At 42.8% G+C, this 57,671-nt stretch carries 39 protein-coding genes, 1 tRNA gene and 7 pseudogenes (1 of these 47 running past the window's edge); 2 read left to right on the top strand and 45 right to left on the bottom strand.

From position 1 onward, the window contains the following. The 41 genes and pseudogenes from SD70_RS14890 to SD70_RS14705 form a co-directional block, all read right to left on the bottom strand. Positions 1–1,166 carry the 5' portion of a hypothetical protein gene (locus SD70_RS14890; RefSeq protein ID WP_041048318.1) on the bottom strand. It extends 106 nt beyond the left edge of the window, so 1,166 of the gene's 1,272 nt are visible here — the first part of the coding sequence; its start codon is at positions 1,164–1,166; its stop codon lies off the left edge, out of view. Between the two features lie 34 nt (positions 1,167–1,200). After that, a complete protein-coding gene (locus SD70_RS38100) occupies positions 1,201–1,812 on the bottom strand; it encodes a TatD family hydrolase (protein WP_231571226.1) in 612 nt (203 codons plus the stop codon). A 289-nt stretch (positions 1,813–2,101) separates the two neighbouring features. After that, positions 2,102–4,687: pseudogene (locus tag SD70_RS14875) on the bottom strand (metallophosphoesterase). Positions 4,688–4,720: 33 nt separating this feature from the next. After that, a pseudogene (locus SD70_RS14870) lies at positions 4,721–5,955 on the bottom strand (class I SAM-dependent methyltransferase). A 145-nt stretch (positions 5,956–6,100) separates the two neighbouring features. Next, positions 6,101–6,199 (bottom strand) — tRNA-Thr (locus SD70_RS36060). A 295-nt stretch (positions 6,200–6,494) separates the two neighbouring features. Continuing rightward, positions 6,495–10,670: an NACHT domain-containing protein gene (locus tag SD70_RS14865; RefSeq protein ID WP_052487463.1), complete on the bottom strand. Its 4,176-nt coding sequence runs from the start codon at positions 10,668–10,670 to the stop codon at positions 6,495–6,497. Positions 10,671–10,725: 55 nt separating this feature from the next. Further along, a complete protein-coding gene (locus SD70_RS14860; protein ID WP_156158031.1) occupies positions 10,726–12,357 on the bottom strand; it encodes a hypothetical protein in 1,632 nt (543 codons plus the stop codon). 466 nt (positions 12,358–12,823) lie between these two features. Then, entirely contained in the window at positions 12,824–13,591 is a 768-nt protein-coding gene (locus tag SD70_RS38095) for a recombinase zinc beta ribbon domain-containing protein (protein ID WP_231571234.1), read from the bottom strand. A 1-nt stretch (position 13,592) separates the two neighbouring features. Beyond that, positions 13,593–14,585 carry a recombinase family protein gene (locus SD70_RS38090; protein ID WP_231571225.1) on the bottom strand — a complete coding sequence of 331 codons (993 nt, stop codon included), beginning with the start codon at positions 14,583–14,585 and terminating at the stop codon, positions 13,593–13,595. A gap of 1,022 nt (positions 14,586–15,607) precedes the next feature. Further along, a complete protein-coding gene (locus SD70_RS14845) occupies positions 15,608–16,846 on the bottom strand; it encodes a hypothetical protein (RefSeq protein WP_197081050.1) in 1,239 nt (412 codons plus the stop codon). A gap of 17 nt (positions 16,847–16,863) precedes the next feature. After that, complete coding sequence (locus SD70_RS36970) at positions 16,864–17,277, bottom strand: hypothetical protein (RefSeq protein ID WP_052487461.1); 414 nt, start codon at positions 17,275–17,277, stop codon at positions 16,864–16,866. Positions 17,278–17,288: 11 nt separating this feature from the next. Next, complete coding sequence (locus SD70_RS14840; RefSeq protein ID WP_041048315.1) at positions 17,289–18,965, bottom strand: ATP-binding protein; 1,677 nt, start codon at positions 18,963–18,965, stop codon at positions 17,289–17,291. Between the two features lie 12 nt (positions 18,966–18,977). After that, complete coding sequence (locus SD70_RS14835) at positions 18,978–19,880, bottom strand: hypothetical protein (RefSeq protein WP_197081049.1); 903 nt, start codon at positions 19,878–19,880, stop codon at positions 18,978–18,980. Positions 19,881–19,885: 5 nt separating this feature from the next. Then, complete coding sequence (locus tag SD70_RS36965; protein WP_197081048.1) at positions 19,886–20,173, bottom strand: hypothetical protein; 288 nt, start codon at positions 20,171–20,173, stop codon at positions 19,886–19,888. Between the two features lie 795 nt (positions 20,174–20,968). Continuing rightward, the gene (locus SD70_RS14830) at positions 20,969–22,882 is read right to left on the bottom strand and encodes a radical SAM protein (protein ID WP_041048314.1); all 1,914 of its coding nucleotides are present in this window, start codon (positions 22,880–22,882) and stop codon (positions 20,969–20,971) included. After that, positions 22,879–24,201 (bottom strand): hypothetical protein, encoded by a 1,323-nt coding sequence (locus SD70_RS14825; protein WP_041048313.1) that lies wholly within the window; start codon positions 24,199–24,201, stop codon positions 22,879–22,881. Before SD70_RS14825 ends, SD70_RS14830 begins: the two co-directional genes overlap by 4 nt. A 13-nt stretch (positions 24,202–24,214) precedes the next feature. Next, positions 24,215–26,206 carry an ATP-binding protein gene (locus tag SD70_RS33355; protein ID WP_052487460.1) on the bottom strand — a complete coding sequence of 664 codons (1,992 nt, stop codon included), beginning with the start codon at positions 26,204–26,206 and terminating at the stop codon, positions 24,215–24,217. A 3-nt stretch (positions 26,207–26,209) separates the two neighbouring features. Next, positions 26,210–27,154, bottom strand: a complete 945-nt coding sequence (locus tag SD70_RS14815) for a hypothetical protein (protein WP_041048312.1) — start codon at positions 27,152–27,154, stop codon at positions 26,210–26,212. After that, positions 27,151–28,140, bottom strand: a complete 990-nt coding sequence (locus SD70_RS14810; protein ID WP_041048311.1) for a DGQHR domain-containing protein — start codon at positions 28,138–28,140, stop codon at positions 27,151–27,153. The genes SD70_RS14815 and SD70_RS14810 overlap by 4 nt, the downstream gene beginning before the upstream one ends. Before the next feature lie 371 nt (positions 28,141–28,511). Next, positions 28,512–28,955: a C40 family peptidase gene (locus SD70_RS14805; RefSeq protein WP_082053367.1), complete on the bottom strand. Its 444-nt coding sequence runs from the start codon at positions 28,953–28,955 to the stop codon at positions 28,512–28,514. After that, complete coding sequence (locus SD70_RS14800; protein WP_041048309.1) at positions 28,952–30,469, bottom strand: hypothetical protein; 1,518 nt, start codon at positions 30,467–30,469, stop codon at positions 28,952–28,954. The genes SD70_RS14805 and SD70_RS14800 overlap by 4 nt, the downstream gene beginning before the upstream one ends. Next, positions 30,456–30,908: a DUF6075 family protein gene (locus SD70_RS14795; protein ID WP_449267215.1), complete on the bottom strand. Its 453-nt coding sequence runs from the start codon at positions 30,906–30,908 to the stop codon at positions 30,456–30,458. Before SD70_RS14795 ends, SD70_RS14800 begins: the two co-directional genes overlap by 14 nt. Positions 30,909–31,025: 117 nt before the next feature. After that, positions 31,026–31,445, bottom strand: coding sequence for a sigma factor-like helix-turn-helix DNA-binding protein (locus SD70_RS14790; RefSeq protein ID WP_041048308.1), 420 nt, complete (start codon positions 31,443–31,445; stop codon positions 31,026–31,028). A 1,002-nt stretch (positions 31,446–32,447) separates the two neighbouring features. Then, positions 32,448–32,636, bottom strand: a complete 189-nt coding sequence (locus SD70_RS40370) for a group II intron maturase-specific domain-containing protein (protein ID WP_052487459.1) — start codon at positions 32,634–32,636, stop codon at positions 32,448–32,450. Between the two features lie 675 nt (positions 32,637–33,311). After that, positions 33,312–33,651: pseudogene (locus tag SD70_RS36045) on the bottom strand (transposase); the annotation flags it as partial. A gap of 159 nt (positions 33,652–33,810) precedes the next feature. Continuing rightward, positions 33,811–34,740 carry an HD-GYP domain-containing protein gene (locus SD70_RS14775; protein WP_231571224.1) on the bottom strand — a complete coding sequence of 310 codons (930 nt, stop codon included), beginning with the start codon at positions 34,738–34,740 and terminating at the stop codon, positions 33,811–33,813. A gap of 419 nt (positions 34,741–35,159) precedes the next feature. Then, a pseudogene (locus tag SD70_RS38085) lies at positions 35,160–35,318 on the bottom strand (transposase); the annotation flags it as partial. A 121-nt stretch (positions 35,319–35,439) separates the two neighbouring features. Next, a complete protein-coding gene (locus SD70_RS14765) occupies positions 35,440–36,084 on the bottom strand; it encodes a sigma-70 family RNA polymerase sigma factor (protein WP_041048305.1) in 645 nt (214 codons plus the stop codon). A gap of 214 nt (positions 36,085–36,298) precedes the next feature. Beyond that, positions 36,299–36,427, bottom strand: coding sequence for a hypothetical protein (locus tag SD70_RS39255; RefSeq protein WP_269432471.1), 129 nt, complete (start codon positions 36,425–36,427; stop codon positions 36,299–36,301). 34 nt (positions 36,428–36,461) lie between these two features. Next, entirely contained in the window at positions 36,462–38,114 is a 1,653-nt protein-coding gene (locus SD70_RS14760; protein WP_231571233.1) for a chemotaxis protein CheW, read from the bottom strand. A 31-nt stretch (positions 38,115–38,145) separates the two neighbouring features. Further along, positions 38,146–38,916: a ParA family protein gene (locus SD70_RS14755; RefSeq protein WP_197081046.1), complete on the bottom strand. Its 771-nt coding sequence runs from the start codon at positions 38,914–38,916 to the stop codon at positions 38,146–38,148. A gap of 21 nt (positions 38,917–38,937) precedes the next feature. Next, entirely contained in the window at positions 38,938–41,142 is a 2,205-nt protein-coding gene (locus SD70_RS33340; protein WP_052487457.1) for a chemotaxis protein CheA, read from the bottom strand. A gap of 37 nt (positions 41,143–41,179) precedes the next feature. Next, the gene (locus tag SD70_RS14745) at positions 41,180–42,010 is read right to left on the bottom strand and encodes a CheR family methyltransferase (protein ID WP_052487456.1); all 831 of its coding nucleotides are present in this window, start codon (positions 42,008–42,010) and stop codon (positions 41,180–41,182) included. A gap of 4 nt (positions 42,011–42,014) precedes the next feature. Continuing rightward, positions 42,015–42,473 (bottom strand): response regulator, encoded by a 459-nt coding sequence (locus SD70_RS14740; RefSeq protein ID WP_041048303.1) that lies wholly within the window; start codon positions 42,471–42,473, stop codon positions 42,015–42,017. Between the two features lie 36 nt (positions 42,474–42,509). After that, positions 42,510–42,863: a hypothetical protein gene (locus SD70_RS14735; RefSeq protein ID WP_156158029.1), complete on the bottom strand. Its 354-nt coding sequence runs from the start codon at positions 42,861–42,863 to the stop codon at positions 42,510–42,512. A 53-nt stretch (positions 42,864–42,916) separates the two neighbouring features. Beyond that, positions 42,917–43,894 carry an Hpt domain-containing protein gene (locus tag SD70_RS14730; protein ID WP_041048301.1) on the bottom strand — a complete coding sequence of 326 codons (978 nt, stop codon included), beginning with the start codon at positions 43,892–43,894 and terminating at the stop codon, positions 42,917–42,919. Positions 43,895–43,936: 42 nt separating this feature from the next. After that, entirely contained in the window at positions 43,937–45,034 is a 1,098-nt protein-coding gene (locus SD70_RS14725; protein ID WP_041048300.1) for a protein-glutamate methylesterase/protein-glutamine glutaminase, read from the bottom strand. A gap of 73 nt (positions 45,035–45,107) precedes the next feature. Next, positions 45,108–46,586, bottom strand: coding sequence for a chemotaxis protein CheW (locus SD70_RS14720; protein WP_052487455.1), 1,479 nt, complete (start codon positions 46,584–46,586; stop codon positions 45,108–45,110). 18 nt (positions 46,587–46,604) lie between these two features. Continuing rightward, entirely contained in the window at positions 46,605–48,548 is a 1,944-nt protein-coding gene (locus tag SD70_RS14715) for a methyl-accepting chemotaxis protein (protein ID WP_041048299.1), read from the bottom strand. A gap of 158 nt (positions 48,549–48,706) precedes the next feature. Beyond that, entirely contained in the window at positions 48,707–49,045 is a 339-nt protein-coding gene (locus SD70_RS14710; RefSeq protein WP_156158028.1) for a hypothetical protein, read from the bottom strand. 249 nt (positions 49,046–49,294) lie between these two features. Next, positions 49,295–49,918 carry an HD-GYP domain-containing protein gene (locus tag SD70_RS14705; RefSeq protein WP_052487472.1) on the bottom strand — a complete coding sequence of 208 codons (624 nt, stop codon included), beginning with the start codon at positions 49,916–49,918 and terminating at the stop codon, positions 49,295–49,297. Between the two features lie 534 nt (positions 49,919–50,452). On the opposite strand from SD70_RS14705, the pseudogene SD70_RS34890 reads away from it, so the two are divergent. Both SD70_RS34890 and SD70_RS14700 read left to right on the top strand, forming a co-directional pair. Continuing rightward, positions 50,453–51,014 (top strand): annotated as a pseudogene (locus tag SD70_RS34890) (site-specific integrase). Positions 51,015–51,390: 376 nt separating this feature from the next. Then, positions 51,391–51,702: pseudogene (locus SD70_RS14700) on the top strand (transposase zinc-binding domain-containing protein); the annotation flags it as partial. Positions 51,703–52,262: 560 nt separating this feature from the next. Here the strand turns inward: SD70_RS14700 and SD70_RS14695 are convergent. The 4 genes and pseudogenes from SD70_RS14695 to SD70_RS14680 form a co-directional block, all read right to left on the bottom strand. After that, complete coding sequence (locus tag SD70_RS14695; protein ID WP_082053364.1) at positions 52,263–53,942, bottom strand: S-layer homology domain-containing protein; 1,680 nt, start codon at positions 53,940–53,942, stop codon at positions 52,263–52,265. A gap of 70 nt (positions 53,943–54,012) precedes the next feature. Next, positions 54,013–54,491: pseudogene (locus SD70_RS36960) on the bottom strand (IS91 family transposase); the annotation flags it as partial. 9 nt (positions 54,492–54,500) lie between these two features. Then, complete coding sequence (locus SD70_RS14685) at positions 54,501–55,067, bottom strand: LytR/AlgR family response regulator transcription factor (protein WP_052487451.1); 567 nt, start codon at positions 55,065–55,067, stop codon at positions 54,501–54,503. A gap of 230 nt (positions 55,068–55,297) precedes the next feature. Next, entirely contained in the window at positions 55,298–57,622 is a 2,325-nt protein-coding gene (locus SD70_RS14680) for a VirB4-like conjugal transfer ATPase, CD1110 family (RefSeq protein ID WP_041048297.1), read from the bottom strand. Positions 57,623–57,671: the final 49 nt, after the last annotated feature.

Genomic DNA, 57,671 nt, shown 5'->3' with positions numbered 1-57,671 from the left:
ATCATTATTTCTATACAACGCATTCGGCAATGGGTGCAGAGCCCCTTTTTATAAAGTTCGGCCAGTATCTTACAACAAGATGGAGTTGGATTATTAGCGAAAATCTTCAAAATACTGAACCCGACATCATGAAACGAATCCTTATTGTGATTTCCGAAAACAATGCCTTCCAATAAGTGCAAGTCATCTTCGGAGTAATTATGAATGAATAGATCAAGCGCGTCGATTTCAGTAGACCGCTTAGTAATTAGCTGGATTCCAATTTGGTGTATACGCTCCTCCTTTATATTACTAAGGGCAGCAACAGCCGCTGAACGCAAACGTCTATTTTTCGAATGGGCTAAATCGATCATTTTTTGTGGATCAAGCGGGAAAGCCGTTTTTCCGAAGATATACAGATAGGCAATTAACTTTTTTGAATTTTTCTCTTCTAGCAGGTCGTTAGCTGCCCTTAACAAGTCTTCTTTTGAAGCACGCATCCCCCATCTGATATAACGATATAAGGCTCCGGGAGCAGACCCGATGGACGTTTTCAATTCATCATAAGTTACTGAATGAATTGGTTTCGATTGGGTTTCCCAGCGATGATGGCCGGCTGATTGCATGAATGCCCGAATATTCGTATCGCACTGATTTTCGAGTAGAGCAGCTACTTTTTCTTCCCCTAATTGCTCTTTAGCAAACTCCAATAGAAATTTATCCTCCTCATAGTCAGAGGACAATATTTGCTCTCCAATTCGGCTTGCTACAAACAAGAAGCCTTGCTCACCTTCTGCTTGTATGATTTCTTCTCCGCCAATGAAACTGTTCCATTCTTCGTGGTAACGGAACCCTCTCATCATGGCTGATAATGCTGTTGAATTACCGTTTAGGGCAAAAATCTTCGCTAACCGATATACCTGACATAGATCCCATCCGTCTATACTGCTCTCCAAAGCACTAAGAATTCGCTCTTGAAGGGATTCAGATTCTTGGGAAAGCTGAATGATCTCCCAAAGGTAATCTTCCCTACTTATATCACATTGGGGATCATATGCGGTGTTCTTTATACAGGCATTATATATGGCATCAATGTACTTGTTAGTAAGTTTGGGGGACTGCTTCAAGTAAAGAATGATGCTCCCTAACCCACAAGCCAAATCATAACGAAATTGTTTTAAAAGCACTCATGTCCTCCTGCAAACTTTCTTTTCGACATCATCAAATTCCAAAAAACTCAGCCGCTGTCTCAGTTGTTGCCTTAGCTACCTCTTCAGCAGGTCTTCCGATACATCGTGCTACGGCTTGCAGGATATGCGGCAGGAATCCAGGCTCGTTCCGTCCATCCGTTGGCTTTTCTTTTACGTCCCGTGGAGTCAAGAACGGTGCGTCTGTCTCGATCATAAGCCGGTCTAGCGGAATCATTCGTACAAGGTCCTTCAGATGCTTACCTCTTCGTTCATCACATATCCAGCCGGTGATCCCGATATAGAAGCCCAACGTGTCTACCTTGAGTATCACCAGCTCTCCTCTACGACTTCCCGCGAGCGTTGCAAAATGGGTGCCTTCCGACAAATGAACATACTGCCGGCTCATCGGACTTAGGCCCTCTTTCAAGATCGATTGGAGAGCTATCTTGTTTGTCCCATGGTATAGAATGGCTGGAGGTTCTCCCGGTGTATATTGAACTTTATCATGACTGTGACCGTACCGTGCTCTTATGCGACCGACTTCGATTTTAAAACGCTGCTTATCCGAGTTGCGTACAACCTGCTCGATATCTTCCTGCCTCACCAACGCCCATTTCGGCTGGGCTTGAATGGCTTCCAGCAAAGTGCTTAACGTACACGAACCGTCACTGGATCTAAGACAACGCCAAAATCCTCGGGGGTGTGCCGAAGAATCTTCGTCATCATTTTACTTAAGCTTTTTTCCATTGCTTGATTTAACATCGCTTCCACTTCACTTCCTAATAGCTCCTGTGCCTACTCCCATTAATCGCATTATAACCTTTTCAAATCCTCAGGGAACGGGAATATTTGGTTAGACCTAAACGCTCCGAGATTTCCATGTATAAAAAAAGTGCCCGAATCCACTGAATGGTTCAGACACCATATCATGATTATAAACGCGGATCGATCTCCCGCTCCTGCGCAACTTCAAACAGCAAATTGGCCGCGATCTCTTTATATGCCTCATGCTCAGGCGCAATCTCTTCAAATGGTACCGCCAGCATTCGCATCCCAAGCTGGTACTCATTGAGTGAGGTGCGAAGCTTTTGATTCACATTCTTTTGCTTGAGCAGCTTTCGGTATTTATGCGGAAACTTGTAATCATACCCGTAAATGATGGACAAATAATCGGGATTTCGCACCTTCATATAAGGCACCGTTTTTCCGTTCCACAGCTCGGGCTTAATCACAATGCCCTCCATATGGTTCTCCGTCGTAAGTTTGGAGAAGTAACGCCCCGCATTCTCTAGGCAGTCTGGTTCGGACAAGTCCATCATAAGTGCCTCATCCTCCGACAGAAAACCATACATCTCGGAAGTCTTCCATTCCGGGATTTCTTCCTTACCGTCTTCATACACAATTTTTAGAACGGCAAACGGCTTATACTCCATGGCTTCGTCTTCCGCATACAGCTCCAGCTGCCTTCTGTACGTCTGATAAGACTCCACGTGCTCAGTTAGCGGGACATAAGTATCTCTGATTTCATGGACATACTTGTAGTTTTGGTACACACTGGGACCATACTTTTCACTTAAAGCGGACTTCGCGGTATGATGCTGGTCTTTTTCAAAACCGCTCGCCCATATTCGGCAATGAGCTTACTAAAGACTTCCTCAAAACCGTTTTGCTTCAGGAACGTAAGCTCTGTCTCCAACGCTTTTTCAATGGGCTTGAACTGTCTTTCGATCAGCCCCTCTCCCAGCGCCTTCCACGGGAGAAGCTCTCCATCCAGAATCAGCATGGCAATTTTCCGCTCTTCCATAAAGTTGCCGAATTTCTGCAGCAGCTTGCCGTAAATCTCCGTTAAATCCACGTGATTGATCTTGTAACCGTTGCGGCTGACCGCAAAGCACTGCTCCAGATCCTTATTCAAATAAACGTTGCATCTCGAGCCCATATATTTGGGCTGCAGGACGACTTGTTGAACACCGCGTTCCCTGAAATATTCGAGACCGCGTTTCAACGATTCCAGTTCATTCGTCTCTTCATTCTTGTCAGCTGGTGACATCGTACCTGAGATGAAGTTGATTTTATTTCGCGAGCAATAATGGAGTCTGCGAATGTCATCCTCGCCAAGGTCTTGAACGGAAACCTTACGTTCCACTTTGAATAAGGTTTGCAGTTCCTCGGTGATCACCGATTGGCGGGACTTCCGGGACTTCATAAACGGTTTATACGAGATACTGACGGAGGTCAACATGTTGCCATGTACGCTTCCCGTGTCGATATGAATCTTATTACCGATCCGGAAAGACTGCTTGGCCGTGACGTGCCCGAACACGTGGTATGGATGATTTTTGATCGCTTCCTCCTGCAAAAAAGCAAGCTGCCCCTCCAGCGGCGCTTCCCGATCGATTCGAAAATTCCTTTGATGCCGGACAGAATTCGTATCCAGCTTGCCGATGTATTTATTCCGGCACGGGGCGTGAGTGACAAAGAAGGACGGCCCCCTGGCACCTACATACCGATAAAATGGCTTCGAAATCGAGACCAGGTGCTGGAATTTCCCCAGCAGTTCCGAATCGTTCAATAATACCTATGTCGAGTCAAAATACGTATGGAGCAGCTCCTGATCAACGCCACCAATTTCACCTTTGATATACTTATCGACGAAATTCTCGTGATTTCCAAGTACGAAGTAAAAAATGCTCCCGGTTATCGTACAGAAACTCAACGATGTCCTTCGTTTGCTTACCTTTGTCAATCCAGTCTCCAACCAAAACCAGCTTGGTTTGCTTCAGCTTATCGCACACAACCAGCTTTCCCGCTTCGATCTTGTATCCGTGGTCAAGCAGCAGCCCCTTCAAATCGTCCACACATTCATGAACGTCGCCAATGATGATGTACTGCTGTTCTTGAGGGAGAATCGTCGCCAAGTATGCATCCAAATCTTCAAAGATGATTTGGTACTCCGGATTCGCCCTTCTCTCTTCGGCCACATAAAAGTCTTTAGCACGCACTTTATGAATCTTACCGTATCCCTCGCGGGGCAGCGAACCGAGAACCTCTTTTTTCAGCCGGTTAATGTGGTTCGTGATCAGCTTCTTCGAACGCTCCGACGCGTAGTAATCTTCCCGCTTCCGGTAATCGAAGACGATGACCTCGAGATTGTAATTGTTTTGAAACGCAATCTCCTTCACCTTTGCCCGAAAATCCTCGGACAACCCGGTTGTATCAACGACCACAAACTCCGCATTGACCGGAAAAGACGTCACCATCTTCAGTCTTTCAAACAGCAGGTGAAAAGCTTGCTCGCTAGACTCGAGCATCACCTGATCATACTTGTCGTATTCATATCCAAGTACCTCTTGGCGGATCTGGTCAGAGGACAAATATTGGATGTTGGCCCTGACATTACGGCTGGTATCCTCAAAACGCAGCCCCGGAATCAGCACTTCCTTGGCAAACGTCGTTTTACCGCATTCCGTAGACCCGACCAGCATGAAAATCGTGTGGACCCTCGTTTGAATCTCCATATGTCAGGCCCCCCTTTTCTTAAGAATGACGCCCTACGTAGTTTGGATATTGTTGACGCCGTCTCCGACAGCAACAAATTCAGCATGCAGATTCGTTTCCTTAATCACATCGCGCATCCATTGTTTAAAAGATTCTTCGCCCATCTCCCACTTGTGGTCGTCATGCCGGAAATCGCTCAGCTCGTAGTAGCGGTTAAAGTCGGCGTTGGGCGTTGTAATGATGAAGTTGTCAAAATCGACATGCGCACAGATTTGATGAATCAGCTGCTTGGCCTCGTCCTGACTCATATGTTCAATGACCTCTGTCAAAATCACATCAACCTGCTCCCCATTGTAGCTTTCAAGGAACTGATCGATCGATGTGAATGTAACGATGTTATCGATCTCTCTTGCCTCCGCTTTACGTTGCACTTTCTCCAACAGCTCTTCATTGATGTCGACCGCATAGTAGCTGCCCTCGATTTTTCCGGCAAAAGGAAGTGCATAAACCCTTCTCCGCACCCCACATCCAAGATCGACTTATCAAAAGCTAACGCGCTACCGATATAATTTCTCCGCTGGAGAGCCGTACCTCCGTAGGCGAATTGAATATCATAGCGGTCCGTCTTCTCGAGCTCCGCTTTGTATTTTTGGAACCGGTCCCTCGTAGACAGGAAATTCCGCACAAAGAGGCTGCGAATATAAAACGGTGCATCAATCACATTCATGCTCTTGATGTACTTATCCAGAATGCTGTCCGAGATATCGATATATTCGTTTCCGAACATCGAGAGGAACAAGCATAATACACTTACGGCATGAAGCAGCTGGTACAGACTCTTCTGTGTCGTAATGGTAAGAGAATAGCTCTTATGAGCTTGGTGGGTAATTTCGAAAGTGAAATCCTTTAAGTGCTTCTCGAAAAACTCGATGTACCGAACCAGCTCGATATGTATCATATTGATGAAAAACGTATGCTCGTAGCCTTCAACGTCCCGATCGTCTTGCGCCTTAAGCGGCGCAGAGAAAAATTCGTTAATCGCATTCAGCGAAAATAAGGGCGTGTTGTATCTCGATACGTTCAGATATTCGAAGTTCTCATTTTCGTGCTGCTTATAGGAAATCTCATTGTCCGCATCTTTAAAATACACATTAAAAGTCTGCTGATCCGTGTACCAGCCGTACGCCATACCCCTGCGGATTGAGCGAAGCATCATGCCGGAGTTCGGATTTTTCTTGATCAAAAACGAAAACTGCGGATTAGTGGATCTAACTTGGACGATTGCCATCTCAATCTACTCCTAAAATTACAATTTGGGAACCTTATGAGATACCTTTATCGGCACCACTACATGTCCATACTTTAGAAAGAGATCATCGAGGAAAGATGTCGAATAGGTACAGACTGCTCTACCACTGAGCTATTCCGCTCATCAGCGAAAGTTGGATTCGAACCAACGACACGTCGCTTACCAGGCGAAGTAACCCGTTCATGCGCCTCGATGATCTCGGCCTTACCATTAGGCGATTGCCTTCTGATCGTATTTTCGCTTACTTATAAGAAAACGAACAGGGTGAAAGTATTACGAGGTGGGAAAACTAACCTATCTAATAAATGAATTTAATCTTTTAACATTAAAGCCGTCTCGTAGAAAGTAATATTTTACTACTAAAGGCAGCAGAAGAGTCGATGTAGATTTCAAAAATCTCCCCAACGAACCCGTATGAATCTCACATCAAACTCTTATAAACTTAGGTCTATTTCTATGTTCAATTTTTATCCCAAATGAAAAGGATTGTCTCTTTAAAACATATCATTTCATGTAACTTACAGACTTAAATCCATTACAAATGATCTAACATTAACTCCTTGTTTAGACAAAATTGCAGCCTGATCTTTCAAAATAACCTTGGCATCTTCAAGTCCACATGATGGAATTGCAGAATTACGATTATCAGTTGCATCCCAACTCGAACTTGCAAACCAACCAGTCAAATATAAGCCGTTCTTACACTTGCCCTCTTTAAGATATCTATTTACTAATTGTGTCTCCATAGCTTGAAAAAGTTCTCGATGCCAATTTCCTTTAACCTCGATAATAACTGTAATTATCTCAAGAGATTCTCTTACACCGCCTGATAATACTGCATTAACATGAATATCTGTTCGCTCCCCAGGCAACGATCCAGCACTTCTTCGTATTTCGACTTCTCGGTTAACAATGATCCCCCTACCTTGAAGATCTTCTACTAGGTGTTGCTTTACATAGTCGGAAAATTCATTTTCAGTTCTAGGCCTATATTTTCGTCTATCGATTTCATTCCAAAGCCACATGACTTCCGGTGTAATTCCGTGCAGTTTTTGCTCAAGCCTGTTAAGAGATTCAACTAGCACCTCCAATAATTGTTCCTCACTTTGAACAAGCCTGCTATTTCTATTCCCTATTAACTGGATAATTTCTATAGGGAGAAGTGGAGACCAAGTATTTCGACGAGTGACTCCTTGTGCCTCTATCAGTGTCCACTTTAACCACGGAAGTTCTGGAAGTTCTGAGATTAACCGATCAATCTGGTTGCAAGATTCTAATGTCCCTTTGTTAGTCAAATAGCGTAAAATCCCATCCCTTAAATCAGCTACTTCTTCCCGAGGTCCAACAAAATGGGCCATCTCTTCATCATCATGATTCGGGTCTTCTTTATGAGGGAATCTCTGTACCAACCAGATATAAAAATCGGCAAGCGCTGTCTCAGGCAAGTCTTGGAATAATTTGCTTCCTTCGAATCCGCTTGAAAAAGAAAAAACAATGTCTTGGACAAAATCAGGATAAGCTTCTTTAAGTGGCCAAATAGTTTCCCAGCCAACTCTTCCGGAGTTATTCAGCAGCACAACAGCAGCAATCATAGCTTTCTTTCGAAAATCTTCATCACCTAAGAATTGATGCGCAATTAGAGATTTGGCATATTCCTCTGCTCCATCAACTTGATTTTTTAATAGTTCATCAAGTAAGCACTTCATAGATTCCGGCATTAGCCCTTGATTCTTTAACTTATTTAAGACCACTTCTCCTAGTCTAGCATCCCAGCATTCTTTCATAGACTTAATTATAAATACATTAGAATGCAGCTCGTTTTCTTTATCTATAAGTTGTAATAAATGTGAAATTACTCTATCAGGTGTGTTGTTATAGGCTAACTTAACTAATTGATTACGTATCAATTCTTCTTCACGTTCTGACGATACCCATTGTGTTAAGATAACCGGAGACCAGTTTTCCCAATGGGGTGAAGTCAGCGATAGTAAAAACCTAAAGTCTTGTTCGTAAACCATCCTTAGAGCCCTATATCCAGCCATAGCTGGTCTATGAAGAGTGTTTGTACCAAACCAGTCAGTAGCATCAATATTTTTCTCCACTAAATATTTTCGTGCAGCAGATAACATACGCTCTTCATCGCAAATACTTACCTTACTCCAATTGGGTAGTGATTTTATATTAGGCTCAAATTCTTCCACGCGCCTATTTTCTTCTTTAATTCCTAAATCCCAATTTAAACGCCACCAAGCATCTAAATCCCCAGCTTCGAATTCATTTAAACGCAAGCCTATTCTTTCATCAATAGATGGGTGAATAGGAGGATACTCTTTTCTCGGCTCCAGCCATTTTACCCTTCGCATGTAACTATCTTTGAGCTCGCGAGCCTGTTCAGAATCTATCGGAATACTAATAAAAAACTGTCCACATTGTTCAGCCAGCATTTCGTTGTTCTGAATGGCACTATAAACAAGTTCCACATCTTCAGGATTAGAGTCATTAAACGTATATTTTATCAAAACAGCCCACTTATGTTTAAATTTTGGTACAGACTCTCTCTGTAGATGTTCAATCATCCATGATAAATCCTCGGATTTAATAAAACAGTAAAATACAGATGCATTAAACACTTCTTCATATTCGCAAGTTGTATACATTAACGAAGATAGGATTGCTCGGCGCGTATTTTTATCCAGAATCAAATCAGTAATATAATTAAAGGTATCATGATGAACTAATCTTACTCGTATAACATCAGTGAAAGCTTTGAGAACTAAAGGTTCACCTAAATACCCGCCTGCCTTGTTCATGATTCCATAAATTAAATCATCAATTTGATGATCAAAATGGTAATTATCAGCATGCTTTAAAACCCATCGTAGTGCAGCTGGTAAGTCTCTAACTTGTAACTTATCGACAATTTCATAGTTCAAAAACATTCTGTACAGTCCGGTGAAATTTCTACGATTAGGAATAGTTAGCAGCGAAAATAGTTCTTCTCCAGATAAATACTGAGGCCACAATGTGCGGAGTGATGCACCTTTTAGTTCATCATCAGCATCTTCTCCTGACTCGGACTTTGCTAACGGAAGCATCTTCCTTTTAGTTTGTTCATCTGCCAATTCACAAAGTGCGTAAGCTGCTTGAACTCGAACTTGATACTCCTCATCCTTATTTAATGCTACCTCAAGTAAATCATCCTGCAGTACACCTAGTTTACATGCTCTTGCTATTCGAATGGCGGCACGCCGCGCCACATAACTATGTTGCTTATCAGATACATATGGTTTAATTTGTTTATCAAGAAATGGGTTATACAATTTATAGAAATATTCATCGAAATCCCAGTCCTTAATTCTTTCCGCGCTATATAACTCCATCAGACCATTAACCAAAGACTTTCTATCTTCAACATCTACACTTGCCACGTCACTTCGAAGAAGTACCTGCGGATCACACTTGATGATGTGACGGAACACTTCTATATTCATTGTTGCCATCCAAGCTGAAACTTCTTGAAGTTGCGGAATTATCTTTCGTTCTGAATCAAGAGGATGCTCAATAATGCTCATAATTTGCACCGGAGATAGTTCATTTTGAGTGATGTATAACGCTGCCAAAAACTCCGCATACGTTTGATGGGCCCATCCGAAACGATTCAAACCTCTTGAAGAAAATAGGCCTGTCGATAGGGTTTCATCAATCTCAGATTCGGGAATTATTAATGATACATCTCTTTGACGCGGATGCTCGCCCGAAATATCTCTTAGGGTGATATCCTCCTCAGGAACATCTCCAAAATTAATTCCACGCCACACAGCGTATTTATTGGAAAAAACCATTAATGCCGCAATACGCGAAGCTACTTTCAAACGATCCTTAGCACTCAAATCCCCTATATTCCGAGATACAATTCTGCTCTCATTTGTTTCTTCACAGAGAAGCTCACAGCCTTGCAAATAAAGCTCCTTTTGTGTTGATGGAAAGTTGCCATGTCGTATATAAAGATTAAAAAGAAACTTTAGTGTGATCGGCTTAATTGCAAGTGGGGTTACTTCTTTTGCTCGTATTTCATCAATGAACCTATCAGCATCGATACCAAGCTCGACTGCAGCGCTATAAACATCCATTCTTCGTAATGGTGCCAACTCCATGATCAGAATGTTATTATTTCCCCATATCTCCATTAACTCTCGCTCAAGTAGACTTGGCCAATCGGCGGTTCGACAAGCGATTCTTAGAAAAAGATTTTTTAGGTTCGGGTTGGTTCTATATTTTTTAATTTCTTCTGCCAACAAAACTGCCACATAATCTATTCGCAATAAGCATTCATCCAAACTATCCAAAAAGAGATGTAAAATGTGCTCTCCTTTCAGACATGCTTCAAACAAAGGATTTTCAAATACGTTTTGGATTAACCGCGCTTCTGTTCCATAGGAACGAAGGTCAATCCTGAGAGTAGGGGTTTCTTCCGAATTAATAACATTTCGTAAAGCCTCTGTTTTACCTATACCTGGTTCTCCTAATAATATTAAGCAAGGAATCCCTGCTATTTTATCGAAAGGAACAACATGTTTATTAATTATATGTCCATACTCAGATTCAGGATTGTACAGGTAGCCATCATCGGATAAATTAATTGTACCTGTTCGAGGACACCAGAATCTCTTCCAAGAAAAAGTTATATCGTTCAATAGAGGCACCTCCGTGATATAATACTAGTTCGCTGAAAAAGAGAGGGTTACTTGCTTAAATGCCTAAGTAGTCACGAAAAACCATGTAGTTGTCTAAATCTATAAAGTCGTTTGCAAAACTCCTATATCCAGGTCCTAAATGAGTAGTAACCCCTTCAATACGCTGGTTAAATAGCTCACGATATCTAATGTAAGTTCCAAAATGACTTAATTCATCACCTGATACTGAAAAAACGGAACCATATAGGTCCAAACGATTTTCAAGAAAACCCATAAAAAAATCTATATTATAATTGTGCATGCATTTTAATAGTATCTGTTCTAAAGAAAATATATCAATCGACCAAGGTTCCTTTATTACACCTTCTTTTTTTAGCATTAAATGAATATCTGTACCGAGATTTAGGTAAGGAGTCAGAGTTACGGCTATGCTTCTAATTGAAGTAACTTTGATTGCTGATAAGTCTATAACTAATTCTCTTTTTTCTCTATTACGAGAATTGTAAAACTTCGCAGTACCCTTATTCATGTGTATAGCAATTCTTTCAGACTGTTCATAGGCCTTTTGCAATGAAGGCTTAAAGTTTCGCTGTAATCTTGTTTCTGATTTCTCTTTGTTAATAAAAGGTTCCTTTAACTTAGTTGCTTTACATTCAATGGATAGAAGATATCCGTTATATAAAACAATTATATCTTGGTCATCTCCGTTCTCATCGAACAAATTTTTATAAACGTTCTCTCCCCCAAAAAATTTACTAATAATTTCGTAAGCTCTATTTTCTAGGTAATCTCCTTTCCTTTTATCAATATACAGTTCACTGTCCTCGATAATATTAAACAAACGATCTAAAATATAATGATTTCTTGGTAGTAAGATCTTCTCATGATATTTTATTCCAAAATAACTTCTGTACTTTTTATATATATTTGTTGGATACTCAAAGGAAATTACATCTTGTTGATGCACATTAAAGAACATCGCATCAATAAATATGTTTGCCGGAATATCGAATTTATTTAATAACATACGAATGCAATCTGTAGTAAAATGTGTTCGTACCTTATTGCTGATTGGTGTATCAGATCGTATATCAACAAAACAGTGGCTGTCTGTTATTTCTTGCCACCTTTTTTGCATCCTTAACATTAAAGATTTTTTACATGCTCTTTCGTAATTCAGCACTATTAAGAGGCCTCTGATAATCTGATCTCCGGATAATTCAACCATATTAAAATAATGTTCAAGTATGTCAACGTGTTTATAGAAAAAATCCAAGTATTGCCTTATAGAAATATCAGGGAAGTTAAAGTGAAAATTCATATACATATTTGAAGCCATGTCTTCATGCAAATGATTTGAACTTGCTCCTGTAGTTGCCACGTTGTAGTGACAGTAATAAATATCTTCTAGCAGATCTACTAAATGGTTAAAAGAAGAATCATAGTCATTAATTCTGTTCACACCGTTGTATGCGTTTTCAGCATACATGAACGGTAAGTGAACCATTAATTTAGGTGAAATCTTATATCCACTAGAGGTAGCTGCTTCATGATTTAAACGTATGTAGGAGTAACCAATAAGTCGAAATACATCTTCTATTTTAAACTGCCTAAGAAAGTTTAATAAGTCAACACTACATTTTTCGATAGTATAATTTTCTGGATGCAACAATGGTTCCATTGACAAAATAAGTTCCCCCTTATTACTTGAACGACATCGTATTTGTCGGCGTCGTTCAACTCAATAATGATTTTGTGCAGTAAATATTTGAACATCCTGATCGGGCCAACTGCATTATCCAGAAAGTATTCTTGCTTTAGGTACTCCTCCACTAAGGACAAACCAATGAGTGATTGATTTGTCCCAACATATTAGCTTTAGCAACATGTTATATAATTCAATATGTGTACTTATTTTTTATTGCAGTTATTGAATCAATTGGCTCACCTGCTCCTCGTGATGGTTTCATTATACAAGAAAAAGGTACTACCTCCTCATTTTTTGAGGGGTGTACCTTTCCTACATCACAGTATTAACATTAAATTTATTAAACCTAACCTACCGAATTCGTCAACAATCAGTCAACTCTACTATTTTCTTGCCTCTGTTTCACTACTTCGTTCCACCTGTACTACTCCCCAAACCCGCTCCACTACTGCATTCTCAACCCTCTGTACCATTCCTCACCAACAAAGCCACCGATTCTACGTGTGTTGTTCTCGGAATAGGAAGGCACTTTCCCCCTTTCACTTCGCAAGGGCTTTTTTTGCTTATGCATCTTGCTTTGAATGCTGTTATGAAAGCCGGTTTTATAAACGAAGGTTAGTTTGTATGGCTCGGGACTTTCCTGATTGGGGTTCTCCCCAATAATCACTTTATCGACAATGCTTTCAAACACGTTCCGGTCGAATGCGGTCAGAACCTCATTCGTATGAAGCACTTTGCGAAAATGTTCAAGCCGTTTTCCCAAATCAATTTCTTCCTGCGCGGATTGCTCCAACTGTTCCCTTTCTTCGAGAAATTTAGTAAGCGAAGTATCGAGCTCCGCATACTTCTGTTCGTAAGTAGCCCTGTCTATTTTCTCATCCAGGCACAAATCAATCAGTTTGCAACGTTTTTGCTCCGTAGCCTGAATATCGCTGATAATTTTGTTCAGTCGCTTTTGATTATTCTGGTCGCTAAACACGGACTCCATTCTTTTCATAAGCTCATCCAGCACATCCGAATTGTTACGGCACACCAATTTGTACGATTCGACAAAAGCACCCTCAATCAGCTTTTCCTCCAAAGCTTTGCTGTGAGAGCAGTATTTCTTCCCTTTCTTCGTGGCTGTCACGCACTGCCAAATCACCTTTTCATGCGGGGTTCCGCTGTGCCAGTTCCGCCGCGAGAGGTTGCTTCCGCAGAAAGCACATTCCAACTTACTGCTGAAAGCCAAATTTCCTGCTGTACTTGTCCCGCTTGCCTTTCGCGCCGCGGCGGCGATTCTCGCCTCTTCGATGCAATATGTCCTGCGCCTTTTCAAAAACTTCCTCGCTGACAATCGGCTCGTGATGATTTTTGACATAAAACTGATCTTCCTCGCCGTAATTGTCCAATCTTCTCTTGGAAATTGGATCGACGGTAAATGTCTTTCCTTGCAACAAATCGCCTTTGTACTTCTCATTCTTTATGATACCAAGAACGGTTGTGTCCTGCCATTCGACTCTTCCGTACTTGGTTTTATGTCCCGCCTCAGTCAGTTCCTTTGCAATAACGTAAGCGCCGATCCCCGATGTATATCGTTCAAAAATATAGCGGACGATTTCGGCTTCTTCTTGATTAACGGTTATCTTTTTCGTATTCACATCGTAATCGTATCCCAAACAACTTTGAAAGCCCACCAGTTCGCCGCGCTTCATTTTCATTTTCAAACCTTTTTTCACGTTGGCGGAGATGTTCTCCACTTCCTGCTGCGCTACAGAACTTAGAATGACAAGCAACAATTCGCCGTCCATGGTCAGCGTATTGATATTTTCGTCTTCAAAAAATACGGCGATGTTCTTTTCCTTCAACATTCGGACGTATTTCAACGTATCCAGCGTGTTTCTTGCAAACCTGGAGATAGACTTCGTGATGATCATATCAATTTTCCCATCCATACAATCGTTAATCATGCGTTGAAAATCCTCGCGCTTCGTTACCTGTGTACCGGTTATGGCTTCATCCGCATAAATATCGACCAGCACCCAGTCGCTGCGTTTGCTTACGAGATCGGTATAATAGGCGACTTGCGATTTGTAGCTGTTCAATTGCTCCTCAGTGTCGGTACTTACGCGGGCATAAGGGGCGACGCGAAGAACATCCGATAACTTTCCGGCGTTGCGATCCGATATTTTCCGACTTGCTTTAATCACTTGCACTTCAAGAGCCATGATGTTGTCCTCCATTCTTATTTACTTGCCATCAGTTTAATAAGAGATGGGCGGACCGACAAATGTGCGAATCAAGAAGTAAGGTCCGAAATGATGCCGTAATCCCGCATCGTTTTGTTCTTTATCAAATGAAATTCGTTTTCGGTAATCAAAGATAATGTAAGCAGTTGTCTTATCATTGCGATTTGCATGCTGTACCGGATGAGTTTATGGTTCATAATTGCCTCCTATTATTCCAGCAAAGCTGAAAAACAGAGATGCGCAACAAACATAACCGCGTGTGCGCATCTCTGTTTCCGCCTCTGTTTTGGTTGCTTCTCTTCCAATAATCCTATCCGGCGGACAGTGGTTAGCCGTCCTCATAGGCTTCAAACCTCTCCCAGGATCGCTGCAAGCCGCCCCCATTGCGATGAACTGTGGCTGGACGGAAGTATCATTATCCCTCCGCATGGGTCATCGCCTTAAATGGAACCACCATTTATGGATTGCATGGGCAAAATCGCTCGCACTTTACCGCTTCTGTTGAAAAAGCATGTGAAAATAAGAATCGGCAAAATGGTCTTGGCGCGCCTGCAATTTTGGCTATCCTTCCCGGCCATGCGGGGAACGTACCGGATAAGATTGTATTCGGTTGTCAAAGTTCATTGAGAGGAACGGAACATGTCCCTCTATTATTCATTTCATTTTTGATGCAAAATCGGAACCTGTTTTGCGAGATTTCGGGGAAAAATTTTTCGTGACGAAATAAGAGGGGAATGGTAGGGGGAGGAAAACAAAAAAGACGGTGCAGGAAATTTCCCTGATCACCGCTTTTTGTCAGCTCCAAATGCAATTTTGAAATGATCAAATTGACGGTAACGAGAGAGAACCGGAGGAATGGATAACACAATTACACATTTATTCCAAGCATCTTCTGTTTGCGCTAAGACAAAAAGATATAAGGAGCTTTTCCCTCATCGGCCGGCTTTTCCATTTCCGATTGTTCTTATAATAGGGCTCTAAGAGCAAAATCATCCGTGGGCTCACTTCAGTTCTTCCTTAATTTTATTTATAAGTTTTTCAGAAGTCTTCTTGTCAGTTGATTTCTGAATAATGGCAAATATCTTGTCAAGCGTTTCTGATAGAAGTTTGCGTTCACTTCTACTGGCACGCGGAAACATTGTGTCGACCAGAAACTTTTTCTGAGATTTGTTTGTCGTAGGTTCGCTTTCCGCGTAAGAACGGTCATCACTTTCTTTTGGAGGCTCGACTGAAGATTTGTCGGTCTTTTTGCTATCATTAATTGTTCCTATTTCTTTGGTTCGTCGTTCTATAATCTGTGGTGTAAATATAGAAAGTCCGCCTTCACGCTTTTTCTCAAGGTACTTCCTTGCCTTTTCCGCTTCTTGTTCTTTTGCTTTAAGGTCATGCTCTTCGCGTTCGCGCTCTTCTGTGGTCAAAAATCCACCTTGTGCTACTTTCATTTCGAACTCCGAAACTTTGTCATGATAAGAATTTATTTTCTTAATGCTGCTGTTTATATCCGAACCTTCACGATAAATATAGTATAGTGTATTATTAAAATAGTCTTTGAGCTTGTGTTCAAAATCTATTCGAGCGGGATTCTCGTTAAAATAAGCACGTTGGGAGTTTGGAATTAACTCTCGCGACATAGCAAAAATTTCTCCAATAAAATAATTATTACCGCGCTTTTCACGGGTAAACATATCCCTCAAAGTATCGTTATCGCCAATTTGAATGTTTTCTTTGCGCAGTCGCAGCCCACGACTTATTTCGTCCTCTTTTATAGCAGCTTTGAAGGATGTCTTGCCAAACCACATCCAGCCAATGAGAGATTCATCAGCAGCAAAAAAATCATAAAATTCGACTCCAAAAACATCGTCTGGCCCATTGCCAGTCTTTAGATGTGTTTTGTACTTCTTAAAAATCTGCGCGCCATTAATCTTGATGTTATACTCGTCAATTCGAACGTTTAATTTCCTTGCATGATCATAAATCTCTGAGCGATATATGAAATTTCCCTGGTAAGGAACAGGCGCAACGAAGGAAAGATAATTCGTTAACTGCTCATGGTTATTCTCGTCATTGCCACCAAACAGTTCCTCATTCTCGTCATTTATATCAATCAGTTCAACTCTAAAAAAATGTTCCGGATCTTTTTTATCAACAGGGCGCGTGCTGAACTCAATCATTGCATTGAGAACATCGTTTGCTGAATGTTTCTGCACCTTTGTATTCGCTTCATTTATCATTTTGCGCATCTTAAGCGCATCACAGGTCATGATGGAAACGATATCTTCACCAGCCCATCGCGAAGTGAATACAAGGCGTTTACAGTAAGCCAAACCGCAGAGCCTTCCGATTCCTCGAAAACCTTTATCTTGCCCCATGACTTTGTCGGAATCGCAATATTGCCGAGTGTTCTTTGGAACTCTTCAGCCTTAATCCCTGTGGCATTATCTTCAATCACTATGTACCGCTCTTCGGGTTTTATCCAAATATTAACAACACCCTGACCTAAATCGGGATATTTGCTGTTGGGATTGCGAGGCTGTAAAATCCCAAGTTGCTCTGCTTTGTCAATTTGATCGCAAGCATTTTGAATGTACTCACGATAGATGACCTTAGAGTCTTGGTACATCCCTGTGGTTAAATTCTCAATAATGTTAGCGCCGAAAGCGTATTCTGCCATAGCCTGTACTCCTACTTGAATTGTTTGTATATCGGTTTCGGAAATTTGATTTTCAACAGTGAGCGGAACACAGGATTTTGAATCAAGTATTCGCCTTGTGACAATCTTGTCAGCATATTTCGGTACGTGTCGGGTAGGCTTTTGTAATCACTAGTAGAAGTTTCAATTGAGTTTGTTCTTCCATATGCGTGAGTTGCACAGTTCCCTGTCACGCGTTTGTGGATTGCAGACCTAAACTGCTCAGCACCAAACAGAACAACGCCCAGAGAGCGCCCACGCTCTGTTACATCCAAAATCTGTCTGAGAATGGGTGAGCTCTTCGGGACATCACTTGAAGCATATTTATTAAGCTCATCAATGAAGATAACGATGCGAGAAGGCGGGGCGATTCCGCTTTCATTATCATACTCACCCAATTTTAGGTTGTAGATGGTTTTTACGGCATCGCCGAAAACAAACGCTTGCTTGTCCTCGGGAAGCTTAGCGATATCAATGACATGAACTTCGTTTTTCTTAATATTCTTTAACTCATCAGCCAGACGGCATTCGCTTTGCTCAGGCATTACCCTGTTAGCAAACATATCGTCATTCTTAATAGCCTTGTTGACAATGCGTTTAAATTTTCGCCAGCTTAATACAGAAATCTCGCCTTTTGAACCACTTGAACCCTTTTGCGAATTTTCGCTGACGGTGTCTAAAAATTCGCCCCAAGTCTTAAGACCACCGAAATCAGCATCACGCTCGTCGATAATCTTACTAACTATTGCCTCCATTGTTTGATTGGGGTCTTCCACATTGGCAAACATCATCTCAATGCTTTCTTTGTCATCCTCATACACATATTTGAATTTCTTTAATTTCCTACTGTCGATGTAACTGGAAACATCGTCGCGTGACAAATAGGTACTTTGCTTTGCAGACTTACTATCAAAGTAGGGAATATAGTATTTTGCTTGCTTGAATGGTTTTTGTGATAATCCGAGCTTTCTATACTCTTCAACAGTCTCGTCATCCAAGTCTTCATTTTGGCGGTCGATTGCCATCAAATCTCGACCCTTAACATTAAAAAGCACAAACGCGACACTATCATCTTCTTCTAATTTAGTGGCGTATGTGTCTTGGATCGACTTCATAAGAAACATGGCATAAGAGGTTTTTGCAGCAAGACCCGAGATGCCTGAAATATTGAGGTGTGCCCCCTCTGAACCAAGTAAGAACTTTGCGTTTAGTTTTACAGGCAGAGTAACCTCATCCGCAGTACCTTCATACATCTTCAAAGAACCACACACAAGCGGGTTTTCGACTTTATCTAAGCCGAGCGCAAAAGTAATCTCCTCTGGACTTGCAAGATACACCTTTGAGTTATTGTGTACAGGGGTATAGTCGCCCTTGGTGTTATAGGATACCTTCGCAAGAGCAAAGTTCATCCCAACACGAAAAGTTGGTTCGGTGATATTAACATCACCAAAATCGCTCGAGATGAAGTTTGTAAGAAAGCTCGTCGCATCAGTAATGTGTGAGATACTTTCAATAACGCCAAAAGTGTCCGTACCATCCTCACGCTCTACCTTAACGATGTCAAAAGCGTTGAGCTTTGTATCTGAGTTTGTCCAGAAATAAAATTCGTCTATGGTTGTCGGACTCTTTTCAGTGGCAAGAACTCTGCCGATGAGTTTATTTTTAGCCATTATGACTCCTCCTTAAAATAGGTGCAGGAAACTCTCGGTGCTTAGGTACTGCGATTTTACAAATCGTTCCGTCAGGTAAATCGGATAGATATGATTTGCCCAGCGAGTATCCATTCCATAGCACGTAGGATTTCGTTCATTTATTATTAGTGCGCTAAGTCTGTCAACAGTTTCTGTTTCCATCCCATTTTTAAGTTCATCCTCACGCACAAGAATCTTTTCAACCTTAAGAATTCCGTCAAATGGTGTTCTCGTTTTACTTTTGTCTCGTAGCCTCACATACCATACAGCGAAAGCAAGCGGCTCTTTTTCACTTCCGAAATAAGCAACCGGCGTCCGATGATATAACGGCAAGTCAGCAATAAAGCCTGGGTTTGCTTTTCCCTTATCGAAACACGCTTCTGGATTGAACGACTTAGACAATCCAATAACCCAGTTATAATTTTGTTTGAAAGTCTGAAAGCTCTTTTCGTCATCTTTGTCGGTTTTGGTCAACCGATATTCCAAAGAGCCATCTTTTACAAGGTAGTTATCCTGATTTAGCTTTCCTTCCCGAACAAGTTTCTTGACCATTTCCTTTTCTCTTTCAATCATCGCTTCTTGAATGCGAGATGTTCCTCTGTCTTCAAACTTGCGGTCATCATGTTTAATGTCGTATGGAATCGGGGTTACAAATTGCCATCCGCACTGTTGTATTCGCGCTAATTCATTGCTTTCGTTTAGTTTGACAGACAGCGACTCAAAGAACCCCCCCTTACCACTCGGGTCAGCAACGCTTGGGATAGAGAGAATAATTTCACGCGCCAGTGCCTCAGGCATCATTTTTTTATTTTCACGTTTGCAAATACCTACCCCAACTTGTCCGGCTATCGTTGGGTAGATTACACTTCTATCGCCAGACTGAGCATATGCCATATCATCTACTTTATAAACGTGGCGTGAGCATCAAGAAAGTACGTCAACACTTGTTCGTCTCGCTCTGCCAAAAGTCGTGCCAATGACTCAAGCGACTTATATTTGGTAGTAGGCGGTTCGGTTTCACCACGCATCTTCCACACGAAAGTACGGTCTTCAGCCTCGTTATATTCCAAAGAGGACCGCTCTGAATCGAGACTGTATTTATGTGCTTTATAACTCTTGCCGCCAGTCTCCTCTTCAAGAATTTGCGTTATCTTTTTTCTTTTATTAACACTCTCTACAGCCGTCATAAGAACTCCTCCTTTCAGTCTATACGATGATTCAGGTATGCCTTAAAGCATCAATATCATCTTTTGAGAGACTTTTTCAGCGCGCCGCGGCACATTGGTACTTCGAATTCTACAATCATTATCGGCTACATCAGTCTTTGGATTATCGGACACCAGCATCCCGTATATACCGCATGGTGCGGTCAACATGAGGATAAACTTCCGCGCCTTCGCTCGGGCTATGTCCTCTACCAGTGGACTACTCCATTAAGCGTCATACACCGTTCATTTTCCAGTTCTCGGTGAGGGCATGTATTTTATCAAGTGAAATTACCCAAAAAATCAAGTTAGGTTATCCATAAAAATCGCCTGCAGCTGGAAAACGACAATGCGGTTGACATGGACTGATTCACTGCGAAGGGCGAAACCACGGGCTTCGCAGAGGCTATTAAGCCTATAATGCCCGCCACTCTATGTAAACCGCATCTACACTGCTGGAAATTCTCAGCCTTAGTGCAGGACGATTTTTGGGAGTAATTTCTGATGACTAAAGACAGTGGAGGCGCCCCTCCAGAAGTACATCATCAAAACAATTCGTGAAGCATTTCGCACCTTGAAAATTGAAAAAATTGTCTTGACTTCTTGTGCCACCATATAGAGTATATTCCTCAAAAGCGCCTTGGCTAAGCGACTATGCATAGTGTGGTTCAATGTCGTATACCTTACATTACTTCACTTCGACAACAATATGCAAAATCCTCCAGTCTAAATATTAAAGGCTCATCGCCCACTGTAAAACAGTGGCACGATGAGCCTTTAAACCCATTCTTTAATAAACGATTCATATTCACTATATGTCTGTCTGAAAGTTGATGCAACTTTAGTATCCGCATAAATATTAACCGATTGTCCATTAATTTTTGAATTAATCCGTTGCATAAAACTTTCTACTCGGACATAGTCCGCAATCTCTATCTCGTACTCAGGATACTTCATTTTCATTTGATCCCGCAGCATCGGAAAGAATGGAAACAATTTTCCATTCAAGTGGTGCAAATCGAAACGATGTTCCTCTATATACGGCCTGTACTGTTCATATACATCTGTAGAAGGCACGGGTGTAAACAACATAGGTATAACAGAGCCTACACGTTCAGATGCATAAAGGGCTGTATCATATATTTCTTCGAGATCTTCACCAGGCAATCCGAACATAACGAAAGCATTGATGTTTTGCTTACGGGTATCGAATCCAACTTCCTCAAGAGCAGCCAGCAAGGATTCAAAACGAGACAAGTTACTATTCCAAGAGCGATTCCATCTAGCGTTTGTTTCCTTCTTAATCGTCTCAAGCGGTAAATAAATTTTTTCAAAGCCAGCTAACCGCATTAAATATACGATTTCCGGCACTCCCACTAAGTACAACCCTAATGAGCTTTGTTCTTCGTTTTCATAAATAAGGTCGGTTCGGCCATTTTCTTTTATTGCTTTTCTTAAAACAACCTTATCGTCGTCCCCTACAACTAATACAATGTGATCATCTGTCTGCTCTTTTATCACCACAGCACCGTGCGTTAAGTCTTCCTCGAACTTGATAAACGTTCTCTTGGTTCGTCTTTTACTCTCCTTAAAAGCTTCATAAATATCGATGGCACTTGATGTATCTTGTTCTTCTACCGTTTCAATCGATAATGTAGCTAAAATACTTTTATCAGATCGCATTTTTAAGAGATATCTTTTCCGATCACTGAGTGCAACACCAATTTCAATACCTTCTGGTGCATAAATCTTTATGCCCTGTAAAGATTTATCTGCTAATACTGCCTTCAAAATCCGCTTAAACTCTTGCATCTTCATTAAAAGATTATCTTCATAAAAACAAAATACTCTTGTGTTTTTTCTGAATTTATCTTTTATCTCCGCGATCACATCTTCAAATGTACGTGTCCGGACCTTTGTTCCATCATTTAATACGTTGGAGGCACAATACGAGCAAATATGAGGACAACCCCTAGAAGTCGTCAGAATAGTATATGGTGGCCTCTCTTTATCATCATACAGGTCTGTAGCAAGGTCTAGATTGGACGCGGCTGGCACTTCATTATAGATTACAAGATGACGGTCCATTTGAGCTTCATCGTTTAGATCAAGTTTATCCCCTTTCATCAAGAGAGGATCAATTCCCAGTTTTTTTTCCGCGTGCCACGGAGCCAAAGTCGGATATATACCTCCCAATCGAATTTTTGCCTCTGGAAAAACTCTTAGAGCCAGCTCAATTACATCTCGTGTACTCTCCCACCAATATGTCATGATGGAAGTAATCCAAAACTCTACGCTTTTGTATTTCTTTCTTGCGATGCTGTTTTTGTAATTAGTTAACTGGTCTTCTAGCTCGTGTGGAGGCAAGCCAAATATATATTTCCACTTCTCGTTAGGCTTCAACTTATAAGACATCTGTTCTTCTCGTTCCTCAGTTGAAGCCAAAACAACTACACTTTTTTTCTGCTTGCGAACGGCATCATAACTTTCGAAATCTGCCACACGTTCTGGAATCCCACTTCCCTCACCATAAGGGTTCAAACAATCATAGAGTTTTAAGTCATATCCTTCATATCGTAACCATGTGGCGATTTTTAACAACCCGTGAGGCATACTCCATCTAGCCCAATATTGTGTGTCATATATTGGCGGGTTGATGAGAATAGCCAATTTGTTTCGACTAATAGTCATATCATCATCCCCTTTTTTCCCAAACTTCTTTTTAAGGCAACTGAGCAGTAATGATTATCAAAAAAATCAAATGACTGCCCTAATCGTTTTTCGTTCAAAAAGCTGGTATGCTGATAAAACTCCATATACTCTTCGCGTGTGATTCCATTATCTACAGCGAGAGGGAAAACATGCGGAGTTAATTTGTCTAGGCCATGCTTTTGTTTTACTTCTATATACTTCTCACTGTTTATCGTAGGAGTGAAGGGCTTGGGGATTATCGACCCACACATCTCAAGCAAATTCAAGGTGTGCCTGAACAGCCTTTCTAGTTCATCTTCAGCAGTGCCAATCATAATAAAGCCCGCCAAGTTCCCTGAGGATATTCGTCCACTGTTATGTTTAACTAGTTCCAGATAGGCTCTTCGATAGCTATCTTTGTTAAGCTCAGTATTATCTAAATCGTATTCTAGAAAAAATGAACGGTAGCCCGCTTGCAGCATCTTAGTATAAATCCCTTCTGTGGCATTCCTAATTTCCAGTCCACAAAGGCCGTGCAAATTAATAGACAGCTTTTCTTTCTCAAGCGCAGTCAGCATTTCAAGCAGCGGCTTACAATCTTCTCTGAAAATGTTGCTTTCAAAAAAAACGAAATCTCTTATATTTTGTCTTCTTAACGACTTGATTTGTTCAATGGCATTTGCTGAATTGTCGCTCAATCTCAATCCGCCAAATAGCAATGTTCGCCCATTGTGTAAGAACTTTGTGATTTCCCCAGAGTACACTTCGAAATCAGGACAGTACTCTGCTGTATCAAAGTAATCGGTAATTAAATAATCTGCATTCATTCGCATCGCGTGATCAGTTTCATATACAGGGTAAGCTCCCATAATACTCACTTGCGCTGAAGGGCAGATCGTTTTCATATATGATATAACCGGGCGAAGCGTTTCAAACCAATAAGTTGTCATGGTTGTAATAACAATATGTGTTGGTGTCCAATTAGGAAGGATGGACGTCAATTGTTGTGTTGCTTCTTCTAATGGTAAACCATAAGTTCGTGCTTTATATGTTGTTTTAATATTTTTAGTACGAACTTCTTTTGCTTTTGCCAAATCACGCATAGGAACTCTGCCCGACTCCGTAGGTAACATAAAGTCGAGCAACTCCACCTTACATCCTGCCTCATTTTTAAGCTTGGAACTTAATATTAATAAGTCAGTTGGCTGATTCCAGCGAATCCAAGCATACCGTACCTCTTGAATTGGCGGGTTAATTAGTAACACCTTATCTTCACTTGTAATTTTTTGTAACCATGATTGGGATGGGATACATTCCATTGACGACACACCTTTATACTTTGCTCGTCATTAAGCTGACGTAAGTATCTAATTGATCTTGCGGTAAATTAGAAGCAATGGTTGCCAAACAGTGTTTAATAAATTGAGTGTCCCCCATTGAAGTTCGAATAGGATGATCCCAATTGATATAAATTTTTCGTGTAGTGGGATTCACTTGACAAAACATCTTAACATTTTTCTTATTCCCTTGTTTTAATTCGATATCGAAATTTTGTCGACCTATATTGATGTTTCGCTTCCATATATCAGCGTTCTTATCAAGAAACAACTCTTTGGTTTCGTAATTTACTTTATAACCGTTTTCCCCATCCTCTAGGTCTTCTACTTCATAAACAGAGAAGGAAGACAATTTACCTTCTGCCTTCGGGAGTACAGAAGGACAGAGTTTTAAGTCACTCATATCTGTTGACTCATAGAAGGCATCTTCCACTTCTGGATTCTCTATAGCAAGATTGGCAATTACTTGACTCGCTTCTAATATCGTATCCCGGTATGACTGATACTTCTTCTGAAAATTTACTAAGCTTGCATTGATATCGCTTCGTGCTATAATGGCGTCAATTAGTTCCTTTATAACTCCCGTTACACGATCCGGATATTCACCGACAACTTGCTTTTTCACCAGATTGTACACTTTACTTTCTTTATAAAAACCATCTCTGCCAGGATTGATATCCTCAACCGCATCTATCCCAGTAAAAATATTAATCTCACCCGAAATCTGTGTAAGTGCCACTTTCGAAGACCCGGATAATATTTGATCAAAACCAAAAAAGGTAGGCTCTCCAACGGCAACTCCTTTAACCCGGATTAGTATTCCTCTTAATTCCGCTGGCAAAATAAGAGAAGATTGCCCCACTAAAAAACCTTTGGCAAACATCTTGTTATTTTCATCGAAAAGCTCTAATTTTTTCACAATATCTTTATCATGCTGGAAATCGAGCTTTGTAACGGGTTTAATGATACGTCGTTCAAGTGCTTCTTTACTTTCATCATTTTTTATAAAGATATTAATGGGAATTGAATCTTTAGCTCTGTCTATTTCATCTCGAATATAATCTCTTAACTCGGACGGTATGTTCTCATGTATCTTTGCATTAACTGGAATAATTCTGCTAAGATTCCATTCAAACTGGTCAAAGCCACTTAGACTTGCTACATTCCGAGCCCCCTTTTTTCCCTCGTCCTTAAGATCATTTCGTACAAACTCCTTTATGTTATGGAGTTTAATTTGTGTGTAAGATTGATGCTTCTTCTGCCCAGTTACAGTTTCAATCGTTATTTCGCAAAAGTTGTCTATCTGCTCTAGACTCTTACTTGGTTCTAATGAAAACAGTTTATTGAAATTAATTTTTGCAGTAAGTTCAAAATCAGAAGCATCATAAACATACCAAATATCACATTTATGATAAGTTAGTTGTTCGAATTTAATTTTGAATCCATCAATTTGCGTTGGAACTTCGTTCCCATACTCATCCGTTACCCTTTTTATTTCAATACAATTTAGAACAGCTTCATTCTCATGACCGTACAGAAATATATGCTCAACATCAATCTCTTTAACTCCGCTCAGCTCAAATTGAACTTTGTCTTCATAGGTTGCTTTCTTTTTTGTCTTCACTTCTATCATTTCACAATAACGAGCAGGAGCAAGAAAACCGATCCCTTTTCCGCCAATTCTTGGCCTACCTTTTATAGCTGTAAGTTCGCTCTTCCGATAGCTTTTTCCAATTCGAATATAATCTCGAATAAACTCAATTGGTCCCATACCATTACCATCATCCGTAATCGTTAAAGATTCAAAATCAGTCCCAAACTCAAGTTCAACTACTTCTGCATCAGCATCATACGAATTGGATATTATTTCTTTTACAGCTTTTACAAATGGTTGATACACACCCGAAAGTTCTCGTAAAACATCCGGACTTATTCCGCCAAATCTTAAAGCCTTCATATTGTTTTGATCTAATACAACTTGCTCCATACATTATTCCTCCAATGTGCCGATCACTAAACTTCCATAATCCTCGTTCTCTAACTCAAATATCAACAATTCTTCTTTGTTTATTTGTGATAAATATGGAATAGATGAATTAGGATACGAGAAGGTTTTAACTGTTTTTGTCTGTCTGTTTGTTATATTGAACGCATAATTTTCATCAATCCACGCTACAATGTTCTCATTCACTACGCCATCTGCAATTGTAGTGTTCTCGAATGAGTGCGAATTGAACACTTCAAAATTTCCGAATATACGTCGTGTTGTCAGCCGCGCTTGCAGTAAACAGATTTCTTCGATTTTCCCCCCAGTTAATTTGTTCAAAATAACCAGTTCATTCAGCGGTGTAAAGAAAATCAGTTGCTCTCCGAATGTCCCTTGAAAGTGGCTTCCAAAGTAACCTTGATATTCCCATATTGTAATCCCGTTCGAATCCACACAAGCTAATACATCATTTTTTTGAACCAACGACAGATTTTCATCAACAGGCCAATAACAATCCGTCAATTTCCTATTTATCAATAAGCGACCATCATTCAAATAAATTTTTTTGTTCCCTATGGTACACCAGTCACCTGTAAACTCATTAATTGTTGGAACCTTGTATTTTTCAACTATAACAGCCTCATCTATCTCCCAACGAAAACTCATGTAATTAACGTCAAACGCCCCGATGCGATCAATTTTCAAATGGGATCGTGCGTCAGAAATACGCGCTAAAAATACAATATTATTTCTCGAACCAAGAATGCTGTTATATATGGTTTGAACAGTTGTTGTCTCTCCACTGTCAATTTCTATCTTCATGATTATACGACGATTCGTATTTTCGTTTCGATGGCAAAATACTACATGCTGCTGCAGCAAGATAGCCCACATGGTTACATCCCAGTACTTTGGGAACATCCCTCTCCAAATTCGTTTAAACTTCATGAGGTGGCCTCAACTTTAGAGAATATGATTTCATCTAGTTTATTTTTGACTACATCGGCACCTTTGCGCCCGGAGATCCCACTGAACTCTCCATTACTCATCCAATTGATGTGGCTGGCGCGTGATAACAAGTTTTTTAATTTAACTAGATCAAGTTCCTTAGTTTTACGGTTAAGACATTCTACAACTAAGAAGCCGCCTAGTTTGCTTAATGCAAGGGTACCCATCGTTTTTTTGATTAGCGAATTTTTAGTTGCTTGCCAAGCATCTGGCCATACCTCAGATACAATATTCCAATACCCTGTAGCAATCTCATACTTTTGGTTAAAACTCAGGGCTTTAATTTCACCTGATTGAAATAACTCAATTAAGGAACCTCTTAGGGAATCTAAGCTTACTGCTCTTTTAGCCCCACGGACACCATTAAGATTCACTTTCTGATACCACGGACTACCAACCTCCGATTCCAACTTAACAACCAGTTGTGAGAGTTCATCATTTTTACGATCATTAAACCAGACATGGCTCATATTGACTTTCTTTTGTTCTCTATTAATTGTGATGAACAATTCCTGTTCTGCATCTAGGTCGAGATTTTGGAATAGCATAAATGGAATCGGTAAGTTCGTATACTGACAATCCATCAAACCAAGAACACGATGTTGTCCATCTATAATGGAAAGGCAGGATTTTACAGGCAAGTGGAGCCTTCCATATCCAAAATCGTTATGTGGAATGAAAGAACAGTCATCCCGTGCATTCAACAAAATGGGAGTAACAAATCCTGTAGGCTTTTCACTAACATATTTTGCAAAGGCCTTCGCTCGTTTCATGTCGGCGGGACGTTGGTATCCGATTCTACCTTCTTGCGGTGGAAAATGATCAGAAAATGTGAGTTGTCGTGCCTGCTCTTTGGTTAAATACCCTATAAATATTGTCTGATCCTTTTGAACATTTTTAACAACTTCGATAACAACCTCTTTCATCCGATTTGCTCACCGTCTTTCATTTAAGCATGGTAACGAATAAAACTGTAACTTATGTAACTGCGACATTAGTAACAGTAAAAAAATATCGCAAGAATGTGTCGATTTTACCGTCACGTTTAGTTTGTTACACGTTTTTGGGGTAATCTACTTCCCATCTAAGTGTAGGACAACGTCTTTGTTATTCGAAATTCGACAAATAATTATCTAATCCTTCTCAATCACTTCAAAAATCAACAAACCAAATAATGAGAGTGATATTAGGTTTTACAATATTGTCTACTTCTGTGCAAGCTGCACCTCATAGCCGCAATTATCCATCTATTTAGCAGATTATCTAAAATTTCTGTGAGTACACCATGATATATTCGCTACACTTGAATCGCAGGTCTGCCAAAAAGCACCTGCTTATCCGTGTCGAACAGATTCCGGTATACCACTTGTCCCCGAGTGGAGGAAGCATCTACAACTTTGCCATCACCCGCATAAATCCCAACATGAGTAATATCCATAAATCTGCCATTACTCTCGTAGCTCCAAAACACAAGGTCGCCCGGAACCAAATCCGCCGCGCTTACGGTCAGGCCATTTTCCGCGCAAAACCTGGCCTGCTCCGCGGCGGTTCGCGGCAAGCTGATGCCCAGCTGACGATAAACCCATTGGACGAGATAGCTGCAATCCGTATAGTGGTCCTGACCGGCCTTCGGTTGGCTGTACGGATCTCCCAGACGAGTCAGCGCCAACTTGACGGCTTCACTGCCCCGTTCGCCTTCGGGCAATTGCTGTTGAACCAAATCAAGCTGCTCCGGCGTCAAGCAATATCCGCATCTTTACCAAGTATCGCAAACATAAGCGGGCGGAACTCCTCGGACAGCATCTCCTTCATTAATTCCATCTGTTCATTTGTAAAGCGGTATATATCTGCCTGTTGCTCCGCAGTATGGCTAGTGACCGTAATATGCAAGATGCGCTCATATCGGGTAATCGTCTCTTCGCTGGTACTCCTGTCCTCATGTTCGACCGTAACCGTTTCCTTATGTTCTATCGTTTCAACACGAGATTCCAGCGAATTCATATCCCAAAATACCGATCGAATGATACCGATTCTTGTTGCATCAAGCGTAGCCACATCCATTCCGTTTTCCGCATCCGTGACGGTTTTCACGGCAAAGACGGCGATAATGTCCATCCAGTTATCGATTCGCGTATTGTCCGCGCTGCCGGGATAATGATATTCCACCCGGTCTACATTGCCAGCGGATTGCTGTATATCTACCAGTCGGGCGGCAAATTCATCCTCTATTTCCTGAACGATTCGGGTAAGCGGCTTTACATCGGCATCCGTATTTTCACCGGACACAAAGATACCGAAAGGAGAGGAAATGACGGCGGCACTCGCCATGACAATGCACAAAACTACAATTACCGAACCGCTGATCCCCAAAAGCGCCGTCAATCCCTTGACAAGCAGGGCGGTGGCTCTTACAACCATTTTAACGATAAGGCGATTCAATCTCGCGGCAGCTCGCGCGGTTTGAACGGACCGGCGGGCAGACATCGCCATCTGCGTAGCCCGCTGTGCTTCCTTGACGGCATTCATTTTCCCTTCAGTTTGAGCATCCGAATGATTGTTAGCGTGCTCTAGCCGATGCCCATTTTTTACAAATGGCGATAATGTCTTGAAATTTCGTACTTTCCGTTTGATCGTATGACCTGATTGTTTTGATATAGCAGAGGGGACTCGGGTCAACGGTTTCACGCGTCCATTTGCTGAACGAGATACCGCGGCGGAGAATGTTTCCTTCTTCCCGACCGGTTTTAGAGGGCCGATATCCCTTTTCTGCATCCGCTCAGGAAAGCTGACTGTTCGAGAACGATGCAGAAGCCGGGCATTGACCCGGCTCCGTATAAATCGTTGTTTTCCTGAATGCGAGCCAGAAGACAAGACGTATTTTCCATCAACCGGCTTACGGAGACGTATGCTACGGGCAAGTCGCGGTGTACGCGCAATCGAAGACTCCGCATTAACATCAATTGGGCTCTGACTTGTGACAGAATCACCATCTGGCAACGGCTTCCTTTTTAAAATGTGCCGGATCAATCTCTTGTTGATACGCAGAGTCATCCCCATTTGGACACGTATCGTTTTTTTCATAGCCGCTGCGGAATGGCGCTGCGCATATTCAACCGGAGATTGGGAAGTCGTCTTGTCATGATCAACCTGCCGCTTGGCACGAGCGCTTGAACGCTTTACACGATGCAACATGTTTTGGAATCGGTACAAACGTTTGATGTCTTTCACAACAATCCTCGTTTTAATTTCCTTCATCGTCCCATTCCACTCCCAATGTTGGCAGCCATTCAGCGGGTTTGTTCGGCCAGCCGTTTGATCGTTCTCTCGTGACTTCGGCAATATTCGGGATAACGAAGACGAATCGCTTCAAAAAAGTAAAGGGCATAGCTGCAATCGAATAATTCGTGGGGAGTGGAGTAACGTTCGCCGCCTGCTTCGGTCCAGCCGTTCCATAAATTAAAGGCGAGCCGGCATACTCGAATGGTACTGCCAGTTTGCCAAGGGCCGAAAGGCCTTCGGGCTTAATGCCGCCATTAGGAAAATCATACAAATCGCGGATATGACTTCTGGTTTCCCGGGAAATGCCCAATGTATAGAAAAGTGCTCGATGGTAGCCGTCGTTGCATTTCCTTTCATCCAACATCTGAACATAAAATCTCTCGTGTTCCTCATCTCGAAATCGAATCGGATGCATCGCTACAAACCCCTCTCATGGAAAATGAGCGGCTGGTTGCAACCAGCCGCTGTCTGAACATGGTCCTCTATATAACAGTTCATTTTGGCAGGAAAATCGGACCCTCCGACGAAACGATTACATGTTTTTGAGCAAGTATTCCATTTGTTTCAAGCCTCTTTGGATAGATTTGCGGACCGCCCGCTCATCAACATGCTCGGCTCTGGCAATAGCGACTTTGCTCATGCCCAAGAAATAATGGGCATAAATCCGTCTGGCGGATTTCACCGGCAATTGGCACATAGCTTCATAAAGTTGCTGCCGTGAAAGTTTGCGTTCGTAATACTCCTCCGGTGATATCGAAAGAAATAAAACATGCTGCTCAATCCCGTCGTTGCGATCAAGCGAATAATAGGCCCGATGGCGATACGTTCGCAGCCTGTAGGCGCTTTCTTCCAAGTCGAAGCGGCGGATTTCATGGGCAACTTCTTCATCCACATCAACCCATACATCCGTCTTAAAAAAAGGATACATATCCCGCAAATTCATCTTTTTCATTCAAGTCCCTCCATTTTGGTTTGTTGGCAAACCAAAACAGAGGGGGGAGAACGACATCCAGTGCTACTGTTTATGCATTTGTGCAATAGCTGAAAAAAACAAAAAAGACCTTGCCGCAGAGCATGGCAATACTCCATTGCGGCTAAGTCTGAAAGTGATCGTGTTAAAAATCGTAGAACAGACACATAAAAAGATCGCGGTTTGACATTGCAAACAACAGGGCGAACATAAATATCAGCTCCATCCTCACATGGCAACACCGCTGCGAGAAGAAAGCCAATCTGTTTTTATGTTGGTGCTGTCATACGATAGTAATGAAGATTAGAATATTTACAAGAAATTTGTTGCAATACAGAAAATTCGTAATTAAAAAATTTGTCGAACAAACTTGTGTCCGACAACCGTGAACAGGACGAATTTTTGATTTTCATTCTCAACATTGACTCATCGGTAGAAACAGTGTTAAGTAAACATAGCTGTTCCGAAATTGAATGATATACGGATCATTTTAAGTGCCAAGAGTATAAACTATAGAAAAACTCATCCCCCAAAGTCATAGAAAAGCAGTTCCTGGCTGTAAGATAAGGACCATTTTCCCACCACTTCGAATCTTTCCTTGGTATAAAAACATTTCAAGTTTCCGAATTTATAAATAGCTCAACTTTCGCAGCATGAAATCGGTAAACAAGCTTTGATGTAATGGGCAAAGCAGAAATCCATTGCTGGAGTTGACGATGTATCAGAACTGATTGCAAGATTGATCCTACAAAATCCCAATATTTATAAGCATTTAAGACGATTTTTGCTCTGGTCGAGTAGACGTGAGCCTCACGGCCAACGTCCCTCACAGATCCGTACGTGCCCAATTAAGGCATATGGCTCCTCATACCATCCTTTACAAAGTTGCAATGATCAGCCATAGATATTCACATAAATTTTGGGTTCAGGCAAAGGGTTACGTTTCAGAAAGAGATTGAACTTGTCATACGTGAAGCTTCTTCTCTAGCTTCTGCGATTTAGCCATTTAAACAACGCTTTGGTAATCTGAAATTTGTATACGGACAGCGCTCGGCTATTGTCGGGTATCCCATAATAGCGGTAATGTCCTATCAGTTTGGCCCGTATTGTTTTCATTAACTCCTTCACGTCTTGATGGCGTTCTGCTTTCAGCCATTCTTTGAATGCTTTCACTTTTGCCTTAAACTTCTTTCCGCTTGTTTTCCTCTTTACTCTGAATTTACCCTTGCTGCTTTTACTGCAGTAGTGAGTTACCTAAGAAGTCAAACGTCTTGGGCTTTCCCAGTCCTTTTCGCTTCCGATTTTCTGCGGTGAAGCGTCCAAATTCCAGGATTTTCGTCTTTTCTTCTGCAATTGCAGGTCGAATTTGGACAGTCGCTTAATTAACGCTTCGTAGATCGATCTGTATCGTCCTTGTATTGAAATTGAAAACAGCACACGTGGTGAGTAGCCCGATGGAATCGCACCATCAGGCCCTCTCAGAACCGGACGTGAACCTCTCGGCTCATCCGGCTCCCATTATCCAGTCGCAGGCACAATACCCATTTGCCAATGTGCAAACAGATGAGGAAGGTTCTTCGCTAGTCGTCCCAACCACCGAATGGCCCGTGTCTTGTGTTTCGCCAGCTTCTTGTATTTCCTGCGGGCCCACACGACAAGCGCATCATTCATATGGCGTAGAACGGGATATAATTGCGATTTGTAGAAATGGCCAACGCCAGCGGTAAGCAACAAGGCGTGCAAGGCAATGAGGCAGACGATAAGAGGATGGCGGATGCATTTGAAGCCGGACAAAGGAATTGCCCGAACGACTCCAGTATCGTTCTTGCGTCCCGTATCGCCCATAAATACCAACCGTACCAATTTTCTTGCGGAAAGGACGAGGGCTCTTTTGTTCTTATGCTTCGGGACTTCGTCGTATTTCTTCTGGTAAAACTCTCCGTACTCAGCATCGTGCTTGCGGACGGAGTCCGCAACTTGGACGAGATAGTAACGGAGATATTTATTGCCGGTGCGCATACGAGAAGTTTCTTTTTCCTCGAATACACCAGACTGGTTCTGGTTCCATACGAGACCGACATATTGGGCTAGATTGGCGTGATTTACAAAGCGATCAATACCGCCATACTTTCCCTAGGATGCCTGCCGCGAATACGGGGCCAATGCACTTCACGGAGGTAAGTGTTTGCGGAGGTCTTTGAACATTATAGTTGCGAACCCGATCAGACGGATTTTAGCGAACAGGTGCACCATTGCTTTTTCAGAAAGCACGCGGGATAGATTGGCCCCAAATTGCTTCTGGAGACAACCTCAGAAGTATCGTGTAAACCTTCCTCTGCCAATTTCGTTATAAACAACCGGCTATCATGACTGTTGGATTATCCGCAAGAGAGATTTCCTCCCCTGTTGAAAGAAAACGAACAACAGGTCTTTGTATATGGCTCGTGATCTTGGTAACGATTGCCTCTTCCCCACTAAGTAAGCGAACTTTAGTTCCAGGGGGATAGGCGGGAACTGATTTCACAAATGCTTGCACAACATTGTCAGAATAGGTGTTACCGTTTAAAGCCATTATCATTTCCATCACCTCATGTGGAGGAACATTCTCAATTTGATTTTCGTACATATTGCATACTCCGCATATTTGCGCGTATTCGTGAAAAGCACTTCCCCGAATCGATCTGGGGTATCCTTGTCCATCGAAGGTTTCATGATGCTGGAAAGCAACATGCGCAGATAATAAACTGATTTCACGAATGCTGCGTAAAATGGCAAACCCAGCTTCCGGATGCTTCTTATCCTCTTCCGTCGCCGTTTTCCCGATATCATGAAGCAAACATCCTATGGCTAGATCCCTAAGCATTATTTCGTTATAGCCAAGAAGTTTACCCACCTGCAAGGATAGAATGGCCACATTTACCGCATGGGCATACGTTTTGAGCTCCAATGCCAATGTTGAAGAGGGCACGGGTAATACAAGGGGGCGACTTTGAATTTCCATGATAAGACTCCCTGCTCCCTGAAGCAAATTTCTAATCGGGAACGGCTTCTTCATTTTAATAGCGTTAAACGCTTCTTGAACCGATTGTACGATGTCCAACCATGATGGAATACCGATCATTTCTTCCAAGGTGATGCCATTGGATTCAGCGTCTTCCACAATAAGATTTCGGATACCGATTTGAACTAACCTTTCCAAATATTTGGGATGAATAGTATGGTTCGCCGAAAGAAGCATACGGCGATTACTATCATATACCGGTTTGGCTAACTTCATGGTCCTATCATCGTATTGAGAGATAGAAATCATTCTCACGGGTTTACACTCCCTTGTTATATTGCTTTTAGATGGGAAACAGATTAATCATTCTTACGTGTCCATGCATCTTATGGAACAGTACAACCCGTACAGGTTTAGTCATACGGGATAAACTTAATTTAACCTTAATTTTCACGTGCAAGTCACGCGACCACCCGTTCAACGGGGAGCTTGATATCGCCCCTATAAGGGGCCTGTTGCTGGCAACGCCTAAAGGCGTGGTTCCACAATCCATTGTCTCTTGCCACCCCTAAAGGGGTCTTTTACGATTGCTCTTTGTCTTCGAGTTGATCCGCTTCTACTTGATTCTGGATGTACTTTCGGAGCTCCGCTTCAACGGGATTTTCACACACAGATGGATACACACAAACACTTCCTTCGACAATCGCCACTTCTTTATATTCGCACAGTTTTTTGATGATTTCCCTGATGTCGTTTCTCAATTGCCCGTACATCACTTTTCGTCTGTACTTGGGTATGAATACGATACGGTATGTGCAATCCCATTTCGTATGTGATAGACTCGAATTGTCTATGGATGCCCTCTGCTACTGACTTTGGCCTGCGAAACCTTTGTCGGCATGGCAGAGGAAGGCTTTTCATCATAGGCATCGGCTCTTCCTATTCCGTTCTCCCACTCATAGCGTGGGGCTTAATCTAATTAGCTCTTCTTTCTTTCATACAGAGATTTAAATTACTTTTCTTCGCCTTTTTCTTGATCCTGCTGATCGCGTTATCAATAGATTTTTGTCTTAAACCGATTTTTTCTGCGGCTCCCCTATAAGTCTTACCATTAATAATTTCTATAAAGACGAGTTGTTCGATTCGGGTCATTGTACTCAAAAATTGGTTAAGGTCACGTTGCTTTTCTTTTGTTTCTTCGTTTTTCAAATATATTTCCTCAGGCGTTGGCGAAGTAGAAGCTAATATATCCATAAAACAGTTCTCACCAGAGTGGTTTTTATCAATTTTAGAGAAAAATGACTTGGAATTACTTAAAACCTGTTGTTTTTTTCTTGTCGCTGACTTCACGGCGTTTATAATATGATTCTTAATATGTACCTTTGCAAATGCCTTGAACGTTCCTTTATTCCCTTGGAATTTAGTTAGAGCGACATATAAGCCAATACATCCTTCCTGAAACAAATCCTCCTTTAGCAAGCCCTTAGCGAAATATATGTTGCAGTAAATGTGAATCATAGATGTATATTTTTTTAAAAGGATATTAAAAGCATCTTGATTTCCTCGCTTATAGAAAAAAATCAACTTCTCGTCTGTTATCGTTTCTGAGATTCTAGTCATTGATTTGCCCCTTTTTTCTGGACATTACGATAAAATCTTCGCACAGTCTTCAACGTTACATCGACAATCGTCACTGGCTGCAATAAAGACCAGGTCGTCAAATCGATACTATTCAAACTGCTTCTCCTATCTAACCAAGCATAGCTAGTTCCATCTGCAAGCCACCAACATTCTGTCAATAATCCGCTTTAATGGTGTTTTTTAATGAGTTCAATCACTCTTCTTCCGTCTTGTCTAATTCCTCGGTTTGTCTTTGATCTTCCAACTCGGGGTACATAACTTTCAATTGGCGGAGAATTTCCTCGATTTCCTCCGGTGTGAGAATTTCTTTTTCTTCCCCCATTTTAGAGCCTCCTATCATATTAGTGATAAACCCGCTAAGGCGTATAATCAAAGACTGTGGTCAAATCAACCATCATAACGGTCCTTTTCCCTTTATTCAATTTGCAAATCTGATGAACATATTTCTTTTGATTGTCTGCCTCCAGTAGACGAGGAGTATCTTCAAAGAGTTCTTTATTCAGGCTGAGGACTTCAGACGCCGAATCAATAAGTATACCGATCCGTTCTTTTTTGTGCTCGACAACCAAAAACTTGGAAGGAGGAAGCTTTCTATTTTCGGCTATCCCAAACAATACCCTCAGATTCATCAGAGGGATAATTTCTCCTCTTAAACTAACCATTCCAGAAATAAAATCAGGAGTTCCCGGTATACTGACGATTCGATCAAGATTGTTAATTTCGCGAACGTAATCAATTCCTATTCCATACTCTCCATCATCTATTCTAAAGACTACAATTTTTTCCAGATGCACTTGTTCCTTCGAAAGCTCATGACCCATCGGTTCGATTCCATGATGATCTTCCTTCAATCCGGAATAAATATCTCTCAAATCAGTTAAGGAAACCAGCTTGTATGGATCCAAAACCATAACCATTTTTTGACCATTGTTCAGCTTCGCAAATTCGCTTATGCAATCCAATTCGGCGTTGTTTGCGATTCGAATCGGATTGTAAAATTGATTTCTCGGAACACTGGCCACTTCCGATACATGGTCAACAACAATACCATAAGAAAAAGCCCCTGCATCCACAACAACAATCCGGGTAGATTCATGAACCTGGCAATGCGGAATTCCAAAAATCTTTCCCGGGTTTATAACTGCAAGCAGGCGGTTCCTTACGGACAGAACTCCTTCAACATAATAATGGGAATTCGGAACATTCAGCAGCTCGCCATAGCGCAAGATTTCTTTTACATGCTTTATGTTTAATGCATAATTCTCATTGCCTACGTTCAAAACAACCAACTCTTCTATACCGCTAGTGTGCGACGACGGATCCTCATGCTCTCCCGCACCATTTGTTTTTGTTTTCGCGAATGTATCATCCAGTTGCTGAATGTTTATGATTTTCTCTGCATCCAGAACCATAATGATGCCTTTACCCGGATCCTTAACGACAATGCCGCTAACGTACCCCTCTTTCAAATTTCTTATATTGGAAGGCGGTTCAGTCATAGCGGAAACCTCAATGCTTGCCACTTCCGAAATCCGGTCTGTAATCATTCCCACTTGTCTCCCGTGTATATCAGCAACAATCATTCTGCTGTCGTCGTCATACTCTCTAATAGGCATATGAAAACATTTGCGTAGGTCTATTACAGGCAAAACACTGCCTCTTAAGCTGCTTAACCCGGCAACATGCTCGGGAGCATTGGGAATTGTCCTCAAACCGTTAACCCTTACAATTTCCCGTACATTCATCAGTCTGAACGCAAATTGTTCTGTTCCCACTTGGAAAACAACAAGCTCTATCTTATGGTCAGACGCAACGGCAACCGACACCTCATGTTCTTCTGCAACGATAATGGCGCTGCTCGTCGCAGTCGAAAGTACCGGGGCAACCGGGACCTCGTGTTCTTCGACTACGGGGGGACCTTCCTCGGCCATCCCCGTCATCTCCAAATCGTCCATTCCCCTTGATAATGCTTCTGCCTTTTGCTTCTTTCTTTTCATCTCGCTTTTCATTTTTTCCAAATTGGACAGGTCTTTCCTGTTTTTATTCCCTCTGGACATGGGATATCACCTTTTTCACAATGCTTTCAAATTGCCGGGCAGATTCGCTGTCATGCTCATAAACGGTTTTCCCTAATTTCCCCGCCTCCGCAATCTTTGTTCTGCGGAATATGGGCGGGGCCAGCAAATCATCATTCGCAATAAATTCCTCCAACAATTCCATATTTTCTTTAGAGTCGTTGATCCTTTGATCAAACATATTGGGCACGACAAGCTTGATCATGCCTGCGTCCAGCCTCATATCGGAGAGGTACTCGTAAATATTTCCAACCGCTCTAACGGATGCAGCTTGCATTTGCACAGGCACGATCAGTCCGTCTGCATAACATAAAACCGCGTCATTGACTTTGGTGCGCTGAGGTCCGCAATCGATAATAACAAAATGATAACCAAGCTCTTCTAGAGGTTTCAGCTTCTCTTTCAAAATCAGATCAATTCGGGCCTCTCTGAAAAATTCCAGGTTTATTAAATCGACTTGAGTGGAGGGCAACAGATCCAGATTATCCCTGGCATGGATAATACATTCCTGAAGTTCGACTCTTTGCCTGCTGGATATCACATCATACAGTGTCTTTTTGTAATCCTCAGAAGTAAAACCAAGAAAAAGACTGGCATCGTTCTGTCCGTCCATATCAAGCAATAATACCTTATACCCTTCAAGAGCAAGACCGTGCGCAATATGGACAGCTAGGGTGCTTTTTCCGACTCCCCCCTTGTTGTTAAACACAGCATATTTCATAAACTTATTTCCCATATGGCCCTCCTCTGCAATCAATCAGCTTTTTGCAAGCTGTATAAGATCAATTGGATTAATAATTAACACAACCTGACCGTTTCCAAGCAGAGTTGAGCCGGATATACCGGGGATTCCCGCGAGATGGCCATTCAAAGGTTTAATGACAAACTCCTGTTCATTCTTGAGTTTATCCACGATCAAACCAAACTTCTCCGCACCATTGGAGATGATTACTGTATTAAGCTCCTCATCGTTTTTATAGTCCCTGTCGCCAAGCAAAAACAACTTGCTCAACCATTCGATGCCAATCACTTCACGTTTATGGGATGCAAAATACTTTCCGTCGAATTCATGAATATCTCTCGCGTTCATCTTAACCGTCTCCGAAATATGATCGATTGGAAAGATGTACGTCTCATGTGAAACGTCGACTACAAGCCCCCTGGAAATCGCAATCGTAAGCGGCAAATGAATCACCATCTTCGTACCTTTGTCAATTTCACTATCGATGGAGATACTGCCGTTGATTTTTTCGATATTGCTCTTTACAATGTCCATGCCCACTCCGCGGCCCGACACTTCGGTTATTTGACCGGCAGTGCTGAAGCCCGGCAAGAAGATCAGATTGATCAATTGATTTTTCGTCATCTTTTCCGCATTTTCCGAAGTAATAAAGCCTCTTTCAAGAGCTTTCTGCTTCAAAACCGATGCATCAATGCCCTTGCCGTCATCTTCAATTTCAATGTATACATGCTTGTCTTTATTGTATGCCCTGAGCGTAATCTTTCCTGTCTCACTTTTCCCTTTTCTAAGCCGCTCGTCTGCAGGTTCGATGCCGTGGTCGGCTGCATTTCTGATCAAATGAACGATGGGATCGCTAATTTGCTCAACAATCGTCTTATCAATTTCTGTATTTTCTCCAATCATTACGAGTTCCATTTTCTTTCCTGTTAGCTGTGCAACATCACGAATAATTCTCGGCATTTTTTGAAACACCGTCTTCACTTCGACCATTCGTATGGACATGATGGCATTTTGCAGCTCATCCGATATCCGATTGACGGAAAAGCCTACCTCCTTCACTTCCTTGGACAACTCCGGAAGATCATACTCCACATTCAATTTTGCGGATAAATGCATAAACGCGTTCTTGGCAATCAGCAATTCGGAAATCATATTCATCATCTTATCAAGCTTGTCCTGACTTACCCGTATGCTCTGCGGCAGCGAAGCTTTTTGCATCGGTTCGGGAACATGGTCTTTATTGGAAACCTTGAATTGCATTTCGCTTTCGTTTTCTGTTTCTTGAACGGATGTCAAATATAAGATCTCGTTATCAATCTTATCTAAAATATCCGCATGCAGGATTGAAGCCCCATTCTCCAGCGCCACCGATTCCATTGTCGCCTTCAAATAGTCTGCAATCTCATAACCCAGGTTTAAGAAATCTTTCTTGAAAGCTTGCTTTCTATCTCTGATGAGCGCAAGCAGACTTTCAAACTGATGTACAACGTTTGAAAGCTCATGTAATACCGTCATATTAAGGCTTTCCGTTGAAAGAATGGAGCGAAAATCATCTATGCTTTTCTTTATGCTATGTACAGCCAGCAAGAGAGCGTTGAATGCGTCGCGATCATTCTCTTCTTGATCGAGTCTTATGAAATAATCGTTCATCATCCGGTCAATATGCTCATAGACTTCAAACAAGAACTGCTCCTTTGTTTTATCCGGGAATTCAGACTGAAGGATTTCCATTCCTCCAGTTTCATGGGCTGGTTCTATCGGTTCTTTTCTTTCCTTATCCACAAAAATATCATGCAATTTTTGAACAATTTCATTCCAATTCTTTTCAACATCAAACTCAATCAATAATTCGTTGCCTTCATTTAACGAACCATGATCTTTGAGTTTATCGCTGAATTGTTGAATGCAATCGTTTAGAACTTCGACAGCTGACAGCAAATAATCAATAAGATCCGAATGAACTTCAATTTCTCTCTCCCGGATTGTATGTAAAGCAACCTCAATCTCATGGGTAATCATGGTGATTACAGTCAGTCCGGCATAGGAGGCTCCCCGTTTCATATGATGAATCCTTCTATACAGGTCGTCGATCAATTCCTGATCATTGCATTGAACCTCGAGCTTTAAAATCTGTTTCTCAAGACCTTCCTGACATTTCGTCCAGTCTTTCAGAAGCATTCTCCATAAATCCATGTTTTGGGGATCAATCGAAACATGCATCTTCTACACTCTCCCAATCCGCTTGCCGCATCTTCCTTTATTTATGTGTTGAATAAACAATCGTATCGCCGATTCTCTGTGATTTATAAGCGGATGATATTCTTCCAACAGACTCGGAATGCCCCAGAAATAAAAATCCCCCGGGATTTAAGCTGTTATAAAAATCCTCCAACACTTTTTCTCTTGATCGATCATCAAAATAGATGAGGACATTTCTGCAAAAGATAAAGTCGCAGCCCGTTACATCACGGATTGCTTTGGAATCCATCAGATTAATCTTTCTGAAGTTAATGCTTCTTCTGAGGGAGGCATTAATCGAATACTTCTCATTCCTTAAAGTAAAATATTTCTCCAGATATTCAGGAGGCACATCCCTGATTGACCTGTAATCATACAAACCGATTTTGGCGCTTTGAAGCACATTCGTATTGATATCTGAAGCGATAATGTGCAAATCCCACTTCTCAGGTTCATCAAGCATTTCCTGTAAAATAATCGCTAATGTATAGGGTTCTTCTCCCGTCGAGCATGCAGCGCTCCAAATTTTGATTTTATAATCGTTGTTTTTTTGCTTTTCCTTGACAACCTGTTGCAGCACTTCTTCTGCGAAATTTCTTAACTGAGGGAAATCCCGGAAAAAATAAGTTTCATTCACGGTAAGATCGTTCATCAAACGATCAAATTCCGCTGTATTCTCGGAAAATTTCAGCAACTGGTAATACTCGTTAAAGCTATTCACTTGAAGTCTTTCTACCTGCTTTTCGATTCTCTTCTGTACGTAATACTTTTTATTGTTTTCATAAGCGATGCCTGTTCTTTGATAAACCAGGCTAATAAATTTGGTGTATAATTCATCGGACAATATCATTCCATCACCTGATTCTTTCAAGTTTCTTTGGCAATGCTGATGCTTCGTTCTGTTTTAATACCGTTCCTTTAATTGCTTCCTTCCATCTTTCCAATTTTTTTATCGAATACTCAACTACTTCCAGAATATATTCAACGCTCTTAAACGGTTTCAGCACATAGTCATTGGCTCCAAGCTCCAAACAGGCCAATGTTTTGTCAATCGTAGACTTCTCTGTCGTCATGATTACCTGGGTCATTGGATCATATTGCTTCACTTTTTTTAGAACGTCTATCCCATCCATCTCCGGCATGTCCATATCCGTCAACAAGATGTGGTACTTCTTGTTTCTGAACATGGCAATCGCTTGTACAGGGTCGGTAAAAATGTCGATGCGGTTCAACCCGGCCAATTCAAGATTTGTCTTTAAAAGCGCCGTTACTGCCTCTTCGTCGTCCAAAATCATGATGTTATAGTCGTTCATTCCGCTGTACCTCCCACAAAATCTGACCTTCATTGTCTATGAATCACTCAGCACCGCGTCCAATTCCGTACCGTACACCCCGAAATACTCCATCGTTTTAATCGAATCAAAAATATTAACGATCCTCTTGTTCAAGGGAATGCCTGCAATAATGCTGATCGAGATTCCTCGCTCGTTCAATTGTCTTTTTAACTCCATCAAGTTTCTCAGTTCATTCTCATCCAATGTTTTCAAACTGCTTACATCAATGAATAATTTTCGGACGAGTGTTCTATCCATTCGTTCCACAATCTCGTTCAGCCTTTTTAAGAAATGACGGTCTCTTGCCTTTACAATTTTAAATAGGATTTTTCCCCTGACATAACCGTAAACCTTTTCAAACAGTCTCATATATTCTCTGCGGAGAATGCTTGTTAACTCATGGTCGAGTTTTATTTTTCCGGCTAACAAGAACAGACATAGATCATAAAATTGTACAATTTCCTGCAGCATGGCATTAAAAGGAACAAGATTCGCTTCATTATGGATTTTAACCGACTGTTCCCGGATGATTTGCCCAACTCCACACTGTCCATATTCTGATTATCGAACAGGAGAGGATGCATTTTTTTGTACTGATCAAAAAACAACTCGAAAAATGCAAGACTTCTTTTATCATTAGGTACCGCTTGGTCTAGCAATCTGCAATCCGAAATATCTACAATTGATACCTTTTCGACGTACATCATTTCAAAATAGGGGTACAGCTCGGACGCTTCCATATCTGTATTCAGAATCATCACGCAGGATGATATTTGACGGTCTGCCAATGTGGCGAATATATCATCATCCGATATATTCGAGTATATAAGCGAGCCGATCTCCTTAATATTATTAAAAATCATAAAAAGGAGGGCTTGTATCATAGGCGCATCGTCGCTGAAAAAAATGGATATATAAACGCGATTCTTCGCAATACTCTTCGTTTCTTTTAAGGTACTGACAATCCCGCCTGTTGGCGCTGTTTTTTCACGCTTGCTCTTCTCTTCAGAGTGTCCTTTCAGGATTTGATCTATTTCTCCCTCAAGCTTTTCGGATGCCTGAATGACATCCTTGTCGTTTTGTTCATCAATCATCGTTTTTTTGGACTCAAACAATTTTTTTACATAGTCCAGACCTTCAAAACACAACCGCAATACTTGACTATCAAGCCTGACCCGCCCTTTTCTGACGAAGTCCAGCAAGTCTTCAATCTTGTGTGTCAAATTGCCGATTTGATCATAGCCGATCATCTGGGAAGAGCCTTTAATCGAATGAGCAATTCGGAACAATTCGTTGACGTCGTCTGACGAATAACCGATCTCCAGTCGGATCAAACATTCCTCGGCTTTCTGAAGGAGCTCTTCCGTTTCTTCAAAATAGGTAATATACATTGGATCCATTACAGTTCCACCTCAACTAAGACGCCAAAGATAAACATAAGCTTATATCTTCTGCACGTTCTGAATCCTGTTAACAGCTTTAATAATTTCATCTGCGACTTTGTATGAAGGAACAACAATCTCCGCTCCCCCACGGTTGATCGCTTCTTGCGGCATTCCGAAAACAATTGCCGTCGATTCATCCTCTGCAATGGTAATCCCTCCCGACTTTCTGATTTTCACCATTGCATCAGCGCCGTCATCACCCATTCCGGTCATAATGACGCCAACCACTTTTTCCCCTCCACACCGCTCGAGCACCGATTCCATCGTGACATTCACGCTAGGCATAAACTGCGTCACCGGACTGGAGGAGAGACGCAGCAGCCTGCCATCTCTGTGTACGAGCAGCTGATACCCTCCCGGAGCAAGATATCCCCTTCCATTAGCCAGCACATCGCCGGCTTCCGCTTCTTTGAAGGAAATTGCACACGCCTCCGCCATCCTTCTGGCAAAAGAAGAGGTGAATGTAGGAGGCATGTGTTGTACAACCAGGACTGCGGCCTTCAGGTCGGAAGGAAGCTGAGGAAGCACTTCCATCAATGTTCCCGGTCCTCCCGTGGAGACGCCTATGACGACAATGGCTGACAAATCGTTGCTCTGAACCATTCGCGATTTTCTGGAATAAGCGGCTGTTTTTCTTGGCGCTGTTGTACTCCTGGCCCTTATTCTGTTGCTCAGGTTCTTTCTGTTAGCGCTTTTATAAGCCAATTTCACTTTTTCAATAATTTCCCTTCCCACTACATGGATATCTGAAGAAACCGTTCCGGAAGGTTTGGCTACATAATCGAAAGCTCCCAAAGCCAACGCCTCAAAGGTCGTCAGCGCTCCCTCCGTCGATAATGAACTGATAATGATGATCGGGATTTCCGGATAATCGTTCAATATGTGCTGCATGGAAGTCAATCCGTCCATGACCGGCATATTGATGTCCATCGTGATGACATCCGGTTTTAATTCCTTGACTTTGTCGATTGCATCCTGTCCGTCTCTTGCCGTACCGACCACCTCAAGAGCGCCATCCGTCAGTACAATGTCTCTTAATGCTTTTCTCATCAACGCGGAATCATCCACGATCAATACCTTAATCCGATTCCTCATCACAACCACCTGCAATCAAAAAAATTGGAAATTACCCCAGACCAATCCTGCATTCGGCCTAGGGCAAACCAACTTAAGCTGGTATTTTTTGGATTTTTAATATTTTATCCAGGTTCAGGATCAAGATCATTCTTTTCCCGTCATTAAGCTTGCCGACACCTTCCACATAATCGCTTTCGACGCCATTGCTCAATATATCCGGAGGAATCTCAATCAAAGCCCTTTCGAATCGCAACACCTCCGAGACAGCGTCAACTACGATCCCTGTTTTCACGCCGCCGTAGTCTACAATGATGATTCGGGTAGCATCGGTCATCTCTTTTTCAGTTAATCCGAAGAACTTTCTTAAATCCAATGCAGGGATAATATTCCCCCGCAAATTCACAATACCGTCGATATAGTACGGTGCGCGAGGAATCTTCGTTACTTCGGTCATACGGTTGATTTCCTGCACTTCTTTTATTTTTATGCCATATTCTTCGGTCCCGATTTTAAAAGTAACCAGGTGTTCTTCATCCATAATCTGCCTTTCGATGGTTTTCACCTCGTCACCTTCCTGTATAGCATCCTTTAAGCCGCTAATCCTATGGTACTGATCGACAGAGATCATGTTCTTGGGCTCAAGCAGCATAATCAAACGTTTCCCGTCGTTCAGCTTGGCAACACCCGCAAGTTGTTCGCCGACTTGCATCGAAAACTTAGGGAGAGGCTGGATGATATTGGCATGTATCCTTAAGACCTCCAACACCTTGTCAACCATAATTCCAGCCGTAAAGTCTCCCATATCTACGACAAGAACTCTTGTTTGATCCGTAATCTCCTTGTACTCCATACCGAAGTAGGTTCGCAAATTAATAATGGGCAGCAGATCGTTGCGAATGGACACAACGCCTTCCACATAAACTTCACAATTCGGCACTTTCATGATTTCAGGCACGCGAATGATTTCTTTGACCTGCATAATCCCGATCGCATACTCCTCGTGGCCAAGCAGAAACGACACCAACTGATCGTCATCGCCGGCATCGGATTCCTGCTTCGAATCATCGCTGGCAACTCTTGCGATCTGTTGTTCATGGGTTTGCAGTGTCGCTTCGCTGCCTTTAACCGCCTTGATGACGTCAAGCAACATAATGAGTCTGTTTCCGCCCTCCAACTTGACAACTCCTTGCAAATAGTCGGAACTCATATTTGTAACGATTTGCGGCGGTTCCTCGATGTCTTGCGTGCTGACGCGCAGCACTTCAGACACCCTGTCAACGACAACTCCGGTTGCCGAGCCGTTCACATCGATAACCAGAACTCTGCTGTTTTCATCCTTCTCCTTCTTTGCTATGTTAAGTCTGGCTCGCCCATCAATAATGGGCAGAACATGACCTCGCAAGTTGCAGGCTCCCTCAATGTAATCCGGGGCATTCGGAACTTTCGTAATTTCCGGAACTCTGACGATTTCCTTCACATTCATAATGTCCGCCCCGAATTCATCATCTCCAAGATGGAAAGTGACCAACTGACGTTCGGCAAAATTCATTTGATTATCAATAGCCGCCATATCATCGCCCCCATCCCGTTACATATTTTGAAGCTCGTCGGCAAGTCCGGATATTTCCTCAATCGCTTCAGCCAGGTCTTGCATGCCTTTCGCCTGCTCGGCTGCGGCGACCGCTGCTTCCGCTGCGCCCCGGCTGGCTTCCTGGGCGGCAGCGGCAATTTGCTCGACGCCTTTTCTGGCCTGTTCCAGCGCGACCATCGATTCCTCTGTGTTTTTCAGTACTTCTGTCGTTCCCGCAACGACCTTGACCATACTTTCTTCAATGACATTCAGGTTATGTGTAATCTTCTTCGCCTTTTCCGCTTCGGCAAACGCAGTCTTGCTGGAAGAATCGATATCGGCAGCAACACGTTGAATCTGGCTCTGGATACCTCTGACCAGATCCTTGATTTTATCGGTATTCTCGGCGGATTCATTGGCAAGTGAGCGGATGTCGCCGGCTACCACCGAGAAACCTCTTCCAAACTCCCCTGCCCTTGCCGCTTCGATCGAACCATTCACAGCCAGCATATTGGTCTGAATCGTTACATTGACAATCGCATCGACGATCTTATCGATTTGTCGAATGGTTTCTTCCAGACTTTTAATGTTTTTGGCGGAAACCAGGCTCGCTTCAGCGGAAGTTGAAATTCCGGAAATCATATCCTCTACCGCAGTCTTATTGTTTTCAAGCAGTTTTTGCAGTTCTGTCAGTTTTTCCGTGGAGAAAGCCGCCCGTTCGTTCATTTGCTTGGATGCGACAGCGAGCTTTTCCGCAAGCTGCGCGGACTTATCCGTGAGCTCGGCTTGCGCCTGGGCGCCGGCGGAAATCTGCTGCATCGCCTTCAATATCTCAGCGGCAGTGGAATTTCCCTCCTCCACGTTGGCGGATAATTCTTCCGCCGCAGCGGCAAGCGCCTCGGATGATTTCTGGGCGTCTGTCGATACTTTCAGATCCTCCGCCATCTGGGCTAGATCGGATGCTGCTGCGTTCAACTCGCTGAACGCTTTATTCTGCATCTGCAACGATTTTTCGATTTCCTCGGAGCTGCTGCTCTGCTGTTCGGCCGCTGCGGCAATTTGCTCGGCGAGAGCCAGAAATTCGGCTGCCCCCTTGCTTGCATCAATCGCGTTTTGCGATATTTCGGCAACGCCGCGCTGCACAATGACGACATCTTGGGCAATTTTTACAAGGTCGGCCGTCGTTCTCTTCGCTTTCTCAACCTCTTCGTTGGCAGCCTTTCCGGCATTTTCAATATCCGCGACGACGATCTTCACATTGCTTTGAATCTCCGTAACCATTTCCCTGATATTTCTGGCGGACTTCTCCGAAATCTCGGCCAGGTTTCTGACCTCGTCGGCAACCACGGCAAATCCTCTTCCATGCTCGCCCGCTCTTGCTGCCTCGATAGCCGCATTTAAGGCGAGCAGATTAGTTTGATCGGCAATTCTCACGACAGCCTGCACAATGTTGCCGATTTCATCCGACTGCTTTTCAAGCTCCCCAACCAGTTTGACCGACTCAAGATTGACCTCTGCCGCAGATTGGATTCCTGCTATCATGTTTTCAATTTCGCTGGAAGTGTTCTCGATTAATTCTTTCGCCAAATCTACGCGTTCCAGCGATTCCTTGGCATTTTTGTCCGCAATAACGGATGCCTTCTCAATCTGGTTAATAGCAGCTCTTGATTCTTCCGCTGCCGAAGAAGCTTCATTCGCGCCTTTAGCGATTTGTTCCGTTGTTGAGCCAAGCTCTTCCGCCGCGCTGCTGGCTTCTTCAATGCCGGAAGCGAGCTGCTCGGTTGCCGTTGCAATCCGCTCTGCGAGCTGTTGCTGTTTGGCTAGTGTCCTTGCCCTGACTTTATCCTGAGCCTGCTTTTTCGCAAGCGCTCTCTTCCGTTCCAGGTCATCGGACTGACCCGAAAGCTGTCCTCCGTTCCTGTCGTTTGGATTAACCGCCGGTCTTGCAAGCTTCTTTTCCATAAAACGATACGCCTCCCAAGGTATAAGTAATTTCAGTTTATTATTAGGCTCAGTATATTCATTGCTGCTAAGCTAATAATCGTCTAAGCATCGCAGAGTAAGTACTGGCCTTAATAATTTAACGAATAAGCGATGCGGATTTTATGTACTGTATGGCTTTAGTAATCGGGACAATAGATGATAAAGTACACATTAACACCATCTCCCGTCGGTTCATTCCCCAAGTATCCATCACGAAATAATAAATAAATCCTTTTACGCAGTTCCTCTATAGTCGTTTGTATATTGCTTTGGACTAAGGATTTATGAATTTCAGCTAATGTATAGAATTCGCTTTCCATGTTCTTTAATAACTTTAATAATTCCTCGTCGGTAATCTGTTGCATTTGTAGCCCTCGTTTTTGATTTTTCGGTTTATGAAAACAATCTTTCAAACTGTCATGAAACACACTGTCTTTTACTGAAAAGCCACGTGTTTGACAAAGTTCGCCTGCCACATAAATGAAGCTCTCCGAAGCAAGCTGCCGGGAATTAGACTCTCAGAGATTCAAATAGGACATTTTAAGAAAACAGGTCTAAATCGTATAAATCCAAGAGACAATCAATAACACCAAAATGACCGAAATCACCTCCAACAGGATTTACAGAGTTCAACATTTGAATTTCACCTCTGCGTCATTTTGTTGGCACATTTGTTACCAAAGCATTGCACTTCTTTATCGCTAAACTCCCAAGTACTGAGAAGATCACCCTCTCGTCTGTAATGTGTTTATAGAGTAATAGTCTTTTAGTTCACACCCTATTTCTCTAGTTTCAAGTAAGTGTTCGGGGATACTTAAAAATTCCCGAACATAAAATTCATCAAATTGTGTAGTGCAATGTTTCAAAAGTTCTTCCCTTGCCTTTAAAGGAGAGATTCCCTTACGGTATGCTCGATTTGACAGCATACTGTCGTAAGCGTCAATGATTGTGCAAATCCTAGCATGAATAGGGATTTCTTCCCCTTTCATTCCAAACGGATATCCCAACCCATCTAGCCGTTCATGATGAAACTTCACAATGTCGATGATCTCTTCGTCGATGTCTCCTTCCGCCAACAATAACCTCATTCCCATAATGGGATGACATTTCATTACCTCCCATTCCTTCGGGGTCAATGATCCTTCTTTATTTAACACTTCATTCGAAATCAAAATTTTTCCGCAGTCATGAAGACAGCAACCGATTATTAATTTTTGTTTTTGTTCATTACTAAAGTTAAGTTGATCAGCAAATATATTAGCCATATTCCCAACGCGCAAGGAATGATGGTATGTTTCTAAATCCTTTGATAATAATTCGAATAAAAATTTAACATAAATTTCCTCCACATAATCAACCCACTTTGCGAGTAATGTATCATTCCCGGTTCTTCTTGACAGGGAAAACGACGATATGATTTTAATAATGAGTTCAATCATCTTTAGAGGAGGATCAAAAAAGAATGTCACTTTTAGAGCTATTATCCTGAAACTTCGAAAAGGGCATATTCATAGCGTCTGTATACACAAATGCCTTGAGGTAATCGGGATATTCTCGTTTCGAGAATCTATCATCCAGGAGATTGGCTATTTAATGCGATCGCCAACATCACAGTTCCACAAACTATACTTTTCATGAATTCATGGATAAAATCCTGAAAGGAGATCTACTTCCCTTGGTATTTCACACTACTAAATTGGACATCCCAACCCTTTCGAACAGAACAAAAGTATCATTTTGTTATGTTTAAATATGATCTCAAATGAAACTAAAACCCTTATATTAAACTTATATTTCGTAATAAGAATAAATAAGGAAGGATTTTAATCGAACTTATTGAATTTAACATTATATCTAAGCATAATTTTGAGGTGTATAAAAAAATGGCAGCAAGACATGGAGCAAATGCAGTTGAACCAATACGTGATTTGGACAAAATTCAAGAAATTAAAAATTATTTGCTACCACGATCTTATCGCGATTATTTCTTATTTGTTTTCGAATTAATTCCGGGTTAAGAATAAGCGATATACTCCCTTTAAAAGTTTTGGATGTGGTATATACCAAGCATTTAAAAGTAAGAGAAAAGAAAACCGGAAATTCAAGGAAAATTATTATTACAAACGCTTTAAGAAAAGAAATTGAAAAATACACGAAAAACCTTGCAGATTCAGATTATTTGTTTCCCTCCAGAAAAGGAGGGAAACCTATACATCGAGTACAGGCATGGCAAATTATTCATGATGCTGCAAAAGCATGTAATGTTGAAGGAGCTATAGGAACTCATACATTACGTAAACATTCGGTTATCATTTTTATCAACGTTTTAAGGATGTAGCGATGCTGCAATATATTTTTGGACATTCCAGTCCATCGGTTACCTTAAGATACATAGGAATTAACGATGACATGGTAGATGAAGCCTTGGAGACATTTTCTCTTTAGTGCTTTTTGTCTAATTCTGGTGAAATTATTGACGAAATTGCTGGAATTATTGCTTCAAATGTTTTATAATTTGCGACAGCAATAGTCTATTTTTCACAAAACACATAACAAAATGATACTTTTGTTTTTTATATTTTCATTTAAAATCTCTTAATAATAGGACAATTGTTCCTGTTTATATTATCATCAAGGCTTCTTTCAATGAGAAAAAGAGAATTAGTTGGAAAATCGTGTCGAGAAAAGTCTAAAAGCAAAAGTCAATCTGTACAAAACGTTTGTTTTGTAAGATTGACTTTTTTCGACATTATAGAATTTATAAATTTCCGAGGTGGGAGAAGGACTTCCACCTTATTTTTGTTTTTGATAAGGTATGACTATGGAGACAAATGTGCTGAAGCAGATTTTCTTTGATGAACATCAGCATTGGGATCAATTTAGTGCCAAGCACAAGGACAAGCTTCATCCCAATGTCCTCGAAGAAGTCGAAAAGTTCCGGGAATGCGGAAACTTAGAAAATGGTTTTAAGTTAATGGCCTGTGAAGGCTGCCATGATTTGAAGCTTGTTCCGTATCGCTGCAAAAGACGCTTTTGCACAACCTGTTCCTGCGGGGAGACAGAAGAATGGGCTCGTCTACTAGAAGAAGATGTGTTTCAGGTCAATCATCGACATGTGATCTTTACGATCGATTAGGGTTTACGCGACGTATTCCTCCTCCTGAAGCAGCAAATGCCCTTTATGAGGTTCCTGACAAAACGGTTCACGTATCCATTGACGATGTTGAGAACCAACGGACTTATATCCTGAACGGAACCGGGACGATTCATGTGCTGCGGTTGCTCGTCGCTTTTTTATTGCATAACCATTTGCTTACAGTACATTATCTCCAATTCTTTGTTGATGGCGCCTTTTAATTTCGACTGTGTCTGCCTACAGCGAGAGATGACCGAACGGCGAACCACTTAATCGGATTCTGCGTTCCTTACAGGAGTGCGGTTCTGCGTAATGTTCTCGTTGAAGTTTTCCCATTGTCGCCATTCAGGAAAACGTATCCCTTCACCAAGCTGACGGAAACCAAGGTATCCGTCAGCTGTAAAGACGGATACCGCATATTGACCCCAAAACGATTTTTTGAAGGACTTGTCATACTTTTGATTCACCTGTGCTCACGACACCAATTTGGGAGCTCAATCCAACGAATATCTGGATTTAGACGGCCGTTATAAGTCAAGACCATTTCGAAAACAATCTTATATCAGGTCAGACTTTTGAAGCAGTCGCTCGACCATTGCCGCAACCTCGGCTCTAGTGATGAAGGCTTTAGGAGCAAGCTCTGTACCGCTTCTTCCCGATACGATGCCAGCCTGCACACAGTCGGTAATGCTGCTGATCGCCCATGAGGATACTCCTGCTGCATCGCCAAACGGACGAAGTGTTGCGTCTGCCGAGTGAACCGTCAGTTTGGCTTTCAGTCCGGTGATCGCCATCGCTTTGGAGAGGATGATCATCGCCTGTTCGCGCGTGATCTTGTCATTCGGCCGGAAGGTGCCGTCTTCAAACCCATTGATCAAGTGATAAGCATATGCTGTGTTAACGGCACTGTTGTACCAATCTGCTACCTTCACGTCCGAGAATGGTGTAGTCTCATTCTCCAGCTTAAGCCCCAATCCGCGAACGATGATCGCTGCAAACTCAGCGCGGGTAATGTCCCGGTCAGGACTAAACATGCCATTGCCTGTACCCTCGATGATCATGCGCGATCCCATATCATTGACGGCATCTTTCGCCCAATGATTTGCTACATCGCCAAATTCGAGCGGTTGCCATACGACTGTGTACGTACTGTTCGTCAGGCTGTTGATTTTGGCGTAATATTTGCCGTCGATCAGGATGATCCTGGTCGGCACGTGCCGCACGGTTCCGTCCGGTTCGACGACGACGCCTGTCGTGATCCTGGCCGGATCCGCGCCGTCCGGAATGGCAATGGTACGCTCCACGTAAGCGTTAAACTTCGACACTTCGATGACGGTATCACCATACGCGGCTTTTACCGTAAAGTCGAGCGGCGAGGCGACCAGGGTAAACGTTCCTTTGGCCGCCGCGTTCTCTACGACTTTCACCGTATCGGCTGCCGGTGCGGCGATTTCGACCTGCACCTTGATGTCCTGCAAAGCCACCGATTTCCCGATCTGATCGGATACGGCGCTGATGTTGATTTGCTGCGCTGGCAATGTATAGGCGGCGCGGTCTGTTTTGATCTCCAGAACCGCTTGCTTGTCCTCCATGTTTTTGACCATTTGGCCGTTCAATTCGCCGACGACCACATCGGATTTGGCGTTCGCCGGAATCGTGACAACGGCGCCTTGACCTTCCGCCGCGAGCCTGTCATCCAGTTTTTTCTGGTCAATGGTTATCGTGGTTACGGTTTGGTCGTTTCGTTTCGTTGTGGTTGCAGTACCCGCGTTTTCCACCTTGCCGTTGACGAGCACATCCGCTCCTTTATTGGCGGTCTCCGGCTCCGGCGGAGCCGTTGGTTGCGCGGGTGTGCTGCTCCCGCCGCCGGATGGCGATCTCGGCGTCGCGCTCGCTTCGTTGGAAACGGCTACCTCTTCGCCGGCATTCATCGCCCTGACTTTGAAATAATAAGTTGTCCCGTTCGTCAGGCCCGTGGCCGTATACGCCGCGCTGTAGACGGCATCGGTGACCGTTGCGACCGGCGAGTCCCCATACGTGCCGCTTGCCAATCTTTGATACACTTCATAGGCATTCGCCTCGGGGATCGCATTCCAGCTTAATCCGGCCTGACGATTGCCCGCTGTCGCCGTCAACACAACCGTCGTCGCCGGAACCGTCGAGAACGCCCACATCGATTTGTCCGAAATCTCCGCGATCTCATGACCTGCCCTGTCGGTAAACGCTCCCTCGTCCATCGTGACGTAATAGGCGGTGTCATATTGGAGGTTCGCGGGCAGATCGATCCGGACAACGGAGCGGTCGACTGTGTACGTGCGGGTTGAAGTTCAATCTCGAGCCGAATGTATGTAACCCCGCAATGATTCCTGGGGTGATTTTATGTTTCTTTTCGAAGTATTCCTTTACGAAACCGCTTCATCCATAAACTCCTTGAGCAGGTGACGGTGCTTTAAGAAGATCTCTCGAAGTCCTTCGTCTATTGTCATGATCACATGACGATGATTGACCTGAAATACATCTTCCTCGAGCAGCCTGCTCCACTCTTCTGTCTCGCCGCATGAACAGGTCGTGCAGAATCTCCCTTTGCAGCGATACGGAACAAGCCGCAGGTCATGGCATCCTTCACACACCAGCAGCTTAAACCCATTCTTTGGATTCCCGCAATCACGGAACTTGGCGACCTCTTTCAGGACATTCGCTCGGATCCTTCCTTCATTCTTCCGGACAAACTTGTCCCAATGGCCATGTTCATCGAAAAAAATTCGCTTTAGGATGTTCGGTTCCATACGTTCAAATTACCAGAAAAAACGAAATGGATGAAACCTGAACTTCACCCGAAAAGTTATAAATTCTGATATGTTCAAAAAAGCGCAGACTTCTTTTTCCTTGTTCGTTTTCCAAGGGAGCAGCCTGTTGTCGACATGAGGAAGCCCAATGGAAAATCCCCCCATACATCGGATTAATGGGTGGACGCTTGCGTCCGGGCGGGCCCGAACCGCGGATACGGCTTGCTTGATGCGCAATACCGCATGTTGCAGCCTGTTCATCGTAATCGGCTTCAGCAGATAGTCGGTCGATTGAATTTCAAACGCTTCCACCGCATACTCCGCGTACGCCGTCGTAAACACAATCGGCATTTGGGGCTGGATTGCCCTCATTTTCCTCGCCGCCTCCATGCCCGTCATGCCCGGCATCTGGTTATCCAGGAAAACGGCGTCCACAGGCGTCGTGTCCAAAGCTTCTATCGCCCGAATCGGATTCACAAACCTTCCGACGACCTTGACATCCCCTATTTGCCCAAGCAAAATCTCTAACAGATTGAGTGCATCTTCTTCATCATCCACGAGCAACACACGAATCATTGGGCTTGCCTCCTTCGCACGCCTATTGAAAGACACCAGTAACAAACAGTAAAAAATCGTCAATTCATTTGCAATCTTCGCCGATCATGGCCACATTACGGACATATTCGACAGAAATGGTCCAATTCCTTGCCTTTCGTCGGATTCGCCTTGGTTCACTTCATGATTGTTCCGTTACAACAGAAGCGGCTGTTCATGTTTGCGATCAGCCGCTTACTGCTGTTTATTCATTACTCCCCGGGCTTCGTCGTCATCAGACTATACAGCTTCGTATGCCGCGGGAACTTGTCGGTAAACGGCACAAGGGAGCTGCCTACCTTCATCAATCCATTCCCGGCGTCAACATTGGTGATATAAGAGAGTTGCAGTTCCGAAATATTAAGAAGCTCGGCAAGCTCTACCCGGTCGGTAGCTGCCTGATTCAGCATGACGATAAATTCGCTGTTCGCGAGCATGGTCCGGGCCGTATGGCTTTGCAGCAAATCATCCACGTTTTGCGTAATGCCCGTACAAAAAGCGCCATACTTTCGGACGCGCTTCCAAAGCGTGAACAGAAAGTTGGCGCTGTATTCATGCTGGAACAGAAGATAGATTTCGTCGATAATGATAAACGTATTTTTGCCTTTGGCCCGATTTTGTGTAATCCGATTCAGGATGCTGTCCAGGACAACCAGCATGCCGATCGGGAGAAGCTGTTTGCCCAGATCGAGAATGTCGTAGCAGATGAGCCGGTTATGGACATTGACATTGGTCGGTTTGGCGAACGTGTTCAGACTGCCGGAAGTAAACAGTTCGATCGCAAGCGCGATGTCCTGCGCTTCCGGCTCCGATTGCTTGAGCAGCTCCGTACGAAAGTCCTGAAGCGTCGGCGGCTGTCCCTTATAGTTGCTCTGCAAATACTTCCTGTACACGCTGGCGGTGCAGCGGTCAATGAGCGACTTTTCTTTGGCTCCCAGATGGTATCCGCCAATCAACTGCTCGCAAAGCGAGAGGACGAATTCCGACTTGAGAATGATCGGATTGGCACCGTCGCCATATTGCCGATTCATATCCATCGCATTGATATGGTTGGGCGAAGTGGCAGATATATGAATCGTCTCGCCGCCCAATGCGTTCACCAGCGCGGAGTATTCCCTTTCCGGGTCGATCAGAATCATATCGTCGTCGCTGGCCAGCATCTGGTTGACGATTTCCCGTTTCGCGGTAAAGCTTTTGCCGGAACCGGATACGCCGAGGATAAAGCTGTTTCCGTTCAGCAATTGCTTGCGGTTGGCAATAATCATGTTTTTGCTGATCACATTTTGTCCGTAGTAAATGCCGCCCGGATGCACGATTTCCTGCGCCCGAAACGGAATAAAGACAGCCGTGCTTTCCGTCGTTAACGTCCGCAAAGCTTGAACCTTCCGCAAGCCGTAGGGGAGCGCCGTATTCAGACCGTCCATTTGCTGGTAGGTCAGCGTGGAAAACTGGCACAAATGCTTGCGGGCGGTTGTGAGCAGCGCCTCCGTATCGCTGTCGAGCTGCTCCTTGCTGTCCGCGATATGGACCATCGTCAGAAGGCCGAACATCATCCGCTGGTCGCGGGTAGTCAGGTCGTTCAGAAATTCTTTGCTCTCTTTGCGTTGCTGCTCCATATCGTAAGGAACCACGGCGGAAAAATTGTTGTTCCGGTTTTGTCGCCGCTGCCAATTCGTGATATTCGTCTCCACGCCGAGCAAACGGCTCTCCACCTCGCGAACGGCCTCGTCGGTCGGAATCGGGATAATATCCAGCGACAGCAGCAAATTCCGGTTCAGTTCGCAAAGCTCGGATACCATGCTGTCCTTAATATAGCTGGCGTATTCCCGCAGAAAGATGACACGGCCATAAAAATTGCCCATCCGAAAATGATCTTTTTCAAACTCGAACGTATCCGGGCAAATGTAGTCCTTGAAATCATGCCCCTTGCGCACCGTTTCGGACAAATGGAAACGAAAATCCGCTTCCTCGCCGATCCGAAAGAAATCATGGAAAATGCGCAGACGGTCGGTTGCATCCAGTTCGATACATTTGGAACCGAGACGGGAAAAATGCGACATCAATTCGGTTCCGACCCTCGCGAAATATTGACGGGCTTCCTCCACATTTTTCTTGACGACCGAAATGGTAACGTACTTTTCCTGAATCGTGCCGTTCGCGCCGATGGCCTTTGCGAGCAACATCTCGTTGTACTCTTGCCGGTACACATCGAGATGGTCCTCCCGAAGCGGAATCAGAATCGAGCTTTCAAAATCGGCCCGATTCAAACGCCGGTTATGGATTGTAATTTTCGTGGTCGCTCCGCTGTCAAAGGAATTGAGCAGCTCGGAATAAGACAAAAACATTGCTTCCTTGTCTTCCCTGGACGCTACGGCGTAGTTGATATCCTCGAACCGGTACGATTTGGAGAACTTGTTGCCGACAAAAAAAATCCCGTCCGGCCAAAGGGCGCGAATCGGGATGACTTGCTGAACGCCTTTCGGGATGACAAATCGTTCCTTGTCCTGCTTGATGATGCGTCTGAGCGTTTTAATCACGGCGCTTCATCCTTTCCTGCTCACGATACTGCATGCTCTTTTTCAGCGC

The organism is Gordoniibacillus kamchatkensis (genome assembly GCF_000829455.1).
In the GTDB taxonomy this organism is placed as follows: Bacteria; Bacillota; Bacilli; order Paenibacillales; family NBRC-103111; genus Gordoniibacillus; species Gordoniibacillus kamchatkensis.
Note: the sequence above shows the minus strand (reverse complement) of the source record. Positions and strands in the feature narration are given on the sequence as shown.

Excerpts from the sequence above, each read along its gene's own strand:
- SD70_RS14825 (WP_041048313.1), bottom strand. The coding sequence starts at position 24,201 with ATGGAATGTATCCCATCCCAATCATGGTTACAAAAAATTACAAGTGAA.
- SD70_RS14830 (WP_041048314.1), bottom strand. The coding sequence starts at position 22,882 with ATGACTATTAGTCGAAACAAATTGGCTATTCTCATCAACCCGCCAATA.
- SD70_RS38090 (WP_231571225.1), bottom strand. The coding sequence starts at position 14,585 with ATGGCTCTTGAAGTGCAAGTGATTAAAGCAAGTCGGAAAATATCGGAT.
- SD70_RS14755 (WP_197081046.1), bottom strand. The coding sequence starts at position 38,916 with ATGGGAAATAAGTTTATGAAATATGCTGTGTTTAACAACAAGGGGGGA.
- SD70_RS14835 (WP_197081049.1), bottom strand. The coding sequence starts at position 19,880 with ATGGCATATGCTCAGTCTGGCGATAGAAGTGTAATCTACCCAACGATA.
- SD70_RS14775 (WP_231571224.1), bottom strand. The coding sequence starts at position 34,740 with ATGAAGTTAGCCAAACCGGTATATGATAGTAATCGCCGTATGCTTCTT.
- SD70_RS14730 (WP_041048301.1), bottom strand. The coding sequence starts at position 43,894 with ATGGATCCAATGTATATTACCTATTTTGAAGAAACGGAAGAGCTCCTT.
- SD70_RS39255 (WP_269432471.1), bottom strand. The coding sequence starts at position 36,427 with ATGGGGGAAGAAAAAGAAATTCTCACACCGGAGGAAATCGAGGAAATT.
- SD70_RS14765 (WP_041048305.1), bottom strand. The coding sequence starts at position 36,084 with ATGACTAGAATCTCAGAAACGATAACAGACGAGAAGTTGATTTTTTTC.
- SD70_RS14735 (WP_156158029.1), bottom strand. The coding sequence starts at position 42,863 with ATGAGACTGTTTGAAAAGGTTTACGGTTATGTCAGGGGAAAAATCCTA.
- SD70_RS14720 (WP_052487455.1), bottom strand. The coding sequence starts at position 46,586 with ATGGCGGCTATTGATAATCAAATGAATTTTGCCGAACGTCAGTTGGTC.
- SD70_RS14800 (WP_041048309.1), bottom strand. The coding sequence starts at position 30,469 with ATGAAGGAAATTAAAACGAGGATTGTTGTGAAAGACATCAAACGTTTG.
- SD70_RS14810 (WP_041048311.1), bottom strand. The coding sequence starts at position 28,140 with ATGAAAGAGGTTGTTATCGAAGTTGTTAAAAATGTTCAAAAGGATCAG.
- SD70_RS14740 (WP_041048303.1), bottom strand. The coding sequence starts at position 42,473 with ATGAACGACTATAACATCATGATTTTGGACGACGAAGAGGCAGTAACG.
- SD70_RS14715 (WP_041048299.1), bottom strand. The coding sequence starts at position 48,548 with ATGGAAAAGAAGCTTGCAAGACCGGCGGTTAATCCAAACGACAGGAAC.
- SD70_RS14840 (WP_041048315.1), bottom strand. The coding sequence starts at position 18,965 with ATGGCTAAAAATAAACTCATCGGCAGAGTTCTTGCCACTGAAAAGAGT.
- SD70_RS14845 (WP_197081050.1), bottom strand. The coding sequence starts at position 16,846 with ATGCGCAAAATGATAAATGAAGCGAATACAAAGGTGCAGAAACATTCA.
- SD70_RS14815 (WP_041048312.1), bottom strand. The coding sequence starts at position 27,154 with ATGAAGTTTAAACGAATTTGGAGAGGGATGTTCCCAAAGTACTGGGAT.
- SD70_RS36965 (WP_197081048.1), bottom strand. The coding sequence starts at position 20,173 with ATGACGGCTGTAGAGAGTGTTAATAAAAGAAAAAAGATAACGCAAATT.
- SD70_RS14795 (WP_449267215.1), bottom strand. The coding sequence starts at position 30,908 with ATGCATCCGATTCGATTTCGAGATGAGGAACACGAGAGATTTTATGTT.
- SD70_RS33340 (WP_052487457.1), bottom strand. The coding sequence starts at position 41,142 with ATGCATGTTTCGATTGATCCCCAAAACATGGATTTATGGAGAATGCTT.
- SD70_RS14745 (WP_052487456.1), bottom strand. The coding sequence starts at position 42,010 with ATGATATTGTCCGATGAATTATACACCAAATTTATTAGCCTGGTTTAT.
- SD70_RS14725 (WP_041048300.1), bottom strand. The coding sequence starts at position 45,034 with ATGAGGAATCGGATTAAGGTATTGATCGTGGATGATTCCGCGTTGATG.
- SD70_RS14790 (WP_041048308.1), bottom strand. The coding sequence starts at position 31,445 with ATGAAAAAGATGAATTTGCGGGATATGTATCCTTTTTTTAAGACGGAT.
- SD70_RS33355 (WP_052487460.1), bottom strand. The coding sequence starts at position 26,206 with ATGGAGCAAGTTGTATTAGATCAAAACAATATGAAGGCTTTAAGATTT.
- SD70_RS14685 (WP_052487451.1), bottom strand. The coding sequence starts at position 55,067 with ATGATTCGTGTGTTGCTCGTGGATGATGAAGAAGATGCACTCAATCTG.
- SD70_RS14760 (WP_231571233.1), bottom strand. The coding sequence starts at position 38,114 with ATGAAAAGCGAGATGAAAAGAAAGAAGCAAAAGGCAGAAGCATTATCA.
- SD70_RS14695 (WP_082053364.1), bottom strand. The coding sequence starts at position 53,942 with ATGGACGAGGGAGCGTTTACCGACAGGGCAGGTCATGAGATCGCGGAG.
- SD70_RS36970 (WP_052487461.1), bottom strand. The coding sequence starts at position 17,277 with ATGGCAGAATACGCTTTCGGCGCTAACATTATTGAGAATTTAACCACA.